49 protein-coding genes and 7 tRNA genes (2 of these 56 only partly in view) are annotated in these 56,138 nt (G+C 64.1%); 31 read left to right on the top strand and 25 right to left on the bottom strand.

Annotated elements, in window-relative coordinates:
* Both ACZ46Y_RS10380 and lolA read left to right on the top strand, forming a co-directional pair.
* A protein-coding gene (locus tag ACZ46Y_RS10380; RefSeq protein WP_311954478.1) for a DNA translocase FtsK crosses the window boundary here: on the top strand, positions 1–746 show its 3' portion. The gene continues 2,200 nt to the left of window position 1, outside the view; 746 of the gene's 2,946 nt are visible here — the last part of the coding sequence; its start codon lies off the left edge, out of view; it ends in the stop codon at positions 744–746.
* 108 nt (positions 747–854) lie between these two features.
* Entirely contained in the window at positions 855–1,508 is a 654-nt protein-coding gene (gene lolA / locus ACZ46Y_RS10375) for an outer membrane lipoprotein periplasmic chaperone LolA (RefSeq protein ID WP_311954481.1), read from the top strand.
* Positions 1,509–1,517: 9 nt separating this feature from the next.
* Here lolA and ACZ46Y_RS10370 read toward each other — a convergent pair whose 3' ends face one another.
* Entirely contained in the window at positions 1,518–2,849 is a 1,332-nt protein-coding gene (locus tag ACZ46Y_RS10370) for a replication-associated recombination protein A (RefSeq protein WP_311954488.1), read from the bottom strand.
* 256 nt (positions 2,850–3,105) lie between these two features.
* Between ACZ46Y_RS10370 and ACZ46Y_RS10365 the strand changes: the two genes are divergently transcribed.
* From ACZ46Y_RS10365 to ACZ46Y_RS10345, 5 genes are all read left to right on the top strand, one after another.
* The gene (locus ACZ46Y_RS10365) at positions 3,106–3,654 is read left to right on the top strand and encodes a hemerythrin domain-containing protein (RefSeq protein ID WP_311954492.1); all 549 of its coding nucleotides are present in this window, start codon (positions 3,106–3,108) and stop codon (positions 3,652–3,654) included.
* Between the two features lie 145 nt (positions 3,655–3,799).
* Entirely contained in the window at positions 3,800–4,615 is an 816-nt protein-coding gene (gene murI, locus ACZ46Y_RS10360) for a glutamate racemase (RefSeq protein ID WP_311954494.1), read from the top strand.
* A gap of 61 nt (positions 4,616–4,676) precedes the next feature.
* On the top strand, positions 4,677–5,795 hold the full coding sequence (gene trmA, locus ACZ46Y_RS10355) for a tRNA (uridine(54)-C5)-methyltransferase TrmA (RefSeq protein WP_311954496.1): 1,119 nt from the start codon (positions 4,677–4,679) through the stop codon (positions 5,793–5,795).
* A gap of 161 nt (positions 5,796–5,956) precedes the next feature.
* Positions 5,957–10,777: an NAD-glutamate dehydrogenase gene (locus ACZ46Y_RS10350; protein ID WP_311954504.1), complete on the top strand. Its 4,821-nt coding sequence runs from the start codon at positions 5,957–5,959 to the stop codon at positions 10,775–10,777.
* A 167-nt stretch (positions 10,778–10,944) separates the two neighbouring features.
* Positions 10,945–11,961, top strand: coding sequence for a quinone-dependent dihydroorotate dehydrogenase (locus tag ACZ46Y_RS10345; protein WP_311954508.1), 1,017 nt, complete (start codon positions 10,945–10,947; stop codon positions 11,959–11,961).
* A 107-nt stretch (positions 11,962–12,068) separates the two neighbouring features.
* On the opposite strand, the gene rmf is transcribed toward ACZ46Y_RS10345, so the two are convergent.
* On the bottom strand, positions 12,069–12,278 hold the full coding sequence (gene rmf / locus ACZ46Y_RS10340; protein ID WP_311954512.1) for a ribosome modulation factor: 210 nt from the start codon (positions 12,276–12,278) through the stop codon (positions 12,069–12,071).
* A gap of 423 nt (positions 12,279–12,701) precedes the next feature.
* Here rmf and rlmKL point away from each other — a divergent pair, with 423 nt between their 5' ends.
* Both rlmKL and ACZ46Y_RS10330 read left to right on the top strand, forming a co-directional pair.
* Positions 12,702–14,993 (top strand): bifunctional 23S rRNA (guanine(2069)-N(7))-methyltransferase RlmK/23S rRNA (guanine(2445)-N(2))-methyltransferase RlmL, encoded by a 2,292-nt coding sequence (gene rlmKL / locus ACZ46Y_RS10335; RefSeq protein ID WP_311954515.1) that lies wholly within the window; start codon positions 12,702–12,704, stop codon positions 14,991–14,993.
* Entirely contained in the window at positions 14,990–15,325 is a 336-nt protein-coding gene (locus ACZ46Y_RS10330) for a glutaredoxin family protein (RefSeq protein ID WP_311954519.1), read from the top strand. The genes rlmKL and ACZ46Y_RS10330 overlap by 4 nt, the downstream gene beginning before the upstream one ends.
* 20 nt (positions 15,326–15,345) lie before the next feature.
* Here ACZ46Y_RS10330 and ACZ46Y_RS10325 read toward each other — a convergent pair whose 3' ends face one another.
* Complete coding sequence (locus ACZ46Y_RS10325) at positions 15,346–16,026, bottom strand: CBS domain-containing protein (RefSeq protein WP_311954523.1); 681 nt, start codon at positions 16,024–16,026, stop codon at positions 15,346–15,348.
* A 147-nt stretch (positions 16,027–16,173) separates the two neighbouring features.
* Positions 16,174–16,455 carry a hypothetical protein gene (locus ACZ46Y_RS10320; RefSeq protein WP_311954533.1) on the bottom strand — a complete coding sequence of 94 codons (282 nt, stop codon included), beginning with the start codon at positions 16,453–16,455 and terminating at the stop codon, positions 16,174–16,176.
* Between the two features lie 130 nt (positions 16,456–16,585).
* Between ACZ46Y_RS10320 and pdxB the strand changes: the two genes are divergently transcribed.
* On the top strand, positions 16,586–17,728 hold the full coding sequence (gene pdxB, locus ACZ46Y_RS10315; protein ID WP_311954535.1) for a 4-phosphoerythronate dehydrogenase PdxB: 1,143 nt from the start codon (positions 16,586–16,588) through the stop codon (positions 17,726–17,728).
* 18 nt (positions 17,729–17,746) lie between these two features.
* On the opposite strand, the gene htpX is transcribed toward pdxB, so the two are convergent.
* The 4 genes from htpX to msrB form a co-directional block, all read right to left on the bottom strand.
* Positions 17,747–18,649, bottom strand: a complete 903-nt coding sequence (htpX, locus tag ACZ46Y_RS10310; protein WP_311954539.1) for a protease HtpX — start codon at positions 18,647–18,649, stop codon at positions 17,747–17,749.
* 136 nt (positions 18,650–18,785) lie between these two features.
* Positions 18,786–20,033: a pyridoxal phosphate-dependent aminotransferase gene (locus tag ACZ46Y_RS10305; protein ID WP_311954542.1), complete on the bottom strand. Its 1,248-nt coding sequence runs from the start codon at positions 20,031–20,033 to the stop codon at positions 18,786–18,788.
* Positions 20,034–20,061: 28 nt separating this feature from the next.
* Entirely contained in the window at positions 20,062–21,012 is a 951-nt protein-coding gene (gene ylqF / locus ACZ46Y_RS10300; RefSeq protein WP_311954546.1) for a ribosome biogenesis GTPase YlqF, read from the bottom strand.
* Positions 21,013–21,121: 109 nt separating this feature from the next.
* Positions 21,122–21,520 carry a peptide-methionine (R)-S-oxide reductase MsrB gene (msrB, locus tag ACZ46Y_RS10295; RefSeq protein WP_311954548.1) on the bottom strand — a complete coding sequence of 133 codons (399 nt, stop codon included), beginning with the start codon at positions 21,518–21,520 and terminating at the stop codon, positions 21,122–21,124.
* A gap of 227 nt (positions 21,521–21,747) precedes the next feature.
* Between msrB and ACZ46Y_RS10290 the strand changes: the two genes are divergently transcribed.
* From ACZ46Y_RS10290 to ACZ46Y_RS10240, 11 genes are all read left to right on the top strand, one after another.
* Positions 21,748–21,823 (top strand) — tRNA-Glu (locus ACZ46Y_RS10290).
* Between the two features lie 23 nt (positions 21,824–21,846).
* A tRNA-Gly gene (locus ACZ46Y_RS10285) sits at positions 21,847–21,921 on the top strand.
* Between the two features lie 2 nt (positions 21,922–21,923).
* Positions 21,924–21,999: transfer RNA gene (locus ACZ46Y_RS10280), tRNA-Glu, on the top strand.
* A gap of 39 nt (positions 22,000–22,038) precedes the next feature.
* A tRNA-Gly gene (locus tag ACZ46Y_RS10275) sits at positions 22,039–22,113 on the top strand.
* 2 nt (positions 22,114–22,115) lie between these two features.
* Positions 22,116–22,191: transfer RNA gene (locus ACZ46Y_RS10270), tRNA-Glu, on the top strand.
* 42 nt (positions 22,192–22,233) lie between these two features.
* A tRNA-Gly gene (locus tag ACZ46Y_RS10265) sits at positions 22,234–22,308 on the top strand.
* 245 nt (positions 22,309–22,553) lie between these two features.
* Entirely contained in the window at positions 22,554–23,555 is a 1,002-nt protein-coding gene (locus tag ACZ46Y_RS10260; RefSeq protein ID WP_311954551.1) for an ABC transporter ATP-binding protein, read from the top strand.
* Positions 23,552–24,325 carry an ABC transporter permease gene (locus ACZ46Y_RS10255; protein ID WP_311954555.1) on the top strand — a complete coding sequence of 258 codons (774 nt, stop codon included), beginning with the start codon at positions 23,552–23,554 and terminating at the stop codon, positions 24,323–24,325. The genes ACZ46Y_RS10260 and ACZ46Y_RS10255 overlap by 4 nt, the downstream gene beginning before the upstream one ends.
* A gap of 41 nt (positions 24,326–24,366) precedes the next feature.
* Positions 24,367–25,221 carry an NADPH-dependent 7-cyano-7-deazaguanine reductase QueF gene (gene queF, locus ACZ46Y_RS10250; protein WP_311954558.1) on the top strand — a complete coding sequence of 285 codons (855 nt, stop codon included), beginning with the start codon at positions 24,367–24,369 and terminating at the stop codon, positions 25,219–25,221.
* Positions 25,222–25,266: 45 nt separating this feature from the next.
* Positions 25,267–25,827 carry an NAD(P)H nitroreductase gene (locus ACZ46Y_RS10245; RefSeq protein WP_311954561.1) on the top strand — a complete coding sequence of 187 codons (561 nt, stop codon included), beginning with the start codon at positions 25,267–25,269 and terminating at the stop codon, positions 25,825–25,827.
* A gap of 208 nt (positions 25,828–26,035) precedes the next feature.
* Positions 26,036–26,123, top strand: a tRNA-Ser gene (locus ACZ46Y_RS10240).
* Between the two features lie 74 nt (positions 26,124–26,197).
* Here the strand turns inward: ACZ46Y_RS10240 and ACZ46Y_RS10235 are convergent.
* The 5 genes from ACZ46Y_RS10235 to ACZ46Y_RS10215 form a co-directional block, all read right to left on the bottom strand.
* The gene (locus ACZ46Y_RS10235) at positions 26,198–26,926 is read right to left on the bottom strand and encodes a hypothetical protein (protein WP_311954564.1); all 729 of its coding nucleotides are present in this window, start codon (positions 26,924–26,926) and stop codon (positions 26,198–26,200) included.
* Between the two features lie 163 nt (positions 26,927–27,089).
* Positions 27,090–27,965 (bottom strand): hypothetical protein, encoded by an 876-nt coding sequence (locus ACZ46Y_RS10230; RefSeq protein WP_311954566.1) that lies wholly within the window; start codon positions 27,963–27,965, stop codon positions 27,090–27,092.
* Between the two features lie 310 nt (positions 27,966–28,275).
* Positions 28,276–29,298, bottom strand: a complete 1,023-nt coding sequence (locus tag ACZ46Y_RS10225) for a response regulator (protein WP_464380036.1) — start codon at positions 29,296–29,298, stop codon at positions 28,276–28,278.
* Between the two features lie 23 nt (positions 29,299–29,321).
* Positions 29,322–31,121, bottom strand: coding sequence for a sensor histidine kinase (locus tag ACZ46Y_RS10220; protein WP_311954574.1), 1,800 nt, complete (start codon positions 31,119–31,121; stop codon positions 29,322–29,324).
* Positions 31,091–31,612: a putative pterin-binding protein gene (locus ACZ46Y_RS10215; RefSeq protein ID WP_311954578.1), complete on the bottom strand. Its 522-nt coding sequence runs from the start codon at positions 31,610–31,612 to the stop codon at positions 31,091–31,093. The genes ACZ46Y_RS10220 and ACZ46Y_RS10215 overlap by 31 nt, the downstream gene beginning before the upstream one ends.
* A 238-nt stretch (positions 31,613–31,850) precedes the next feature.
* Here ACZ46Y_RS10215 and ACZ46Y_RS10210 point away from each other — a divergent pair, with 238 nt between their 5' ends.
* From ACZ46Y_RS10210 to ACZ46Y_RS10200, 3 genes are all read left to right on the top strand, one after another.
* On the top strand, positions 31,851–33,608 hold the full coding sequence (locus ACZ46Y_RS10210; RefSeq protein ID WP_311954583.1) for a VWA domain-containing protein: 1,758 nt from the start codon (positions 31,851–31,853) through the stop codon (positions 33,606–33,608).
* A 215-nt stretch (positions 33,609–33,823) separates the two neighbouring features.
* Positions 33,824–35,323: an MFS transporter gene (locus ACZ46Y_RS10205; protein WP_311954590.1), complete on the top strand. Its 1,500-nt coding sequence runs from the start codon at positions 33,824–33,826 to the stop codon at positions 35,321–35,323.
* Positions 35,324–35,340: 17 nt separating this feature from the next.
* A complete protein-coding gene (locus ACZ46Y_RS10200) occupies positions 35,341–36,546 on the top strand; it encodes a DUF4236 domain-containing protein (RefSeq protein ID WP_311954596.1) in 1,206 nt (401 codons plus the stop codon).
* 5 nt (positions 36,547–36,551) lie between these two features.
* On the opposite strand, the gene ACZ46Y_RS10195 is transcribed toward ACZ46Y_RS10200, so the two are convergent.
* Genes ACZ46Y_RS10195 through ACZ46Y_RS10185 form a run of 3 tightly spaced genes read right to left on the bottom strand, consistent with a single transcriptional unit; the run spans position 36,552 to position 37,986 of the window.
* Positions 36,552–37,139: an SCO family protein gene (locus tag ACZ46Y_RS10195; RefSeq protein WP_311954600.1), complete on the bottom strand. Its 588-nt coding sequence runs from the start codon at positions 37,137–37,139 to the stop codon at positions 36,552–36,554.
* Positions 37,139–37,588, bottom strand: a complete 450-nt coding sequence (locus ACZ46Y_RS10190) for a copper chaperone PCu(A)C (protein WP_311954602.1) — start codon at positions 37,586–37,588, stop codon at positions 37,139–37,141. The genes ACZ46Y_RS10195 and ACZ46Y_RS10190 overlap by 1 nt, the downstream gene beginning before the upstream one ends.
* Before the next feature lie 50 nt (positions 37,589–37,638).
* Positions 37,639–37,986, bottom strand: a complete 348-nt coding sequence (locus ACZ46Y_RS10185) for a hypothetical protein (RefSeq protein ID WP_311954605.1) — start codon at positions 37,984–37,986, stop codon at positions 37,639–37,641.
* Between the two features lie 235 nt (positions 37,987–38,221).
* Here ACZ46Y_RS10185 and ACZ46Y_RS10180 point away from each other — a divergent pair, with 235 nt between their 5' ends.
* Positions 38,222–39,832 carry a BCCT family transporter gene (locus ACZ46Y_RS10180; protein ID WP_311954607.1) on the top strand — a complete coding sequence of 537 codons (1,611 nt, stop codon included), beginning with the start codon at positions 38,222–38,224 and terminating at the stop codon, positions 39,830–39,832.
* A gap of 150 nt (positions 39,833–39,982) precedes the next feature.
* Positions 39,983–40,459 carry a DUF411 domain-containing protein gene (locus ACZ46Y_RS10175; RefSeq protein WP_311954610.1) on the top strand — a complete coding sequence of 159 codons (477 nt, stop codon included), beginning with the start codon at positions 39,983–39,985 and terminating at the stop codon, positions 40,457–40,459.
* Between the two features lie 129 nt (positions 40,460–40,588).
* Here ACZ46Y_RS10175 and ACZ46Y_RS10170 read toward each other — a convergent pair whose 3' ends face one another.
* From ACZ46Y_RS10170 to ACZ46Y_RS10160, 3 genes are all read right to left on the bottom strand, one after another.
* A complete protein-coding gene (locus tag ACZ46Y_RS10170; RefSeq protein WP_311954613.1) occupies positions 40,589–42,046 on the bottom strand; it encodes an SLC13 family permease in 1,458 nt (485 codons plus the stop codon).
* Positions 42,047–42,100: 54 nt separating this feature from the next.
* Entirely contained in the window at positions 42,101–42,823 is a 723-nt protein-coding gene (locus tag ACZ46Y_RS10165) for a phosphatase PAP2 family protein (RefSeq protein ID WP_311954617.1), read from the bottom strand.
* Between the two features lie 187 nt (positions 42,824–43,010).
* Positions 43,011–44,270, bottom strand: a complete 1,260-nt coding sequence (locus ACZ46Y_RS10160; protein WP_311954620.1) for a M20/M25/M40 family metallo-hydrolase — start codon at positions 44,268–44,270, stop codon at positions 43,011–43,013.
* Between the two features lie 251 nt (positions 44,271–44,521).
* Between ACZ46Y_RS10160 and ACZ46Y_RS10155 the strand changes: the two genes are divergently transcribed.
* The 3 genes from ACZ46Y_RS10155 (at position 44,522) to ACZ46Y_RS10145 (ending at position 48,062) form a co-directional block, all read left to right on the top strand.
* Positions 44,522–45,985 (top strand): sodium-dependent transporter, encoded by a 1,464-nt coding sequence (locus tag ACZ46Y_RS10155; RefSeq protein WP_311954623.1) that lies wholly within the window; start codon positions 44,522–44,524, stop codon positions 45,983–45,985.
* Between the two features lie 148 nt (positions 45,986–46,133).
* Positions 46,134–47,030, top strand: coding sequence for an alpha/beta fold hydrolase (locus tag ACZ46Y_RS10150; RefSeq protein ID WP_311954653.1), 897 nt, complete (start codon positions 46,134–46,136; stop codon positions 47,028–47,030).
* Positions 47,031–47,036: 6 nt separating this feature from the next.
* On the top strand, positions 47,037–48,062 hold the full coding sequence (locus ACZ46Y_RS10145) for a patatin-like phospholipase family protein (RefSeq protein WP_311954626.1): 1,026 nt from the start codon (positions 47,037–47,039) through the stop codon (positions 48,060–48,062).
* On the opposite strand, the gene ACZ46Y_RS10140 is transcribed toward ACZ46Y_RS10145, so the two are convergent.
* Complete coding sequence (locus ACZ46Y_RS10140; protein ID WP_311954628.1) at positions 48,059–48,646, bottom strand: Smr/MutS family protein; 588 nt, start codon at positions 48,644–48,646, stop codon at positions 48,059–48,061. The two genes, ACZ46Y_RS10145 and ACZ46Y_RS10140, sit on opposite strands and share 4 nt — an antisense overlap.
* 169 nt (positions 48,647–48,815) lie before the next feature.
* On the opposite strand from ACZ46Y_RS10140, the gene prmB reads away from it, so the two are divergent.
* Both prmB and aroC read left to right on the top strand, forming a co-directional pair.
* Positions 48,816–49,778: a 50S ribosomal protein L3 N(5)-glutamine methyltransferase gene (gene prmB, locus ACZ46Y_RS10135; protein WP_311954656.1), complete on the top strand. Its 963-nt coding sequence runs from the start codon at positions 48,816–48,818 to the stop codon at positions 49,776–49,778.
* Positions 49,779–49,791: 13 nt separating this feature from the next.
* Complete coding sequence (aroC, locus tag ACZ46Y_RS10130; RefSeq protein WP_311954631.1) at positions 49,792–50,859, top strand: chorismate synthase; 1,068 nt, start codon at positions 49,792–49,794, stop codon at positions 50,857–50,859.
* Here the strand turns inward: aroC and lnt are convergent.
* The 5 genes from lnt to miaB all read right to left on the bottom strand — a co-directional run.
* Complete coding sequence (gene lnt, locus ACZ46Y_RS10125; protein ID WP_311954633.1) at positions 50,856–52,370, bottom strand: apolipoprotein N-acyltransferase; 1,515 nt, start codon at positions 52,368–52,370, stop codon at positions 50,856–50,858. The genes aroC and lnt overlap by 4 nt on opposite strands.
* Positions 52,371–52,396: 26 nt before the next feature.
* Positions 52,397–53,278 carry an HlyC/CorC family transporter gene (locus tag ACZ46Y_RS10120; protein ID WP_311954636.1) on the bottom strand — a complete coding sequence of 294 codons (882 nt, stop codon included), beginning with the start codon at positions 53,276–53,278 and terminating at the stop codon, positions 52,397–52,399.
* 73 nt (positions 53,279–53,351) lie between these two features.
* Complete coding sequence (gene ybeY, locus ACZ46Y_RS10115; protein ID WP_311954639.1) at positions 53,352–53,852, bottom strand: rRNA maturation RNase YbeY; 501 nt, start codon at positions 53,850–53,852, stop codon at positions 53,352–53,354.
* Positions 53,849–54,913 (bottom strand): PhoH family protein, encoded by a 1,065-nt coding sequence (locus ACZ46Y_RS10110; protein ID WP_311954643.1) that lies wholly within the window; start codon positions 54,911–54,913, stop codon positions 53,849–53,851. The genes ybeY and ACZ46Y_RS10110 overlap by 4 nt, the downstream gene beginning before the upstream one ends.
* Before the next feature lie 97 nt (positions 54,914–55,010).
* Positions 55,011–56,138: the 3' portion of a tRNA (N6-isopentenyl adenosine(37)-C2)-methylthiotransferase MiaB gene (miaB, locus tag ACZ46Y_RS10105; protein WP_464380035.1), read on the bottom strand. 216 nt of this gene lie beyond the right edge of the window; 1,128 of the gene's 1,344 nt are visible here — the last part of the coding sequence; the start codon falls outside the window, past its right edge; it ends in the stop codon at positions 55,011–55,013.

Genomic DNA, 56,138 nt, shown 5'->3' with positions numbered 1-56,138 from the left:
CCCAGGTGGCCGACCCGCTGTGGGAGCCCCAGCCCTGGGAAATGCATCAGAACCCGCCGGTGCTGGAAAAGCTGCCCTATATCGTGGTGGTGATCGACGAGTTTGCCGACATGTTCATGATCGTGGGCAAAAAGGTCGAAGAGCTCATCGCCCGGCTGGCGCAGAAGGCCCGGGCGGCGGGGATTCACCTGATTCTCGCGACCCAGCGGCCCTCGGTGGACGTAGTCACCGGCCTGATCAAGGCCAACATCCCCTCGCGGATGGCGTTTCAGGTGTCGTCGCGGATCGACTCGCGTACTATCCTCGACCAGGGCGGCGCGGAAAGCCTGCTGGGCCACGGCGACATGCTCTATCTGCCCGCGGGCTCGGGGCCGCCCAACCGGGTGCACGGCGCCTTTGTCGACGACGACGAGGTCCACCGGGTGGTGGAAGACCTGCGCCGCCGGGGCGAGCCCGAATACATCGAGGAAATCCTCTCCGGCGGGGTGTCCGCCGACGCCCTGGCCGGCCTGGAAGCCGAAGGGGCCGAGGGCGAAGACGCCGAGCAGGACGCGCTCTACGACGAGGTGGTGCAGTTTGTCACCGAGACCCAGCGCGCCTCCATTTCCTCGGTGCAGCGCCGCTTCAAGATCGGCTATAACCGCGCGGCGCGCCTGGTGGACGCCATGGAAAGCGCCGGCGTGGTTAGCCCCATGGGCAGCAACGGCGCCCGGGAAGTGCTGGCGCCGCCGCCGGTCAGAGACTGACCACAACGTGAAAAAATCGGGAAAAAGCGCCGCTGAGGAAACCTGCCGGCGCTTTTTACGTCATAGTGGGGACGACATTTTTGCCGCTCAGGCCTCAGGGAGATATAGATGCGCCATATCGAGACACCGCGATCGTTTTCATTTGCGCTAGCCGCAAGCGCCTTGGGCTTTATTGCCGCCCCCCAGGCGTGGGCCAACGAGGCCGCCGAACGGCTGACCGAGCGGCTTGACCCGCTGGAAACCTACGAGGCCGAGTTCGATCAGCAGATCCTTGACAGCAGCGGGGAGCGCCTGCAGCAGGCAGAAGGGGAGATGTGGCTATCGCGCCCGGGCATGCTGCGCTGGGAGGTCGGCGCCCCCTATAGTCAGACCGTGGTGTCCGACGGCGACGAGGTTTATCTCTACGATCCCGATCTGGAGCAGGTTACGGTCCAGGGCCTGGATAACCGGGTGACCTATACCCCGGCGCTGCTGCTGTCCGGCAGTGCCGGCGAGCTTACCGACAGCTTCGACGTTTTCTACGAGCAGGAAGACGGCGACGACGTCTTTACTCTGATTCCCGTCTCGCCGGATACGCTGTTTGAAGAGCTCAGCATGACCTTTGACGGTGATACCCTGACCGAGCTGTGGATGACCGACAGCACCGGCCAGCGCACCGCTATCCGCTTTTCCGGTATCAGCCAGAATACTCCCATCGACGACGCGCGCTTCCGCTTTGATATGCCCGACGGCGTCGATGTAATCCGCGAGGATGCGCCCTAAGCGAGGGCTTCATGGCCGGCGCTGGCCGTCGGCCTCGGCGTCGCGTTCGGCGCGCCAGGCCATGATGGCGGCAAAGCGCTTTTCGTGGCCGAGCTCCGCCGGCTGATAGAAGCTGGCCGGGGGCAGCCCCTCCGGCCAGCAGTCGTGGGCGCTTCCGGCAGGGTAGCCGTCGGGCTCGCTGTGGGCATAGCGGTAACCCTCGCCGTGGCCCAGCTCCTCCATCAGCCGGGTCGGGGCGTTGCGCAGGTAGGTCGGCACCTCGACCTGGGGCTGCACGCGCACGTACTGTTGCGCCGCCTTCCAGGCGCGGTCGATGCGGTTGCTCTTGGGCGCCACGGCCAGGTGAATGGCGGCGTGGGCCATGGCCCGCTGGCCCTCGTAATCGCCGAGCCGCAGATAGGCATCCCAGGCGGCAATCGCCAGCGGCAGCGCGCGAGGATCGGCGTTGCCGACGTCCTCCGAGGCAATGGCGGTGAGCCGGCGGATCACGTCCAGAGGATCGCCGCCGCCCTGGGTGAACCGCGCGATGTAGAGCAGCGCGGCGTCGGGCCTTGAGGAGCGGATCGACTTGTGAATGGCGGAAAGCAGGTCGTAGTAGCCGTCTCCCTGCTTGTCCATGGCGCTGGCCTGATGGCCGATGACGTCGTCCAGCACGTCAAGCGCCAGCGTCTCGCCGTCGCCGGCCGCGGTAGTAAAGTCGCAGGCGGTTTCCAGAAGTCCCAGGGCCCGGCGAGCATCGCCGGCGCTTGCCCGGGCCAGCGCCTCGAGCACGCCGTCTTCCACCCGGATATGGCGTTCGCCTAGGCCGTTTTGCGTATCGGCGAGCGCCTGCTGCATGACCTCGATCAGCGCGTCGTGGTCAAGGGGTTTGAGCACGTAGACCCGGGCGCGGGATAGCAGCGCCGAGTTGACCTCGAAGGAAGGATTTTCGGTGGTTGCGCCGATCAGGGTAAAAAGCCCCGACTCGACGTGGGGCAGCAGGGCGTCCTGCTGGCTTTTGTTCAGGCGGTGGATCTCATCGAGAAACAGCACCATCGGCGTGGGGGCAAGCGCCCGGGCGCGCTCAACCACGGCGCGGATCTCCTTGACCCCGGCCATTACCGCGCTCAGGGACTCCAGCGCCGCGCCTGAGGCGTGGGCAAGTATTTCGGCTAAAGTCGTCTTGCCTACGCCCGGCGGGCCCCACAAGATCATGGAGCGAACCGTGGCGGTGTCCACCATTTGCCTGAGCGGCTTGCCTTCGCCCACCAGCGCCTGCTGGCCGATGTAGTCGGCAAGGCGACGCGGGCGCATACGGTAAGCCAGCGGAGCCTGGCCGGCGGCGGTAGAAAAAAGGTCCATGCAAACTCCGTTGAACAACGCCGTGCCGTTGGCTGTCATGAAGGGCAGGTGCCGTGGCTTGCCTGATACGGTGGCAATCTATTCGGCGCCCGGCTACTGTTAGCATGATTGTTTCAGTCAGCGCGAAAAGAGTCGAGCGCAACCTCGGACATGAACGTCAAGTGCAAGAGACCCGCCGTGCCCTGCAAGGCTTACGCGCATCAGGCGCGCATACGCGCAAAGCCTGGGGCAGGCGCGGTGAAAAGGAGACGGTACCATGATTAATCAGCTGAGCCTGGACCACGCCAACATGGCGCGGATGCTCCACGTGCTGGACCTGAAATACCGGGTTCTCCAGCAGGGCGAACGCCCCAACTTCCATCTGATGCGCGAAGTGGTGGACTATATTCTTTCCTACATGGAAGACTTTGCGGTCTCCCTTGAGCAGGGGTTTGTCGAGCAGCTCAAGGAGTACGTGCCCGAGCACTCAGAAGTGGCCGAGCAGATGCTGGCCGACTATCGCAAGCTCAGGCCCCGGCTGGAGGCGCTTTCCGACGATATCGACATGGTGCTGATGGATAATATTCTGCCCATGGACCGCTTTGCCGACGACCTCAAGCAGTATCTGGAAGCGCACCGGGAATACCTGCGCCAAGAGCGCGAAGAGCTGTTTCCGCTGCTGGAAACCCGCTTTGACGCCAAGGGCACCGAGTTCTTTGAGCAGACGATGCCGAGCAATGCGGACAAGAAAATCGAGCATCTCAAGGAGGCCTACCCCGAGCTTTATGCAGAGCTGGAAGAGGCCGACGTGCCGCCCCTTGATTAGCGCCTGGCGGCCATAAAATGAGCGAGAACCCTGACAGCGGGGCGTGCTAAACTGGCCGCCCCGTTTTTTTATGCCCTTCAGGTTTTATGCCCTACGGGCCGGCTTGTGTCCCGAGCCATCACGCTGAGGAGATCGCCTTTCCGCCATGACCGGCCCCGTGCTGATTTTCGACTCCGGCGTCGGTGGGCTGTCTGTCGCGGCGGCCCTGCGCCGCCACTACCCCGAGGCGGCGCTGTGCTACGCCTGCGACAATGCCTGGCTGCCCTACGGCCTACGCCCGGACGCGGCGCTGGTGCGGCGTATCGTGGCGGTGTGCACCGCCGCGGTGGAAGCCTGCCGCCCGGCCGTACTGGTAGTGGCGTGCAATACCGCCAGCACCCTGGCGCTCGAGCCGCTGCGCCGGGCGCTTGCGATACCCGTTGTGGGTACCGTGCCGGCGATCAAGCCCGCGGCGGCGCTGAGCCGTACGCGCCACCTGGGCCTGCTGGCCACGTCGGCCACGGTGCGCCGCCCCTATACTCAGCGGCTGATCGAGCGCTTTGCCGCCGACTGCCGGGTGACCTGCCTTGCCGCCGATGCGCTGGTGGGCGAAGCGGAAACCTGGCTTGGCGGGGGCGAGCTTGACGCCGCGCGCCTTGACGCCGCTCTGGCCCCCCTATGGCAGGCGGCCCGGGCCGGTGCGGCCCCGCTGGATACCGTGGTGCTGGGCTGCACCCACTTTCCGCTGCTGACCCCGACGCTGTCGGCGCTGGCCCCGACGCCGCTTGCCTGGATCGATTCCGGCGATGCCATTGCCCGGCGCGTAGGGCAGCTGGCAGCACCGCTTGCCGCGGCCGGCGGCGAACGAAGCCGCGGATTGGCGACAGCCCCCAATGCCGTGCTGGCACGCGCGCTTGCCGCCTACGGCTTTCAGCCGCCCGCGCCGTTAGCGCTCGCCGACGCCGGTGCCGTCGCCCACTAGCCGTTGTCTACTAGCCATTGCCCTACAAGCCCAGCCGCTACCCGCACAAGAGGAGAAGCCCTTGGCCATACCCCAGGTGGAGCCGCAGCGTTACGATGCCCAGCTTGCGGCCAAATGCGACACCGTCCGCCGCCTTTTTGCCGACTTTGATACCCCCGAGATGGAAGTTTACGACTCGCCGCCGAGCCATTACCGCCAGCGCTGCGAGTTTCGCCTCTGGCACGAAGGCGACGATCTTTACTACGCCATGTTCGACGTGGCGCGGGACGCTGCCGGCAACAAGCAGAAAACGGTCGTGCGTCTGGATCAATACCCGGTAGCAAGCGAGGCCATCAACGCCCTGATGCCCCGGCTGCGCGCGGCGTTCTTGGCAAGCAATACCCTGCGGCGAAAACTGTTTCAGATCGAATTTTTGACCACGCTTTCCGGCGAAGCGCTGGTGACGCTGGTGTATCACCGACCGCTGGACGACGCCTGGGAAGCCGAGGCTCGGGCGCTTGAACGCGAGCTTGGCATCATGATCATTGGCCGCTCGCGCAAGCAGCGCCTGGTGCTTACCCGGGACCACGTCTGGGAGCGGCTTTACGTCAACGGCCGCGCGCTTGCCTACCAGCAGGTGGAAAACAGCTTCACCCAGCCCAACGCCCGGGTGTGCGAAAAGATGCTCGCCTGGGCGCAAAACGTTACCGCCGGCAGCGAAGCGCAGGATCTGGTCGAGCTTTACTGCGGCAACGGCAACTTCACCGTTGCCCTTGCCGGCAACTTCCGCCGGGCGCTGGCCACCGAGATTTCGCGCACCTCGGTGGCCAGCGCCCGCGTCAACCTGGACGCCAACGGCGTGGATAACGTCCGCGTCGCGCGGATGTCCGCGGAAGACTTTGCCCTGGCGCTGAAAGGCGAGAAGGGCGGGCGCCGCGTGGCCGAGATGGCGCTTGACGGCTATGCTTTTTCCACCGTGCTGGTGGATCCGCCGCGGGCGGGGCTGGACGCGGACAGCTGCGCGCAGCTCAGCGGCTATGAGCGCATCGTCTACGTTTCCTGCAACCCGGAAACCCTGGCGGACAATCTGGCGCAGCTCGCGCCTACTCACCGCATCGAGCGGCTGGCGCTTTTTGACCAGTTCCCGTTTACCCACCACTGCGAATGCGGCGTGCTGCTGGTCCGCCACGACAGCGCCTGAGGTGGCCCAGTGGCAGCCATGCGCCGCGGACATGCAGTATGAGCAAATGCTCAAGGGGCTTGGGTCACTTGCCCAGCTGGCGTAAGCTGGGGCAAGGAGAGGCAAGCGCCTCTCTTCCTTCAATATTGGCCGGATAGCGGTCTTGGCAGTCGAGGTGACGGATGCATTACGTTGCGATTGAGGAAAGCCGGCAGGATCTGCTGAAGCAGCTAAAGGAGCGTCTGGACGCCCGCCTGAAACCCGGGCGAGCGGCCGCCATCGACGCTTTCGCGCGGCAGTTCTACGCCACGGTGCCCATGGAAGATCTAGCCAACCGCCGGCTGGACGACTTTTACGGCGCCACGCTTTCCGTCTGGCAGTTTTTGCAGCACCACGACCCGGACAGCCCCAAGGTGCAGGTTTTCAACCCCGATTTCGAGGCCCACGGCTGGCAGTCTTCCCACACCTTCGTTGCCGTCCTGCATCCGGACATGCCGTTTTTGGTGGATTCGGTGCGCATTGCTCTCAATCGCCAGGGGCTGACCATCCACGCGATCCAGAACGCGGTGCTGGCGGTTGAGCGCAATGCCGATCATGAGCTGCAAAGCGTGACCACGGTGCGCGGCGAGAACGCGCCCGAGCAGCGCGAGTCGCTGATCGTCATCGAAGTGGACCGCCACAGCGATCCTGAGGCCCTTGAAGCCGTGAAGCAGGAGCTGCACGATGCGCTGCGCGACGTGCGCACGGCGGTGAGCGACTACGACAGCATCAGCGCGCGGGTCGGCGACGCTATTCAAGAGCTGGAAAAAGCCTGCCCGCCCCAGGTGGATCCGGACGACCACGAAGAGGCCATTGCCTTTCTCGAGTGGCTGCTCAAGGACAACTTCATTTTCCTCGGCTACGACGAGTACGGCCTGGAAAACGGCACGCTCAAGCGTGACCCCGACAGCCTGCTTGGGGTGTTTCGCCTGGAGCAGCCGCGCAACGACGAGCATATTCGCGCGCCGGAAGGGCTGGACGAAAATAACGGCTACGTGCTGATGCCGCAGCTCTTGTCATTTGCCAAAAGCGCCCACCATTCCCGGGTGCACCGGCCGGCCTACCCGGACTATATCAGCGTTGACCGCTACGACGACGACGGCAACGTCATCGGCGAGCGGCGCTTTTTCGGCCTGCTGACCGCCACCGTATACAACGACTCGCCGCGCAACATTCCGCTTTTGCGGCGCAAGCTCAAGGCAGTGATGGAGCTGGCCGGCTTCGGCGCGCACGGCCACGACGCCAAGCAGCTGCTGCAGGTGCTTGAGGTTTACCCGCGCGACGACCTTTTCCATATCGGCACCGAGGCGCTGGCGAAAACCGCCCGGGGCATTCTCGATATCCGCGAACGCCGTCAGGTACGCCTGTTCGTTCGCGAAGACCTCAGCGGCAAGTTCTATTCGTGCCTGATTTTCGTGCCCCGGGACGTGTTTTCCACCCGCCTGCGCGCCGCTATCCAGCAGCTGCTGTGCGAGGAAATGGACGCTCACTTCGGCGACTTCAACACTTACCTCTCGGAGTCGGTGCTGGCGCGTATCCAGCTAATCCTGCGCTTTAACGGCGAGCGCCCCGGCAAGTTTGATCTTGCCCGGCTGGAGCAGAAGATCGCCCGGCTTGCCCGCAGCTGGCGCGACGACCTGCATTCGGCCATGATCGAGGGCTTTGGCGAAGAGCAGGCCAACCACCTGATGGATCGCTTTGACGGCGCCTTCTCGGCCAGCTACCGCGAAGACTTCAGCGCCCGCACGGCGGTGTACGACATTCAGCACCTGTTGGGCCTGGATGACGAGAATCGCCTGGCGCTGTCCTATTACCGCCCGCTGGAAGAGCAGAACGGCGGGGTCAAGCTCAAGCTTTACCAGTACAATGCCCAGATTCCGCTGTCCGACGTGCTGCCGATGATGGAAAATCTCGGGCTGCGCGTGATCGGCGAGCGTCCCTACGAAATTGTCGCGGCGGATCAGCGCTACTGGATCCACGACTTCAACCTGGAGCACAGCGGCGCCGAGGTCAGCCTGAGCGACATGGGCGAAGGCTTTACCCAGGCGTTCAAGCGCATCTGGGCCGGCGAGGCCGACAACGACCCTTACAACCGGCTGATCATCTCCGCTGGCCTTGACTGGCGCGAAGTGGCGATGCTGCGCGGCTACGCCCGCTATCTCAAGCAGATCCGCTTTGGCATGTCCCAGGACTACATTGCCACTACGCTTAACGGCTACGCCGAGATTACCCGGGAGCTTGTCGAGCTGTTCCGGCTGCGCTTTGACCCCGCGCTTGACGACCGGGATACCGACGCCTGCCTTGCGCGCATCAACGAGCATCTGGAGCAGGTGGACAGCCTCAATGACGATCAGCTGCTGCGTCGTTTCATGGAGCTTATTGATGCCACGCTGCGCACCAACTACTACCAGTATGACGCCAGCGGCAAGCCCAAGGACTACATTGCCTACAAGCTGGCGCCGTCCCGGGTTACCGGCATGCCCAAGCCCAAGCCGGCGTACGAAATCTTTGTCTGCTCGCCGCGCATCGAGGGCGTGCACCTGCGCGGCGGCAAGGTCGCCCGCGGGGGCTTGCGCTGGTCCGACCGGCTGGAGGACTTCCGTACCGAGGTGCTGGGGCTGGTGAAAACCCAGCAGGTGAAGAACTCGGTCATCGTCCCGGTAGGCGCCAAGGGCGGCTTCGTGTGCAAGCAGATGCCCGACAACCCCGACCGCGAAACCCGGCAGAACGAGGGCATCGCCTGCTACCAGACCTTCATCCGCGCGCTGCTTGACATCACCGACAACCTCGACGGCGACGACGTGGTGCCGCCCAGGGACGTGGTTCGCCACGACGATGCCGATAGCTACATGGTCGTGGCGGCGGACAAGGGCACGGCGACCTTCTCCAACATCGCCAACGAGATTTCCCACGAATACAACCACTGGCTGGGCGATGCCTTTGCTTCCGGCGGCGCCAACGGCTACGACCACAAGGGCATGGCGATTACCGCGCGCGGCGCCTGGGAGTCGGTCAAGCGCCACTTCCGCGGGCTCGACGTCGACACCCAGAACGATACCTTCACCGTGGTGGGCGTGGGTGACATGGCCGGGGACGTGTTCGGCAACGGCATGCTGCTGTCCGACCAGGTCCGACTGATGGGGGCGTTCAACCATCTGCACATCTTCGTCGACCCGTCGCCGGACGCCGCGTCCACTTATGAAGAACGCAAGCGTCTATTCGAGATGCCGCGCTCCAGCTGGGAAGACTTTGACACCTCGTTGATTGCCGAAGGCGGCGGGGTCTTCAGCCGCAGCGCCAAGTCCATCGACATTACCCCGCAGATGCAGGAAGCCTTCGGCATCAGCGAGGACCGGCTGGCGCCCGCGGAGCTGATTCGCGCCATGCTCACCGCCCGGGTGGATCTGGTGTGGAACGGCGGCATCGGTACCTACGTCAAGGGGGCGGAAGAAACCCAGGCCGAGGTGGGCGACAAGGCCAACGATGCCCTGCGCGTCAACGGCGCCGACCTCAACTGCCGGGTGATCGGCGAGGGCGGCAACCTGGGCTGCACCCAGCTTGGCCGGACCGAAGCCGCGGCCAAGGGCATCCGCGTCTACGCTGACTTCATCGACAACGCCGGCGGGGTGAACTGCTCCGACCGCGAGGTCAACATCAAGATCCTCATTGACGAAGTGGTCAAGCGCGGCGACATGACCGACAAGCAGCGCAACGAACTGCTGGCCGAGATGACCGACGAAGTGGCCGACCTGGTGATCAAGGACAACTATCGCCAGACCCAGGCGCTGGATCTGTCCGAGCTGATTTCGCAGCAGGGCATCGGGCCGTACCGCCGCTTTATCAGCGAGCTTGAGAACGTCGGCGAGATCGATCGCGAGCTGGAAGCGCTGCCCAGCGACGACGTGCTCAAGGAGCGTACGGCCAGCGGCCAGGGCATGCTGCTGCCCGAGCTTGCGACGCTGATTTCCTATGCCAAGAGCACGCTCAAGGGCGATTTGAACGAGTCCGAACTGCCCGACGATAGCTACGTGGAAAAGCACCTGGAGCGCCTGTTTCCCGAGGTGCTGGTCGAGCGCTACACCGACGAAATGTACGGCCACCGCCTGAAGCGCGAAATCGTTGCCACCCAGGTGGCCAACGATCTGGTGGATCGCATGGGCATCGTCTTTGTGCGCCGGCTGACGGACTCCACCGGCCTTGGCCGGGCGGACATCGCCCGGGCCTACATCGTCGCCCGGGACAGCTTCAACCTGTCCGCGCTGTGGGGCGAGATCGAAGCGCTCGACAACCAGGTCCCGGGCCAGGTGCAGTACTCGATGATGCTGGATCTGATGCGCATGATCCGCCGCGCCACGCGCTGGTTCCTGCGCCAGCACACCGGGCTCTCGATTACCGACACCATCGAGTATTTCGGTCCGCGACTGGCGACGCTGCAAAGCAGCATCGGCGAGCTGCTGAGCGGCGAAGAGCTCGAGGCCTGGCAGGCGCGCCGGGACGAGCTGACGGAGGCCGGCGTGCCGGAGAGCCTGGCCGTGACCGTGGCCGCCGCGCCGAGCCTGTATGCCGGGCTGGGGATTATCCAGGCCGCTCGCCAGGCCGACGAGGCGCCCGAGCGCGTGGCCGAGGTGTTCTACGAGGTCGGCAGCCGGCTGGAGCTTCCGTGGATGATCCAGCAGGTGAATCGGCTGGAAGCCCGGGACGCCTGGCAGGCCCAGGCCCGGGAAACCTTCCGCGACGACATCGACCGCCAGCAGCTGGCGCTGACCACCGGCGTGCTGACGCTTGAGGAAAGCAGCGGCAGCGCCGCCGATAAGGTAGACCGGTGGCTCGAGCAGCACGCCGAGCTGCACGACCGCTGGTGCCGCCTGATCAGCGAAGTGCGCAGCGGTAACGAGCCCGGCTTTGCCCTGTTCACCGTTGCGGTACGGGCGCTGGTGGGCCTTGCCGAAAGCGGCAGCGAATAAGCCGAACGCCCGGCGCATGCCGCGCCAAGATGCCGGCTAAGGCCGGCCCAAGCGCCCCGAGCGACGTCATCCAGCGCCGCTCGGGGCGCTTTTTTGCGGCGTGCTTTTTTCTCCCACTCTGCTTTGCGCTATACTCGCCGCGCCCCTGCCCAACGTCTGGAGAGACGATGTATCACTTTGTCCGCCCGCTATTTTTCCGCCTGGATCCGGAAGCCGCCCACCGCGCCGCGCTTACCTCCCTGGAGTGGCTCCACCGCGCCGGCGGCGTGCCAAAGATTGCCGGCAAGCGCGTGGAGGACCCGGTGGAGCTGATGGGTCTTCGCTTTCCCAACCGCGTCGGGCTGGCGGCGGGGCTCGACAAGAACGCCGACCATCTGGATGCGCTGGGCGAGCTGGGCTTTGGCTTTGTGGAAGTGGGCACGGTGACGCCCAAGGCCCAGCCGGGGAACGCCAAACCGCGGATGTTTCGCCTGGCCGAACACGGGGCGATCATCAACCGCTTCGGCTTCAACAACCACGGCGTGGCGCACCTGGTCGAGCGGGTGCAAAAGCGCCGTTTTGACGGCGTGGTGGGCATCAACATTGGCAAGAACCTGGCAACGGCGGTGGACGACTCCCTGCGGGATTACCTGACCTGCCTGGAAGCGATACACCCCCACGCCGACTACGTCGCGGTGAACATCTCCTCGCCCAACACGCCGGGGCTTCGCACTCTGCAGTTCGGCGAGCAGCTGGACGCGCTGCTGGCGCCGCTGCGCACGCGCACCTTTGAGCTGGATGAGGAAAACGGCCGGCGCGTGCCGCTGCTGGTCAAGATTGCCCCGGACATGGAGGCCGACGAAGTGGAACTGGTGGCCGGAAGCATCGCGCGCAACGCCCTTGACGGCGTGATTGCCACCAACACCACGATTTCCCGGGAGGCGGTGCAGGATGCCCCCCAGGCCGAAGAGGCCGGCGGGCTTTCTGGCCGGCCGGTGTTTAAGGCCTCGAATCGCGTGATTCGCCAGCTGCGCGAGCACCTGCCCGAGATGGTGATTATTGGCGTGGGCGGCATCGACAGCGGCGAGGCGGCGAAGGCCAAAATAGCCGCCGGGGCAGACCTGGTGCAGCTATACACCGGATTGATTTACCAGGGCCCCGGGCTGGTAGGCGAATGCGCCGGAGCGTTAGCCGAGGAAAACTAATTGAGCGACATTAGCCGGGGCAAACGGCGGGCACAAAAAAGCCCGCCGGATAAGCGGGCTTTCCAGGCCTGAAGGCGGCCGTCGTGACGCTTGTGTCACCGGGGCATTCAGACAGAAACGGTGGGACTTCGGTGGATGCCGGCGACGCCGGTCATGCCGTCCCATTGATCGCCGCGACCCTCACGCCAGCCGCTCATCCAGTACTCGCGCACGTTGACGTTATCACTTGGACACTCATCGCGGGAACGGCCTTTAACGCCGGCCTGGTAACCACGGACATAGGCTCGCTGAAAGGGATCACGCTTTTGTCGTTTCATGGGCTAACCTCTTTTTATGAAAGCCTTGACGAAAAGCAGCGCGCTGCCGACTGGCGGTCAATCAGGCGTCGTGCTGTGCCCGGCGCCGGGGCAAGCGCTGACTCGATACCCACTCGAAACGCCGCGGGCAAATGAACGGCCGTGCGGCAGTGGGCAAGCAAAGAGCGGCGGGAACCGGGCGGCAAAGTGCTGTGCATTCCCATGCGGAGCGTACCGCCGGTTACCCTGATACCGTGCCTTGAGGCACGGCCCGATAACGCATGCGTTTTGTGTAGCTACACCCTTATGATTAGCCCACAATGGAGCCGCTGTCGAGCCTTTAGGCCGCATCCGACGACAATAATTAACGTTTCCCTTTTTGTTCCCTTTTTCATCGACCTTCTTCATCGACCAGGAATGCCGCGCCGCAGGCGCCCGATAATCATGACCGAGCCGAGCCAAACCTCTCCTTCTTTACTACCGCCGGCAACGCCCGAGCTGGATATTCTGGTGACCTGCCCCAAGGGCATCGAAGCCCTGCTGGCCGACGAGATGGCCCGGCTGGGCGCCATCCCGGTGAAAACCACGGTGGCCGGCGTATACGCCACGGCAAACCACGCCGACGCCTACCGGCTCTGCCTGTGGTCGCGGCTTGCCAACCGCGTCATTGTGCAGCTAAGTCGGGATACCCTGATCGAGACGCCGGAGCAGATCCGCGCGGCGGCGGCGCGTCTCAACTGGGCACAGCACCTTGACGAAGGCGCCACCCTGGCGGTGGATTTTCACGGCCGCAGCGAACATATTCGCCACACGCTGTTCGGCGCGCAAACGGTCAAGGATGGCGTCGTCGATGCGCTCGGCCGGGCAGGGCGTGCGCGCCCCGTAGTGGATAACAAGGCCCCGGACGTGCAGATCTACGCCCACCTGCACCGCCAGAATTTGACGCTGGGGATCGATCTGGCCGGTGAAAGCCTGCATCGCCGGGGCTATCGTCGGGACGTGGGCCATGCGCCGCTCAAGGAAAACCTCGCCGCCGCGCTGCTGGTACGCGCGGGCTGGCCCGAGCGCGCCCGGGCCGGCGAGCCCCTGGTCGACCCTTTGTGCGGCTCGGGCACGCTTCTAATCGAGGCGGCGCTGATGGCCGCAGACCAGGCGCCGGGGATTCACCGCAAGCGTTTCGGCTTTCACGGCTGGGCGCAGTTTGAGCCGGCGGCCTGGCAGGAGCTGGTGCGCGAAGCCAGAGCCCGGGCGTCCATCGGGCGCAAGCGCTGCAAAAGCGCTTTTTACGGCTTTGACCAAAGCCCGGCGGCGCTTTCCGCGGCCAAGGCCAACGCCATGCGCGCGGGCATTCCCGCCCTGCTTACCCTGAAGGGCGAGGGCGTGGCCGCCCTTGACCCCACAAGCGTCGAGGCGAAGGGCCCGGGGCTGATCATTACCAATCCGCCCTACGGCGAGCGGCTGGGCGAGCTGCCCGAGCTGGTCAATCTCTATGCCACCATCGGCGAGCAGGCAAAAGCGCTGTTCCCCGGCTGGACGCTGGCGCTGTTTACCGGCAACCCGGACCTTGGCCACCGGCTGGGCCTGCGGGCGCACAGGCAGTACGCGCTGAAAAACGGCCCGCTGGACGCCAAGCTGCTGCTGATGGCCATTGGCCAGGCAGACAAGGACGAGAAGCAGGCGCCTGAAGCGCAAAAGGCCGCCGGCAGGGAGGAGGGCCAGCCCGAATCGGCGGCGCCGGCGGCAGACAGCGCGCAGATGTTTGCCAACCGGCTGCGGAAAAACCGCCGGCGGCTGAAGAAGTGGCTCAAGCAAAGCGGCGAGCGCTGCTACCGGCTGTACGACGCCGATATGCCCGAATATGCCCTGGCCGTGGATATCTACGGCGACCGCGTTCACGTCCAGGAATACGCCCCGCCGCGTACGGTCAACTCGGCCCAGGCGCAAAAGCGCCTGTTCGACGCCCTGGAAGTGTTGCCTCGGGAGCTTAACGTGGCGCCCGGCCATATCTACGTCAAGCGCCGGGAGCGCCAGGCGGGCAAAGCCCAGTATGAAAAGCGCGCGGCCAGCGGTGAGCGATTCGAGGTAGCGGAAGGCCAGGCGCGGCTGTGGGTCAACCTGCGCGACTACCTGGATACCGGGCTATTTCTGGATCACCGCCCGGTGCGCCGGATGCTTGGCGAGATGGCCTCGAGCAAGCGCTTTCTGAACCTCTTTTGCTATACCGCCAGCGCCACGGTGCACGCGGCGCTGGGCGGCGCGAGCGAAAGCGTCAGCGTGGACATGTCCAACGCCTACCTGGACTGGGCCCGGGACAACTTTGCCCTGAACGGGCTGGATAGCGCTCGCCACCGGGTCATGCGCGCCGACTGCATCGAGTGGCTGGAAACCGCGGGCACCGAGTTTGATCTGATCTTCCTGGACCCGCCGACGTTTTCCAACTCAAAAAAAATGCGCGCCAGCTTTGACGTTCAGCGCGACCACGCCCGGCTGATCGAGCTTGCCATGGCACGGCTGGCCCCCGGCGGCACCCTGGTGTTTTCCAACAACCAGCGCCGCTTCAAGCTGGATGAGGCGCTCATTGAGCGCTACGCGGTGGAAAATATCTCCGCGCAGACGTTTGATCCCGACTTCACGCGCAGCACCGGCCTGCACCACGTCTTTCTGGTGCGCCACGCGGCGGACGGCGAAGCGGCAGGCGGCAAAGAAGAGAACGGCAAAGAAGGAGGCGGCGCATGATCCATTTGACGCTCTACACGACGCTTGGCTGCCATCTCTGCGCCCAGCTGGAAGGGCTGGTGCACAGGCTGGCCAACGACGAGGTCGTGCTCGAGCACATCGAGATCAGCGCAGACGCAGCGCTTGCCGAGCGCTACGGCGTGCGCATCCCGGTGCTCGCCGATCATCACGGCGCAGAGCTTGACCGCGGCCTCGACCCCAAGCGGCTGGGCGAGTGGCTGCGCCGCCGGGGCTGGCTGGACGAAGCCGCCCTTGCCGCCTGGCTTAGCCCGCCGGAGGCGCCCCGGGCCACGGCGGCCTACCGGCGCCACGGCCGGCGGTATTTAGGATAGCGAACGGCGGGTGGGCTGTCTCAAGCGCCCACGCCCGGAGGGAGGAACCCCAGGTTGTTCTCAATGTCCTTGACGCCGTTTACGCGTTCGGCGGCGACCTGAACGGCCCGCTTTTGGTCATGGCTGTCGACCAGCCCCCAAAGCTGTACGTTGCCGTCGGCGACGATGACGTTAAGGCGGTAGAGCAGCATGCCGACGCTTTTTTCCACCTCGCCGAGAATCGCGTCGCGAATTTCCCGGTCGCTGCCGCCGCCGGCGTTGATGCGGCTCGCCGAAAAGCCGCGCAGCAGGTTGGAGCGGCTGACGATGCCGACCAGTCTGCCGTCGCGTATCACCGGCACGCGCTTGATGCGGTGCTTTTCGAGCAGCCCGGCGATGCGGTGGAGCGGCTCATCCTCGGTAATTGTGACCGGGTTTGTGGTCATGATTTCGCTTGCCTTGCGGCCGTGGCTTTTGACGTAGTCCGCGGCCTCGGAGCCGTCGCCGAAGAGCTTTAGCCACCAGGACCGAGGCTCATCGGAGCTGCTCTGGATACGGCGCATCAGGTCGCCTTCGCTGACCATGCCGAGCACCCGGTCGTCAGCATCGACGATCGGCACGGCGCTGATGTTGTAGGTCAACAGCATCTCGGCAATGTCGCTGGCCTCGCTTTGGGCGTGAGCCGTGATCACGTTGGGGGTCATGATGTCTGCAGCCTGCATGTAAGCGGCCTCCAAAGAGTCGGAAAGAAACGAATGGGCTTGGTGCACTATACAAGCTAGCTGCAATTTCCCGGTTGTGCTCGATTTCGGCCGGGGTGAAAGGACTCGGGCGCTATCGGCGGTGCCAGACACGGCATGGAAACGGCCTCAGCCCTCATCCAGCAGCGAGAGCTGGCGCATGGCCTGGCGGCCTTCGGGGGTTTCGGCGTCGACGTCGAGGACTTTGGCAAACCCCCGGGAGCGCTGGATGGTGGCTTCGTCATCAAGCCACATCTGCGCCTGCCCCAGCGTATCCGCCAGGCGGTGCTCAAGCCCGCCGAACTGGGTGCCAATCTGGCCCCAGGCGCGGCTGAAAATCCAGTCGCCGAACATATCCTGATGGATATGGATCAGCACATAGTCATGTTCGGTTTCCCACCGTATGATCACGCGATACCCTCTTGCTTTACCCGTCGTATTTCTGGCACGGCTTTAACGTGCTGTTCATCACGCCCGCGGCGCGCCGCTGCTTTATCCGGCCGCCGGCGAGCGTATTGTAAAGGTCGAGATAAAAAACGCCATGCACCTGATTGTGGATGCCAATATACCCGCCGCCGACGCCTGCTTTGGCGTCTTCGGGCGGGTCACCCGAGTACCCGGACGCGAGATCACTCGCGCCCACCTGGAAGACGCCGATGCGCTGATCGTGCGCTCGGTCACCCCGGTGGGCGAGGCGCTGCTGGCCGGTACGCCGGTGCGCTTTGTGGGGACCTGTACCATCGGTACGGACCACGTTGACCGCGACTACCTGGCGGCGCACGGCATCGGCTTTGCCAGCGCTCCGGGCTGTAACGCCGAGGCCGTGGCGGACTACGTGCTGTCGAGCCTGCTGACCCACGCCGAGCGCGAAGGCAAGCCGCTGCTTGAACGCCGGGTCGGGATTGTCGGCGCCGGCAACGTCGGCCGCCGGGTGCAGGCGCGCCTTGAGGGCCTGGGGGTGGACGTAGCGGTGTGCGACCCGCCCCGGGCCGAGCGCGAAGGCAGCGCAGGCTTTACCGGGCTCGATGCCCTGGTCAAGCGCTGCGATGTGCTGTGCCTGCACACGCCCCTGGTGCGCGAGGGACGCCACGCTACCCGCCATCTGCTGGGCACTAACCGCATTGCCGGTTTGCTGCCGGGAAGCGTAGTGCTGAACGCCGGGCGCGGCGACTGCGTCGACGGCGCCGCGCTTTACCGTCGCCTGACGGTGCTGGGCGATATCGCCGCGCTGCTCGACGTCTGGGAAAACGAGCCGGTAATCGACGCCGCGCTGCACGCCCAGGCGGCCCTTGCCACCCCGCATATTGCCGGCTATAGCCTGGACGGTAAGCTGCGCGGCAGCCTGATGATTCATCACGCGCTGGCAGCGCACCTGGGGGGTAAAAGCGCGCTTGCGTTCGATGATATCTGCCCGCCGCCGGCGCTGGCGGAGCTCACGCTTGGCCAGGCGCTGCCGGTGGAAGAGGCCCTGCGGCTGTGCGCGCGCGCCGTCTATGACAGCCGCCGCGACCACGACGCCCTCGTCCGCCGGGCGGCAGGCAAGGGCATGGCGGCAGGGTTTGACGCCTGCCGAGCCGGCTACCCGCTGCGCCGGGAGTTTGCCACCCTGAGCGTGCGGCTGAAAGGCGAGGCCCGGACGCTTGCCGGGCCGCTTGCGGCAGCGGGGTTTACGCTGGCTGCCTGACGGGGAGCGGGGCAGAGCCTAGCGGCGGTAAGAGGCTTCCTGAATAGCGCGAATGCGATCATCCAGTGGCGGGTGGCTGGCAAACAGCTTTTCCATCAGCGACCGGGTCTGGCCCTGGGTAATCGCCATGGCGCGCAGGGTGTCGGGCATTTCATCGGCCGCCTGGGTTTCGGCCTTGAGCCGCTCCAAGGCGCCGATCATGGCTCCGCTTCCGGCCAGGCGCGCTCCGGCTTCGTCGGCGCGGTATTCGCGAAAGCGCGAGAACCAGGCGACGATGGTCGAGGCGGCAATGCCGAATACCACCTCGGCGACCATGACTACGGCGAAGTAGCCGAAAAAGCCCAGGCCACCGCCGTCATCGTCGCTGCGCAGGAGCTGGTCGACCAGGTGCGCTACCACTCGGGCAAAGAACATCACGAAGGTGTTCACCACGCCCTGGATCAGCGCCAGCGTGACCATGTCGCCGTTGGCCACGTGGCCAATCTCGTGGGCCAGCACGGCGCGGATTTCTTCCCGGCGCATACGGTTCAAAAGCCCCGCCGAGACGGCCACCAGGGCGTCGTCCTTGTTCCAGCCGGTAGCAAAGGCGTTGGACTGCTGGGCGGGGAAAATCCCTACCTCCGGCGTCTTGATGCCGGCCTCTCGGGCAAGCTCGGCCACGGTGTCCACGAGCCACTGCTCGGTTGCGTTGGACGGCTGCTCGATAATCGTCGTGCCCGTTGAGCGCTTGGCCATCCATTTGGAAATGAACAGCGATATCACCGAGCCCGCCATGCCGAACACAAAGCAGAAAATCAGCAGGCTGGTGAAGTTGAGGCCCTGGCTGGTGAGATAGCTCTCAACCCCAAGCAGGCGCAGAGTAACGCTGGCCACCAGCAGTACCGCCAGGTTGGTGGCAAGAAACAGTACGATTCGCATCATCGCTAAAGGCCTCCGTCAAGCCGGGATGATCAAACAGCAGCCGCCGCCCGGGCAATGGCCGCGCGGCGTGAAGATCCGTCAGAGCTAGCTATATATCGGTATTGCCGCCGGCTTTTCAAGCGCGGCGGCTCGCATTTTACTGCCGGTAGCGCGAGAGGAAGTTGGCGAAGCGGTCCAGGGCGTCGCCCAGCTGGTCGGCCCAGGGCAGCGTTACAATGCGCACGTGGTCCGGTTCGGGCCAGTTGAACGCGGTGCCCTGAACCAGCAGGATCTTTTCCTGCAGCAGCAGGTCCTGCACCATGCGCTGGTCGTCCTGGATATTGAACACCTTGGGGTCGAGCCGGGGAAAGGCGTATAGCGCGCCCTGGGGTTTGACGCAGCTAACCCCGGGGATGGCGTTGAGCTTGTCATAGGTGATGTCGCGCTGGGCCCGCAGGCGCCCGCCGGGCAGGATCAGATCGTTGATCGACTGATAGCCGCCAAGGGCGGTCTGAATGGCGTGCTGGGCGGGCACGTTGGCGCACAGGCGCATGGAGGCGAGCATGGTCAGCCCCTGGATGAAGCTCTCCGAGCGCTGCTTGGCTACGTTGCCGGAAAGCGTCATCCAGCCCGAACGGAAGCCGGCGCAGCGGTAGCTCTTGGACAGGCCGTTGAAGGTGATGACCAGCTGGTCGTCATCGGCCAGGGCGCCGGTGGCGGTGTGGGTGGCGTCGTCGTAGAGAATCTTGTCGTAGATCTCGTCGGCAAACACCACCAGGTCGTTGGCCTGGGCAATGGCCAGCAGCTCGCGTACGACCTCGGGCGGGTACACAGCGCCGGTGGGGTTGTTGGGGTTGATCAGCACAATCGCCCGGGTATGGGCGGTGACCTTGCGGCGGATGTCGTCCATGTCCGGGGTCCAGCCGGCCTGCTCGTCGCACAGGTAATGCACAGCGTGCCCGCCGGAAAGGTTGGCGGCGGCGGTCCACAGCGGATAGTCCGGCGCCGGGATCAGCACCTCGTCGCCGTCGTTTAACAGCGCCTGCAGCGCCATCACAATGAGCTCCGAGACGCCGTTGCCGATGTAGATATCCTCGATGTCGACGCCGGGGATCTCCTTGCGCTGGCACTCCTGCATGATCGCCTTGCGCGCGGAATAAAGCCCCTTGGAGTCGCAGTAGCCCTGGGCGGAGGGCAGGTTGCGCATGACGTCCTGGAGAATTTCTTCCGGCGCTTCGAAGCCGAACGACGCGGGGTTGCCGATGTTGAGCTTGAGAATGCGGTGGCCCTCGTCCTCCAGCCGCCGGGCGTGTTCCAGCACCGGGCCGCGAATGTCGTAGCAGACGTTGTTCAGCTTGTGGGACTTGTTGAGCGTAACCGGCTCGGGGAAGGTGAGGGTGTCCATGGCGCGTTTCCAGAAAAAGTAGGCGAAGTCAGGAGTCGTTCGGCGTTGGGTTCGAGGCGTCAGGCGCTTCCGGCGCTGGGATGTCCGCCGGCGTTTCCAGCGTCAGGCGGCCAAGTTTGCCGTCGCGCAGCTCGTGGAGCAGCACCTCGGCGCCGCGGTGCAGGTCCGCCACGCCGCCGGCGCGCAGGCCGCCGCGCTTGCGGGCAATCTCGCTAAGGATAGCGTGGCCGTCAAAGCCCGCCAGGGCGAGAAAGTCCGGGCGCTCGGGGCCGTCGCTATCCACGCTGCCTGGCGTCTCAGCGGCATAAGCCGGCAGCTCCTTGAGCTTGTAGCGCGCGCGAAGCGCCTCGGGGTAGCGCCTAGCAAGCTCGGCGCAGGTGACAATGGCGATGTCGGTGTATTCGATGGCGGTATCGCGGATGGCGCCGCTGGCCGCCAGCCGATAGGCGCTGGCTTGGTCTTCGATTTTGGGCCACAGCACGCCGGGGGTATCGGTCAGCGCCACGCGCCTGCCGATGGGCACTTTCTGCTGGCGCTTGGTTACCGCCGGCTCGTTGCCGGTGCTGGCAATCTTGCGCCCGGCCAAGCCGTTGATCAGGGTCGATTTTCCCACGTTGGGAATGCCCATGACCATCACCCGAACGTCGCGGTCGGCGCGTACCTGGCCGGCAAGCGTATGGCAAAGGTCGGGGATCTGCTTGAGCTCCCGGGCGTTGGTGGTGGTGACCGCCAGCGCCCGGGTATCGTCCTCGGCGTCAAAGTGGGCGACCCATTCGGCGGTGCGCTCGGGGTCGGCGAGATCCGCCCGGGAAAGGATCTTAAGCACAGGCTTGTGCCGGGTCAGCTGGGCAAGCATGGGATTGGCGCTGGAGTAGGGCAGGCGCGCATCGAGCACCTCGATCACCACGTCGATTTCGGGCAGCGCCTCCTTGATCTGGCGGCGCGCCTTGTTCATGTGACCGGGAAACCAGCCCAGCATGGCACTCTCCTGACAGCTTCCGGCAGCCCGCCCGGCGGCGCTGCAAAAAATCGGGCGCCCATTCTAACAGAAGGCGCCCGGACTGGCGTGCGTTGAGGCGCGACGAGGCTCATTCGTCGGGATGAAAATCCAGCGCCACGCCGTTGATGCAAAAGCGCTCGCCGGTGGTGTCCGGCGGGCCGTCGGGGAAAACGTGGCCCAGGTGGGCGTCGCACTTGGCGCAGGCTACCTCGGTGCGCGTCATGCCAAGGCTGGTGTCGTGATGCTCTTCCACGCTTTGCCGGCCGAGCGGGCGGTCAAAGCTTGGCCAGCCGCAGCCGGCGTCGAACTTGTGCTCGTTTTCAAACAGCGGCGCCCCGCAGCACACGCAGTGGTAGATGCCCTGGCCCTGGTGTACGTCGCAGTCGCTGGTGAAAGGGCGCTCGGTGCCTTTTTCCCGGGTGACCCGGTACTGCTCCTCGGTCAGCTGTTCGCGCCACTGTTTGGGCGTTTTTTCCAGTTTGGCCATGATAAGCCTCCTGTCGGTTCGCTCATGTATCTGCGCATGGTGTATCCGGTTAACGCTTTGCCGGTAGCGCTTGGGGTGCCTTGCCGTTATCAGACGCCGCGACGGCGCCCGGGTTCCTGCCGGCCCCGTTGCGCCGTATCCTGAGCGCTCGGAGCGAGGAAGATAAAACCTTGACACCCTGTAACCCGCTGAGTATCATACGCGCCACCTCGACGAGGCGATACAGCGTCCCATTCGTCTAGTGGTCCAGGACACCGCCCTTTCACGGCGGTAACAGGGGTTCGAACCCCCTATGGGACGCCACTTGTCACGTCAGGTATCGGTTTGCGGGAATAGCTCAGTGGTAGAGCATCGCCTTGCCAAGGCGAGGGTCGGGAGTTCGAATCTCCTTTCCCGCTCCAGTGTCCCATTCGTCTAGTGGCCCAGGACACCGCCCTTTCACGGCGGTAACAGGGGTTCGAACCCCCTATGGGACGCCAATCGATCAGCGAGAGCCCTGTTTCACAACGGGCAGCCAAGCGGGAATAGCTCAGTGGTAGAGCATCGCCTTGCCAAGGCGAGGGTCGGGAGTTCGAATCTCCTTTCCCGCTCCAGTGTCCCATTCGTCTAGTGGCCCAGGACACCGCCCTTTCACGGCGGTAACAGGGGTTCGAACCCCCTATGGGACGCCATCTCGCCTCACGCGTTGTCAACGTCGTGCCCCTCCAAGCGCTGCGGGAATAGCTCAGTGGTAGAGCATCGCCTTGCCAAGGCGAGGGTCGGGAGTTCGAATCTCCTTTCCCGCTCCAGGCGCACCGCCCTTACTTCGGGCCGATCGACTACCAAGCATCCATCATCGCCTTGCCTTACCGATACCCGCGCGGCTCAGGGCCGGGGTTTTGCATGCCTGCTCGTCACGCCCGTTGCAGTGGCTGTATACCGACCGGCGCCTTGAAAGTCCGGCTAATGCCCTAATATTGACAGATTATTAAACGATTCGTGTCTTCGCGTAGTCGTTGCGTACGTGTCTCACTTTTGTTGACAGGACAGCTTCATGGCCGAACCGGCATTGTCGATCCGTGGCCTGACCAAGGTCTACGGCAACGGCTTTCAGGCACTGAAAGGTATTGATCTGGACGTCGAGCAGGGCGATTTTTTTGCCCTGCTGGGCCCCAACGGCGCGGGCAAGTCCACCACGCTTGGGGTGGTGTGTTCGCTGGTACAAAAAACCGCCGGGCAGGTATCGCTGTTCGGCATCGATATCGACCGCGATTTTGCCCGGGCCAAGTACCAGCTGGGCGTGGTGCCCCAGGAATTCAACTTCAACCAGTTCGAGCGGGTGATCGATATCGTCATCGCCCAGGCCGGCTACTACGGCATGCCGCACCGGGAAGCGCTGCCCCGGGCCGAGCAGCTATTGTCTGACCTTGGCCTGTGGGATAAGCGTCACGGCAGCGCGCGGATGCTCTCCGGCGGCATGAAGCGCCGGCTGATGATCGCCCGAGCGCTGATGCATCGGCCCAGGCTGCTGATCCTCGACGAGCCCACCGCCGGCGTGGATATCGAGCTTCGGCGCAGCATGTGGGAATACATGCGCCGCATCAACCGCGAGGAAGGCACCACCATCATCCTCACCACGCACTACCTGGAAGAGGCAGAAAGCCTGTGCCGCAACATCGCCATCATCAACCACGGCGACATCATTCGTAACACCAGCGTGCGCAGCCTGCTGGCCGAGCTGGATGCGGAGACCTTCCTGCTCGACCTCACGCGCCCGCTGGACTCGGACGAAGTGCCGACCATCGAAGGCTTTGAGGTGTACCAGAGCGAGCCCGCCCAGCTGGCGGTGGTCATCCGCCGCGGCCAGCGGCTTAACAGCATCTTCGAGGCGCTTAGCGCCAAGGGCATCCAGGTGACGTCCATGCGCAACCGCGCCAACCGGCTGGAAGAAATGTTCGTCTCGATGGTGAACGACGAGGCGGAAGACGCTGGCCAGACGGCGGCTGCGAATGGCCAGGAGGGGGCCGCAGGCGAAAAAGAGGAGGAGAGGGCATGAACGCCACCCAGACACTGGTCGCGCTGTGGACGCTGGTCATCAAGGAAATCAAGCGCTTTACCCGCATCTGGCCGCAGACGCTGCTGCCGCCGTCGATCACCATGGCGATGTACTTCATCATCTTTGGCAATCTGATCGGCTCGCGCATCGGCACCATGGACGACTTCAGCTATATGGACTTCATCGTCCCCGGACTGATCATGATGGCGGTGATCACCAACAGCTATTCCAACGTGGCCTCGAGCTTTTTTTCCAACAAGTTCCAGCGCAGCGTGGAAGAGATGATGGTCTCGCCCATGCCCAGCTGGGTGATTCTCTCGGGCTTCGTGCTCGGCGGCATGGCCCGGGGGCTGGGTGTGGGCGCCATCGTCACCGTAGTGTCGCTGTTTTTCACCCAGCTGAGCGTGGCGCACCCGCTGCTTACGCTGCTGGTGGTCATTCTGACCTCGGCGCTGTTTTCCGTCGGCGGCTTTATCAACGCGCTGCTGGCCAACAAGTTCGATGACGTCTCCATCGTGCCGACTTTCGTGCTCACGCCGCTGACGTATCTCGGCGGGGTGTTTTATTCCATCTCGCTGCTGCCGGATTTCTGGCAGGGCGTGTCGATGCTCAACCCCATCCTCTACATGGTCAACGCCTTCCGCTTCGGCATACTCGGCGTCTCGGACATTCCCGCCGTGTGGGCGCTGTCGGCATCGCTTGCGTTCATTGCCGTCCTTTATACCGTTGCGCTGGTAATGCTTGAACGCGGCTACGGCATCCGCAGCTAAGCCCCGTTGCATCCCGCAGGCCAGATACAAGGAGACTTCCGATGAGCGATACCCCCGCAACCCTTGAGCACTCCCCGCTGGGGCGCAGCGCTACCTACCCCGATCAATACGATGCCTCGCTGCTCTTCCCCCTGGCCCGGGCGGAGAACCGCGCCGCGCTGGGGTTGGCTGAAGGCGACGCGCTGCCGTTTACCGGCGAGGACGAATGGCACGGCTACGAGCTTTCCTGGCTCAACGCCCGGGGCAAGCCGGTGGTGGCGGTGGGGCGCTTTCGCCTGCCCGCCGACGCGCCAGGCCTGATCGAGTCCAAGTCGTTCAAGCTCTACCTCAACAGCTTCAACCAGACCCGGTTTGCCAGCGGCGAAGAAGTCGCCGCCACGCTTGAGCGCGACCTTTCCGCCGCCGTTGGCGGTCGCGTCAGCGTTGACCTTTTAACGGTTGACGACGACGCGCTCACCCCGCGTCGGCTCCCCGGCGAGTGCATCGACGAACTGGATGTCGCGATCAGCGATTACACCCCCGACCCGGACCACCTGGGCGTAGAAGGCGGCAGCGCCGCGGATGCCGACATCGTCGAGGAAACCCTGCATTCGCACCTGCTCAAGTCCAACTGTCCGGTCACCGGCCAGCCGGACTGGGGCAGCGTAATGGTGCGCTACCGCGGGCCGAAGCTCGACCGCGAAGGGCTTCTGCGCTACCTCGTCGGCTTTCGCCTGCAGCAGGGCTTTCACGAGCACTGCGTCGAGCAGATCTTTACCGACCTGGTCGCCAAAGCCGCCCCTGAGGAGCTCTTGGTACTGGCCCGCTACGTACGCCGGGGCGGGCTTGATATCAGCCCCTGGCGCGCCACGCCGGGCCTGCGCCCGCCGAGCCCGCTGCGGCTGGCACGGCAGTAACCCCCGCGCTAGAGTAGCGCTCCTACCGCTGAAACGGAGTCACTGATGGATGCACTGACGCTTCTGCACGAACGCCGCTCCATGGGCAAACTCATGGCCCCGGTCCCCGAAGGCGAGGCCCTGGAAGCTATCTACCAGGCGGCCCTGCGCGCCCCGGACCATAAAGAGCTGCGCCCCTGGCGCTTTATCGAGTTTACCGGCGAGGGCCGCGAGCGCCTGGGGGAGGTTTACGCCGAAGCCGAGTTCCAGGCCGACCCCGACGCCAGCGACACCGTGCTCGCCAGCGCGCGCAAAAAGCCCCTGCGCGCGCCGATGCTGATCGCCGTGGTGGCCAGGGTCCAGCCCGACGTGCCCGGCGTGCCCCGGCTTGAACAGGTGCTCTCTGCCGGCTGCGCCGCCCACGCCATGCTGCTGGCGACCTACGCCCAGGGCTTTGGCGCTATGTGGCGCACCGGCAAGTACGCGTTTGACCCGGTGGTGCACAAGGGGCTGGGCCTGGAAGACGACGACGAGCTGATCGGCTTTTTGTACGTCGGCACCCCCGGCGGCCGGCTGAGGCCCGCCCCCGAGCACGATATCGCCGACTTCGTCGAGCGCTGGGATTAAGCCGCGCCTGAGTGCCTTTCAAGGGCGTCCTATCCGCCGCTCGCGTTTCCCAAAAGCGGCCCGCTACGCGGTGCTCTCCGCCGGCGTTTAGGCTCTGCCATCAGGAGAAGCGACAAAAAACCTTGTCATTCCCCGCCTTAGCCATTAATATACGCGCCGTTCTCGCGGATAAAGGCAAGCGCCCACCCCGTGCAGAACGACAGTTTGCGGAGGAGTGTCCGAGTGGTCGAAGGAGCTCGCCTGGAAAGTGAGTAAGTCGAAAGGCTTCGAGAGTTCGAATCTCTCCTCCTCCGCCAGAATATAACGAAGAAGCCCGCCTAGAGCGGGCTTTTTTGTGTCTGGAGGCGCTAGCCGTCAATCACGAGGCGTGTCAAGGTGCTCCCATGCCGCCCATCTGGCTTTGCAGGTCCATCGGTTCGGCAGGTAGCTCAAAGGCGGAGGCAGGCGGGTCGGCGCGCTGGATCGATTCAAGCCTGAGTTGATCGCCAAGGCGCAGCAGACCTCGATCCTTGCCAGGGAGGGCATCCAGCCAGCTCTGTCCCATTTCCTTGCTGGCCATGCCGTCCATCACGCCGAAATAGGCGTGGGTCATTTCCACGACCAGAGGATCGTCGGTGAAGACGACTTCGTCGGGGCCGTCGTCTTCGTCAAAAAGATTCGACTGCACCTGATAGACTCGGCCCTCGAAGCCGGCTAGGGTTTCGGTTCTGCCGGTCGCTTGGGTTGAAAAGCTTTCGTCGAGCGAGTCTTTATCATCCTGACCCTCTCCCTGATTGGTCATGGAATGCATCATCTCTATCATGGCACCTATATCGATGACTTCTATATCGCCGTCGCTGCGGCTTACCGTATATGTCTTGCCGTCCAGGCGGAATAGCGAGCTGTCTTCGTCAAAATCCATCCGTACCGTATCGGCGTCCTGCCAGGTAATGGAAATCTCGGTTGGACCCGTTTTAATCGCTTGATTGCCAATCGGCATGGAGTGACCGGCTTCTATCAGAGTAGCCTTGCCGCCGGCCAGCGCAAGGCCAGGCAGGAGAAGGAAAAGCGCGGCTGCAGGCCGGAGTCGAGTAGGAAAATTCCGTTGTTGTTGGTTCATGTTGTTTTTCCGCTGTGGGTGTGATGGCTATCTAAGTAGTAGAGCGCTTGGTGCACTATGGCACAGTGTTTTTTCCCGCCACTTCCTGTTCCTGCCGGCTATGGCCCCACTCTTTGGCTTTGCTCTTCAGCTCGCCGAACTGGCCGGATAGGGAATCCAGTTTCTACTCCCATTCCGGATCGGGCTGCTGATCTTGGGTAACCTTGAAGAACACTTGCATCAGGGCGGTCATGGCAAAGGGTTCAATCACGGCCTGTTTGACGCCCCAGGCAAATACCAGCGTCACGGCGAAGGTAAGGACGCCAGCGGTGCCGGGAAATAGTGCGACCAGGCCGGCTACCGGGGCCAAAATCAGCAGGAATACGCCAAGCGTCAGCCCCCAGGTAATAAAGGTGAGCAGTACGGCATTGGTCAAAAAGGCCTTGTAGTTCTGGGCGTAAAGAATCAACGCGCTACGGCTGGTAGCCCAGGGGTTGTCGCTGCGGGTGCGGATGTTATGGGCGAGGATAACTTCATCCAGGTAGGTGAGTGAGAGGCGGATGACGGTGTTGACGAGCTTGGCCAGCCCTTCGATACCGGGAATGGGAAGAATCGCTGCCAGGGTAAAGAAAGTGCGATTGAATGCCTTGATAACACCCTTGATCAGCTGGTCAACGCCGAACAGCACGTTGGACTCGGTGAAGCGTTCTCTAACTACGCTCTGGGCATAATCCAGCTGGCCCCGGCCGCCGGGAATCCTGCTGCCGTCCATCAGCTCGACCAGCACGGCGATGTGGCCGGCCTTTACCATGTACAGCAGGTATTCGCGCAAGAAATACATCACTGCACCGGCCAGGCCGAACCCGAGAAGGCCGCCCCAGGTAGCTCCCCCGCCGGCATTGCCGAATACCGCTCCGGCAGTATAGCCCACGCCTGCACCGGCGCCGGTGGCTAGCACATAGCTCAGCGTAATGCCGAAGTAGACCAGAAAGCGAAAGATCAAAAATGGCATAGTGCGGCGCAGCAGGCCGAGAATAGTGCCCACTTGAAAGTCTTTCATGGTAGATACTCCGTCACCCCGTTGGTGGCGCTTAAGACCGGCGCCTGGTCGGCGACCTGCACCACCCTATTGAAGACGCTCGGCGCTGCAAAAAGCAGCAAAAGAGCGGCAACGCCGAGAATAAAGAAAGCCTGGGAACGCAGCCGACCGTCGACGAAAAAGCACTTTCAGTTTATGGAACAAACGCTGATGGCGCCCCGTTTGAATGAACTGGGACGTGGGAAATATCAGCAGGTAGGCGGGATATTAAAACGGCTGTGTTAACGAAGGTGCATGAAGAAGTGGCCTCGTTGGACCACTTCAACGCGAGTCATCCTGATTGAACCATCATTGGGCCGGCGAGTATCAGTGCAATGAGATCGGCCTGACGGTGAGTTCTGGTTTTATCGAACAGGTTGCGCATATGGAAGGCGACAGTCGTTTGAGTAATGCCAAGCTCTTCGGCGATATCCGCCTTGCGTGCGCTGCCGGCCAGCGCTCCGGCGACCCGCGCCTCGGTCGGCGTCAGGTCAAAGAGTTCCATCAGCAGCGTTTTTGATGCCCGCTGACGAAAGTGCGAAGCAGAAAGAAACACCGCGACGCCGGGCCGTTGCCACGAATTTTCCGCTGTGGCCTGGGGTAGCGCGCAAACTAATGCCGATACGCTGTTTTCTTGCTGTTCTCGTTGGAGCATGACGCCCATCACCTTTTCTTCACCGCCCACGGCGGCGTTATTAACGTCGCCAAGTGCCGCCTGTAGCGCTCGGTTGGAAAATCTATCAAGCGCTTGAATACCCGTTTCATCAATGCGCACAACATTGGCATCGTCGGCCATATGTCGAGCTGCGCGATTAACACGAGTCGTTTTTCCCTGATCATCAAGCAGTACGATACCCAGGGCAATAAGATCCAGCGCCTGATCGGCGCCGTCGCCGGACAGGCCGCTAACGGCTTTGTGTAGCGTTGCAACCTCATCACGGTGCTGCTGGCGAAGGCGCTTCACCTGGCGCAGATGGGCTTCAACAGTTGCCAGCATCAGGTCGTAATCGAGCGGCTTGACCAGGTAGTCATCGGCGCCCAGCAGCTTGCCCTTGACCACTTCGCGGGGCTCGGCCAGTGCCGTCAGAAAGATAAACGGCGTAGCAGCGAACTCGGGGTGCCGGGCGCGAAGAGTGTCAAGCAGCTCGTAGCCGTCGAGGCCGGGCATGGTGATATCGCACAGCAGTAGATCCGGTGCGGTGTTTATCAGCAGCGTTAGTGCCTGCTGGCCATCAGCCGCCACGCAGGTGCGGTAGCCGGCTTCCTGCAACTCTTCGGCAATATCATTGCGCAGCGCCTGCTCATCTTCCACCACCAGGATTAGCGCAGTTGTTGCGATCATGTCTTTGCTCCTGCTACGCGGGGCAGCGTTAAACGAAAGGTAACCCCGTGGCTATCCGGCTGAAGGCTAAGTTCGCCGCCTTGCATGCGTATCAGGGTGCGTGCCATGAATAGCCCGATACCGGTACCGGCAATACCGACGCTGCTGGCGCCGCGGTAGTTGCGTTCAAAAAGATGCGCACGATCGTGCTCGGGAATCGGCTCGCCATCGTGATGCACGTCGCAGGACAGCGTTTGCTCGTCGCCGTGCATACTTACCGTAATGGAAGCTTCGGGGGGTGCGTACTTTATGGCATTGGACAACAGGTTCTCCAGCACATGCTCGGCATGTGCCGGATCGCAGAGGGCGATACTGTCGTTATCGCTTTCCTTGTGCAGCACGAGCCGGTGGCTTGGTGTGGCCTGACGCTGGCGCGTGCAGACAGCCTCAACGATCTTGCCCAGGTCGCACTCGACCTGGCGCGTGCTGATCTGGCCGGCATCCAGCCTGGCGGTATCCAGCGTGCTGTCTACCAACCGCGTCAAGCCGGCAATGGCACCACGGGCACGGTTTGCGCGCTCGATGATTTCATCCGGCCGGGCTCGGGAGCCTCGGCGTATCAGCCGCTGCAGGGCCGAGTCTGCCACTGCCAGCGGCGTACGAAATTGATGTGACACCATGGCCGCAAAATTACGATAAAGCTCTGCCGCCGATCTTTCGCGCTGCAAGGCACTGTCCAGATCCTGGGTGCGTTCAATAACCAGCTCTTCCAGCCGGTCGCGGTCGAGAGCTTGTTTTTGTTGGGCAGCGTACCGGTCTGAGGCGTCGTGCAGTAGTAAAATGGCCCCCAGAACAGCGCCGTCGTCGCGCATCGGAAAGGCGTGCAGGTCCACATGCAGGGTTGTCGCACCGCCGGGCTGAATCAGCGGCTGTAGCGTCAACCGCGATGCGGTACCGTCAAGCGCTCGGGTAACGCCTTGATCCACCGCCGGCGTAGCAAAGAAATTGGCGATGTCTGCCAGCGCCTTGCCCATTGCCTGGCCTTCTGACTTGCCGGTAATGTCGGCCATGGCGGAACTCCACAGCGTACAGCGTCCGTCGTTGCCCACCGCCAGAATGCCCTCGCCGCTGGAAGCAATCAGCAGCGCCGAAAAATCGCGCTCCCGGCGCAGCATCCGGTTGCGACGATGGGACTGACGCAGTGCCTGAATCAGCGTCACGGTCAGGACAGCGCCTGCGATCATAATGCCGACGAGCGAAGCAATGGCCTGATGGAGCTGCTGGCGCTGGGCTTCCAGGCGTCCGCCGAGATCATCCCACTCGGTGATCATGGCCACATTGGCGGCTTGACCCAGGCGGCGTGCAAAAGGTGCTAGTTGACTGCGCAGGCCGGGGCCGGCATTGGGGGTAAAAGCGGCGATCTCCGGCACCAGGCTATCCAGCGTACGGCTTAGCTGATCCAGCGTGTCGGTAAAGTTAATCTGCTCGATAAAGCGATGCTGCGGTCCGGCGTGGAGCAATGCAATCCGGCTTTGCAGAATGTCGAAGCGTAGGGCAACGTCGTCCGTTGATGCGGCCCCCGCTTCTGCCAGAGCAATGGTGCTGGTCAGGCGCAGCGCCGCGACTTCTGCCTGGTGCAGCACCCAGAGCATGTTCTGCTCGGCATCGACTCGCATGTTGCTTTCCACATCCAGCATGCGAATCAATGAGAACGCCAGTAGCAACGCAAAGGCGGGCACGGCCGCCAGCGGCAGCCAGATGCCGAAAATGGATGAACTGCGGCGCTTCATTGCACCTCCAGTCGGTAGAGTTGCCATACCCAGCGATAATCATAGCGGATATCCTGCAGCGCCTTATGCGCATCGCGCGGGTAGACAATCCACAATGGCCCCTTGCCTGCTCGTTTTAAGCGCTTGCCGTCCATGGCGTAGGCCACGATTACATTAAACCGGTAAAAATCCTCCACGGGGATGTTCACGGCGTAGTCGTTAAGTGCCATGGCGGTTACTTGGCTGCCCTGGATATCCATCTGCTCCAGCAGATCGCGCATTAAAAAGCCGCGAAATTCGTGCGTGCCGTCGGTCACTACTGTAGAGGTAGTCAGCGTCGCGTTGGGCAGTGCGCGTAAGTCTGCCCGGGTTAGGTCGACGGTTTTGCCACGGGTATTGCCCGTTATCTGAAGTAAAGTCTGCTTCGGCGCTGCGTCTTTCGCTGCTACCGATTCGGGTAGCCGGGGCGCGCTGTTGGCAAGGGTGGCCGTGCCTATCAGGGTAAGTCCGCCGAGCCATATTGTGAATAATCGCCACATGATTCATCTCCTGTCGAGCCATGGAGTGTGTTAGCTAGTGTAGTCGTTTGACTCAGAGCATGGTTCGGCTCGGTTTTCCTGTCTGATTAAACGGGGGCAAGTGCAGCACCAGCTGCGAACATGAGGGGCAAGGCATAAAGTGCGTGGGCCATAGGCGAGTGCCCGTAGCGTGTGTCCATGGCTGATGTTGATAAAGAGTGTTCGTGGCTAGTGCGGGGCAGTACAGGAGAGAAAACCAATGAAACGGCTTATATCAACGCTGTTAGCTGCTCTGGCGGCAGCCGGCCTTGCCTGTGCCGCCGAAGCGCAGGCGAAAGAGGATGTGGTCATTGTCTACGACGCATCAGGCTCCATGTGGGGACAAATTGACGGCGTGAGCAAAATGGAAATTGCTCAGAGCGTGATGGCCGATCTGATCAATGAGTGGGATGAAAATACGCCTTTGGGGCTGGTGGCCTACGGGCATCGCCGCCAGGGTGACTGTGAGGATATTGAAACCCTTATCGAGCCTGGATCGTTAAACAAAACGGACTTTATCAACACCGTTAATGCGATTAGGCCCAAGGGCAAAACGCCTATCTCGGCTTCGCTTGAGCACGCTGCCGACCTGCTTTCGTACCGTGATAGCCAGGCGACTATCGTGCTGATTTCCGACGGGCTGGAAACCTGTAATGCCGATCCCTGCGAGCTTTCCGAGCAGCTTGCTCGGCAGGGCGTCAGGCTGACGACCCACGTAGTAGGCTTTGACCTGGAAGCCGATGCCCACAAGAGCCTTGCCTGTATTGCCGACAACACCGGCGGCATCTTTGTGCCGGCCAACAGTGCCGCCGAGCTGCATGACGCGCTGGCTCAGGTGCAGGTTGTCATGGAGCAACCGGAACCTCAGCCGGAACCTCAGCCGGAACCGGAGCCGGCGTTGCCCGGCGTTGAGCTGACCGCACCCGAGCAGGCGACTACCGGGGCACATTTTACGGTCAGCTGGAGCGATAGCGTTGCTACCAATGACTATTACACCGTGGTGCCGGCAGGTGCTGACGAGGGAGAAACGGGAGACCGGGGTCTGGTGCGTGAAAAAAACGAAGATACGCTCAAGGCCCCCGCCGAGCCGGGGCTCTATGAAGTGCGCTACATATTGCGCGAGGGCATGAAGACATTGGCCAGTGCCCCCCTGGAGGTGGTGGCGGCTGAGCTTGGCATCAGCGCACCCGAGCAGGCGACTACCGGGGCACGTTTTACGGTCAGCTGGAGCGATACTATCGCTACCGACGACTATTACACCGTGGTGCCGGCGGGGGCTGACGAGGGCGAAACGGGAGATCGGGGGCTGGTGCGTGAAAAAAGCGAGGGCACGCTGACCGCTCCCGCCGAGCCGGGGCTCTATGAAGTGCGCTATGTATTGCGCGAGGGCATGAAAACGCTTGCCAGCGCCCCGCTTGAGGTAGTCGATGCCGACGTGACTATCAGCGCCCCTGACATAGTACGCGCCGCTACGCCTGTCACGGTCAGCTGGAGCAGTACGATCGCCACCGATGATTACTACACCGTTGTGCCGGCGGGTGCTGACGAGGGAAAAACGGGAGACCGTGGGTTGGTGCGTGAAAAAAGCGAGGGCAAGCTCACCGCTCCCGCCGATCCGGGGCTTTATGAGGTGCGCTACATATTGCGCGAAGGCATGAAAACGCTTGCCAGCGCCCCGCTTGAGGTGGTTGCTGCCGATGCCCCGCTGGATAGCGGCGCAGGCCTTGATGTTCCCAGCAGCGCAAAGGCAGGTGAAACCGTCACGATTACCTGGCGCGGGGGTAGCGGCAGTCAAGATCAGCGCATTGCTCTGGCGCGTAAGGATCAGCCGGAATTCAGCTGGATCAGCGTTCAATCTATCGGTGAGGAAAAGTCCATGGAGATTACCATACCGGATGAATCAGGCACCTATGAGGTCCGATTTTTGGACGTTGCCGGTCGCGAACTGCTGGGCCGTTCGGTGATTAAGGTGCAATAAGCACGTCGTATTCGGTGGCCATGTTTGCCGCCGCTTTGCGTTGAATGAAAGGCTTCTCAGACCTTGGCTTGCCTACAACCTCACTTCTCGGGGATAGGCCGCTAACCGGCTGTTATACTCAATGCCCGGGGCGCTCGCGATGGCCGGCGCCCCTTTATTTTGCCGTTGCGTATAGTTGCCGGCGGGTTTGCCGGGTGAAAGGGGAGCGGTTATTCGTGCACAAGCAGGTTGAGTCAAACGCAGCAGAGTATGACGTAACGCAGGACCCGATACGCTGGCGCATCCTGATCGTGCTGCTGGGGGCGATTGCCATGTCGCTGATCAGCGTGAGCATCGTCAACGTGGCGTTGCCCTCGGTGCAGCAAGGGCTGGGGGCGTCGCAGTCGGATTTGCAGTGGGTACTCTCGGGCTATGCGCTGACGTTCGGCGTGGTGCTGGTCGCGGCTGGCCGGGCGGGTGATATCATGGGCCGCGGGGGCATTTTCATCATCGGGGTGACGGTGTTTACCGCCGCCTCGATCGCCTCGGGGCTGGCGCCTAACGCCACCGCGCTCAACGCCGCGCGGTTTGTCCAGGGCGTGGGCTCGGGGCTTTTGAATCCCCAGGGCGTGGGCATGATCCAGCAGTATTTTCGTGGCAGCGAACGCGGCCGGGCGTTTGGCTACTTCGGCAGCGTGGTAGGGGTCTCGGTGGGCATTGGCCCGCTGCTCGGCGGGCTTTTGATCGAGCTTGGCGGTGCCGATATCGGCTGGCGGCTGACGTTTCTGGTCAACGTGCCCATCGGCGTGCTGACGCTGATCCTGGCCTTTGCCTGGTTCCCCCGGCCGCTGCTGAGCGGCGGTGGCGGGCCGCGCGGGAGCGCGAGCGTTTCCCACCGGCTTTTGCATATCGGCCGCTCGCTTGACCCGGTGGGCTCCCTGCTATTGGGCCTGGCGGTGTTCGCGGTGCTGCTGCCGTTCATGGAGGCGCGCAACTCGCCGCTTACCTGGCTGTGGCTGCCGGCAGGCCTGGCGCTGGTGGTGGCCTGGGTGCGCTGGGAGCGCCACTATGCCCGCCAGGGGCGAAGCCCCATGGTAGACCTGAATATCTTTGCCACCCGCAGCTTCACCAACGGCTCGCTGATCATGACGCTGTACTTTCTGGGCATGACCAGTATCTGGGTGCTGGTGGCGCTTTATATGCAGGAAGGTATCGGCCGCTCGGCGCTGGAAGCGGGGACGGTGGGCATCCCTTCGGCAATGATGTCGGCCTTTGCCGCCAACTGGGCAGGCAAGCGCGTATCGCGCTATGGTCGTAAAGTGGTGGTCGGCGGGCTGTGCTGCGCCATTTTAGGGCTTTTGCTGTGCATTACGGTGATTCTGCTGCACGCCGGTGGGTATATCAGCCCCTGGTGGCTGATGGCGTCGCTGGCGTTGGTGGGCACGGCCCAGGGCGCGGTGGTCAGCCCCAACCAGACGCTGACTCTTGCCGAGGTGCCGCTGGCCTACGCCGGAAGCTCCGGGGCGATCATGCAGACCGGCCAGCGCATCGGCACCTCGGTGGGCATCGCGGTGATTACCGCGGCGGTGTTTGGCCTGCTTAAGGTAACGTCCTGGTCGGTCGCGGCGGCTAGCGGCTTTGGGATTATTGCGCTGGTGATCTGCACAGCGCTTATGGTGGCGATCAAGGATCAGCGCGACCGAGTGCGCAGCGGGCGTGTATCGACAAAGGGTTAGGCAAGCGGGAGGCAGTCATGGCATTTCGTTTTCGGCGGCGTATTACGTTGGCGCCCGGCGTGCGGTTGAATCTGAGCAAGCGCGGAGCGGGGGTCTCCGTGGGGCCGCGCGGGGCAAGCATTACGCTGGGGCCGAGCGGGGCACACGCCCATGCGGGGGTTCCCGGCACCGGCCTTGGGTATCGTACCCGGCTGAATAAAAAGGGCGATAGCACCAAGTCAGGGTCGGAGGCGAAAACGGAGGCACCGCGGGAAGAGGGCGGCACGCTTGAACTTGAGCTTGCGATCGATGAACGGGGCTACGTCAGCTATTTCCATGCCGACGGCACCCCCCTGAGCGAGGCCGAGGCCCGGGACGTTCGCCGCGATGGCGAAGACGCCATTCGCCAGCGGCTGCAAGCGCTCTGCGAGCAGCGCAATGCCGACCTGGTGGCGCTTGGTCAGCTGCACCACGATACGCCGGCCCCCACGCTTGGCGGCTACACGCCGCGGCCGTTCATCGAAGCGCCGCCGGCGGCGCTCAGCACGCGGCCGCTGCGCTGGTGGCACCGGTTCTGGCCCCCGGGCGAGCGCCGGCGCCTCAATGACAATAGGCGTCGCCGCGCCGCTTTCGACAAGGCCTATCGCCAGTGGGAGTGGCGCAAGGCCGAGTTCGACGCCGCCGAATTTGCGCGCCAGCAGCGCGAATCCCGGGGCGTCTGGGATGACCTTGATGCCATGGCCAGGACGCTTCAGGAGCGCCTGGAGGAAATCGACTGGCCCCGGGAAACCGCGGTCGATTTCGATCTGGGCGCGGACGAGCGCACCATCGCGGTGGACATCGCCCTGCCCGGCGAAGACGAAATGCCCGACTGCGAATGGGGCATGCCGGCCAAGCGGCTCAAGCTGACGCCCAAAAAGCTCAGCGCCACGCGCCAGCGCCAGCTCTATCGGGATCACGTCCACGGCATTGCCTTTCGCGTGCTGGGGGCGGTCTTTGCCCGCCTGCCGGCGGTGCGCGAAGCGCGGGTGTCGGGCTATCGCCAGGCGGCGGATGCCGCCACTGGCGAGGCGCGCGATCAGTATCTGTACAGCATCAAGGTGACTCGGGAGCGCTGGGAGCGCATCCACTTCGATGCCCTGGAGCAGATCGACCCGGTCGCGGCGGCAGAGGCGTTTACCCTGCGAAGGGACATGACCAAAACCGGCATCTTCCGCGATATCGAGCCGTTCAAGCTGGTGTGAGGCGCTTATTTCAGCAGCGCTTCCAGGTCGTCGATGAGCGCTGCGTCGGAGTCCGTGTCTCGGGTGAGAAAGGCCGGCTCGCCGTCCCGGCCAAAGGCCATCACCGCGCTTGAGTGCGTCACCGCATAGTCGCCGTCGGCATCCTTGTCGCCGTAGCTGTAGTGCACCCGGTAGCGGTTGGTCACGGCGTCGATCTGCTCTTTGCTCCCCGTAAGCCCCACAAACCGGGGGTGGAAGGCGTCGGTATAGGCTTCAAGCACCTCAGGCGTGTCCCGGGCCGGATCCACCGAGACGAACAGCACCTGCACCTGGTCGCGCTCCTCGGCGTCCAGCTGGCGGATCACCGAGGCCAGCCGGGCCAGAGTGACCGGGCAGACGTCGGGGCAGTGGGTATAGCCGAAAAACACCAGCGCCGGCTTGCCCGCATAGTCGCTTTCGTCCACGGTCCGGCCGTTTTCATCGGTCAGGGTAAAATCCAGCGGCGGCAAGCGGTCGGAGATATCGGCGGTGCGCCATTCACGGGCCTCTTCGCAGCCGGCCACTGTGATGAGTACCGCCAGGGCGGCAAGCCCGAACAGAAGTCGCTTTAACATCAGCGCTCTGCCGGTGAGACTACGTCAAAGGTCACGCTCAGCGGGTCGCGATGCTGGAATTCAAGCTCGACGGCGACGCTGTCGCCCACGGCGAGATCAGCGCTTCGCTGCATGAACATCAGGTGGTGGCCCCTGGGGGCGAAGGTGAAAGCGTCATCCGGCGCCACCTCGACGGCGTCAACCGCGTGCATGTCGGCCATGCCGTCCTCTTCGGTGCTGACGTGCAGCATCACCTTGTCGAAGGCCTCGCTCGCCGCACCGGTGAGGGCGACAGGGGCGTCGCCGTTGTTGTGCAGGGTGAAGTAGCCGGCGCCGGGAAGGTCGCCGGGAAGCAGCCGCAGTTTGGCGTCGGTGGCTTCAAGCTCGGCGGCGGCAGCGCTGCCGGCAGCCAGCAGCAAGACGCCCAGCAGCAGGGTGGGCAGGCGGTGGGTAAACGAAAGCGCGGGCATGGCATGGCTCCTGTGTCATGGGCGGAAAACGTGTCATGGGACGAAAAAGGCTAGCGGGTATCCCGGCAGATGGCCGAGAGATCGCAGTGGGAGGTAAACGCACGGGTGCTGACATCGCGCACCACCCGGTGGTTGACCGTATCGTAGAAAAACGACGCGTAGCCGCCCTCGCCGTCCAACGGGCGGTAGGAGCCGCAGACGCCGTAGCCGTATTGGACCTCCTGGAGGTTGCGCAGCTCGAAGACGCTGGCGGCGGTCTGCTCGGCCAGGGCCTGCTGAATGTCAGCTTCGACGCCGTTGGCGGATACCGCCTCGCCGCCGAATATCAGCGCGCCAAGCGCCACGCTTACCACAACCGGCAGGGCGAGGACCAGCCAAAAAGAGCGAGAAGTTGTCATGGATCAAGTTTATGCCGATCGCCTATGGCGAGCAACGCCGTGCGACATTATGGCGCTCGACTCCCGGAGCGAGCGAATCTGCCGTCTTGGCCGAACGCGATATTCGACACCCGGCGGTTGTGCTTCTAATCTGAAAAGCGAAGCAGGGCGCTGACCGGAGCGGGCGGCCGCACGCTGCGGGCTTTTTCTACTGCCTTGTTTCCCCTTCCCTTTCTCTACCACAAGGATAACAACGATGGAGAAACTGGCGCGCAGGCTTGGACTGAGGACGGACCCCGTTATCTTTTTTGTGGCAGCGGGCATCATGGTGGTGTTTTTGATCACGCTGCTGCTGATTCCCGAAACGATTGAGGAGGCATTCGGCGCCGGGCGCCTGTGGATTGTGACCAACCTGGGCTGGTTTTTCATTTTCGGCGTGACCAGCTGGGTAGTGTTTCTGCTCTGGGTGGCCATGAGCCGCTACGGCGCCATTCGCCTGGGCGGCAACGACGCCAAGCCCGACTACGGCAACGTGTCCTGGTTTACCATGCTGTTTGCCGGCGGGATCGGCACCGTGCTGATGTTCTGGGGCGTGGCCGAGCCGATATCGCACTTTTCCAACCCGCCGCACCCGGACGTGGACGCCTTTACCGTGGAGGCCGCCGACGACGCCATCGGCTTTGCCATCTACCACCTGGGGCTGCATACCTGGGCGATTTTTACCCTGCCCGGCCTGGCCTTTGCCTACTTCATTTACCGCTATGATCTGCCCATGCGCTACAGCTCGGTGTTCTACCCGCTGATCGGGGATCGCATCTACGGCCCGCTGGGCAAGACGTTGGACGTTTTTGCGGTACTGGGCACGCTGTTCGGGGTGGCGGTGTCCATTGGCCTGGGCACCCAGCAGATCAACGCCGGCCTTAGCGAGCTGTTCGGTATTCCCAACGCCGTCGCGCCCAAGGTCATCATCATCGCGCTGCTGACAGCGGTTGCCGTCGGGTCGATCGTTGCCGGGCTGGACGCGGGGATCAAGCGGCTCTCCAATATCAATATCGGCATGGCCGTGGGGCTGATGTTTTTCGTGCTGTTTACCGGCTCCACGGTATTTTTGCTGCGCGCCACCATCGAGACGTTCGGTCTCTATATGGCCAACATCGTGCCCATGGCATTCTGGAACGACACCCTGGCCCAGTACCAGCAGCAAAACGGCGGTTGGGGCTGGCAGGGCAACTGGACGGTCTTCTACTGGGCATGGACGGTGACCTGGTCGCCGTTTATCGGCATTTTCGTGGCGCGGATCTCCCGCGGGCGCACTATTCGCGAATTCGTTCTCGGGGTGCTGTTTGCGCCGTCGGTTTTTACCCTGGTGTGGTTCTCGATTTTTGGCTGGTCGGCCATGGAGATCGACGGCATCGGCGCCGACGCTCGCGCAGCCCTGGGCGAGCAGGCCGGCGCGCTGTCCGCCGCGGTGGAAGAGAGCATACCGCTGGCCATGTTCGCCTTCTTCGAGCACTTCCCCTTTGCCACCGTTATCAAGGGGCTGGCGGTGCTGATCGTGGCTATCTTTTTTGCCACCTCGTCGGACTCGGCGTCGCTGGTGGTTGACATGCTGTGCACCGGCACGCCGGACCCGGGCCCCGTACGCCAGCGCCTGTTCTGGGGGATTTCCGAGGGGGTGCTCGCGGCCATGCTTATCGTGCTGGCCGGGGAAACCGGGCTTTTAGCGCTGCAGCAGGTGATTACGGTGATCGGTCTGCCCATTTTCATTCTGGCGTTCATCATGATGATCGGGCTGTTCCGCGGTCTGCGCCAGGAGGATATCCAGAAAGCCAGCGTAGGCGAGCCGCCGCGTACCGAGGATTTGTAAAAAAACGCCCGGTTTCTTGCCGCCGATCAAGGTGATGGCGATTGGCGGCCTGCCGGAGGGCAACGCCGCTTGACCCCGGGGCAGCCCGCAGGTTGTATGCTCTATCGAACGCCGGCAGGCCGCGAACCGTGGCGTCAAAGCGCCGGGCTAATGAACGCACCTGAATGCATCAACACGGAGAACGCCATGCGCCGCGTATTCACCCCGCTACTGCTGGCCGGCCTGACCTCACTGAGCGCCACCGCCGCCCAGGCCGCGCTACCGGAAACCGCCACGCTGTATAAGAACCCGCAGTGCATGTGCTGCGACGGCTACGCCCGCCATCTTGAAGAGCACGGCGTCGATGTCACCGTGGTAAGCGACAGGGACATGAATGAGGTCAAGACGCAAGCCGGCGTGCCCTACGGCAAAGGCTCCTGCCATACGATCAAGGCCGGCGACTACTGGATTGAAGGCCACGTGCCCATGGCCGCGCTGGAGGCCTTTTTCGAGGAGGCGCCGGCAACTGCCGGTATCGGCCTGGCCGGCATGCCCAGCGGCACGCCGGGGATGCCGGGCGCCAAAACTGAGCCGTACAACGTCTACACCTTCAGCGAACATGAAGCGACGCCCTACATGACGCTTTAAGCCGAACGCAAACGGCGCAACGCGCCCCCGATGGCTGCCATCGGGGGCGCGTTGCTATGCAGGCTTGGTCAATCAGGCCCCGGTATCGCCGGCGCCTCGCGTGGCGCCGGCGATCAGAGCGGCAGGGCGCTACCAGAGAAGCGTAATCAGCAGGTAGACCAGCAGGGTGACGACGGCGGTGCCCGCCAGGTTGAGGGCGAAGCCGGCGCGGATCATGGACTGGATCCTCATGTGCCCGGTGGCAAACACGATGGCGTTGGGCGGCGTGGCCACCGGCATCATGAATGCGCAGCTGGCGGCAATGGCGGCCGGCACCGTAATCAGCAGTATTTCGTGGTTGATGGACACCGCCAGGGCTCCCAGCAGGGGCAGAAAGGCCGCGGCCGTTGCGGTGTTGGAGGTAACCTCGGTCAGGAAGATAATGACCAGCACCACGGCGGCAATCAGCGCAAGCAGCGGCACCGTGCTCAGCAGGGCAAGCTGCTCGGCGATCCAGTCGGCGAGCTCCGACTGGGTGATGGCCCCGGCCAGCGCCAGGCCGCCGCCAAAGAGCAGCAGCACGCCCCACGGCAGCTTTTCCGCTTCCGGCCAGCTGAGCAGGCGCTGGCCGTTCTGCTGGCCGCTGGGAATCAGGAACAGCGCAATGCCGGCGGCAATGGCAATGCCGGTATCCGAGAGCCAGTCGAGGCCGGCGTTGTTAAGGAGCGGACGGCAGATCCAGGCCAGCGCGGCCAGCACGAAGACGCAGCCCACGCGCTTTTCTGCCCGGCTCATGCGGCCCAGGCGCGCCAGCTCCTGGCGGATCATGGCGCCGCTGTCCTCGCCGGTGTTGATGTTGAAACCGCCGCGGCTAAGCCACAGCCAGGCCAATGCCATCATGGAAAGGCTGACGGGGACGCCGACCAGCATCCACTGGGCAAAGCCGATGTCGATGTTCTGCTCGTTGAGCAGATAGCCTGCCAGCAGCGCGTTGGGCGGCGTGCCGATCAGAGTGGCGATACCGCCGATGCTAGCGGAGTAGGCGATGGCCAGCAGCAGCGCGGTGGCGTAGCGCGCAAGCTCTTTGGGGTCGCTGTCATCGAGCAGGGTGATCACCGACATGCCGATGGGCAGCATCATGATCGACGTTGCGGTGTTGGAGACCCACATGCTCAAAAAGCCAGTCGCCAGCATAAAGCCGGCAATCTGGCGCCGGGGCTGGGCGCCGACGAGGCGCAGTACCAGCAGGGCAATGCGCCGATGCAAGTCCCAGCGCTGCATGGCGATGCCGATCAGAAAGCCGCCCAGGAACAAGAAGATGATGGGGTTGGCGTAGCTGGCTGAGGTTGCCTTGACGGTGTCGATCCCGAACGCCGGCACCAGCACCAGGGGCAGCAGCGACGTGGCCGGAATCGGGATGGCCTCGGTGGACCACCAGGTCGCCATCAGCAGGGCAATGCCCAGGCACGACCAGGCGGCCTCCGACATGCCGGCCGGGGCCGGCAAAATCCATGTTATCAGCAGCCACAATGGCCCCAGAATCAGGCCGATACGTGCAGCAGTGCCTGAACCGGAAGCGTTTTCGTGCGCTTCTTCATGCTCTCCCATGTTGTGTCTCCCGGAGTGTCTTGCGGCTGCCCGAGGCGAACGTCGCTGGCCGGCTCAGTGGGGCCGGCGCACACGCAGGGCAGCGAGTTTCTGTTCGCCGCGCTCAAGGGCGCGAGTGATGGCGGCGCTGCTTTTACGCGCAATAGGCGTACACAGCACCCAGGGTAGCAGCAGCACGATGGACAGCGAACCGACGAGCACGTCGCTTAGCCAGTGCGCACCTGCCATGACCCGGGGCACCACCGCACAGGCTACCAGCAGCAGACTGGCAATGCGCGTGGCACGGTCGCCGAAGGCGAGCATAAAGGCGGCAAATATCATCGCCATGATGCCGTGATCGCCGGGGAAGCTGTTGCCGGCCTGATCCTTGGTGGCAAAGTGCACGAGCTGCGAAAGCAGGTTGGCGTCGTCGAATACCTTCGTCGGGCTGGGGTGGGAGTAGGTAATCAGGTTGCGCACCAGCTCGTTCATCAGCCCGGCGGTGATCAGCATGGTTACGCCGATGCCGAACCAGCGCCGATACCCACCTCGCCTGTCGCGGTAGCTGGCGCTGACCATGATCGCCAGCATGGCGAACATGATGACCATGTCAAACTTGCGGTTGTTGAGCGCGGCAAGAAGCATGGTCCAGCGCGGGTTGTCGACGCTGATGGTGTGATTGAAAAACCAGAAAACGGCGTCGTCAAGGTAGGCCCAGACGGTAAACGACGGTAGCGCCCAGCTGAGCAGCAGGGCAGCGCCGAGGGCATTGAGGATCAGGATTCGGCGAGCGGGCATGGCTGTCTCCGAGGCGCAACGGATAAAAAATCCCGCCGGCTTCCAAAGCAGGAGGTTAGCAACGGGAGATAGCTATTCTCCCGTTAAAAACACCGTTTTAAAACCGGCGGGCGTTACTTTATCAGCTTAGCGGTTAGTCCGCTAACTTTAACCCTCGGGAAAGCCGCGGCGGCGCCTTGCCCGGGGCTTATTCCTCGTCTTCCTCATCGCTTTGCGGCGCTTCGCTGCCCTGGTGGCCAAGGGGCCGGGCGTTATCCAGCCGCGGGTGGTTATCCAAAAAGGCGCGGTCGAGGTCGGGCATTTTGTCCAGCGCCTGAATGGTATGGGTCAGGGCGTGGACGGCGGCGAGCACGTCGCCGGTGTTGCCGGTTTCCGAGATGGTGTGCATGTTGCGGATGGGAAAGCCGATGGAGGTTGCCGCGCAGTCGACGCTTGCCAGCACCCCGGCCATGCCGTCGGTGCCGGTATCCACGCCGACGATGTCGCGCTGCAGCGGAATGTCGTGTTCGCCGGCGGCCTGGGCAATCACGCGGTTGAGCTGTTCGCTGGCGATCGAGCCCACCGACATGGTGAAGCCCTTGCCCATTTCCAGCGGCTGCATGCGCTTGTCGCCGATGCCCGGCGCGGCCACATAGTCGTGGTTGACGTCAACGCCGATCAGCGCGTCGGGCTTGAGCTCGCCGGCCAGCACCCGGCTGCCGAAGCGGCCGATTTCCTCGTAGCTGGCGATGGCGAACATCACCCGCACCTGCTCGGTACCGCCGGCCTCGGCGATCAGCCTTGCCACTTCGGCCGTAGCAAAGCAGCCCAGGCCGTTATCCAGGTAGGCGCCGTAGAAGGTGTCCGGGCTGAAGCCTTCGCGGATCGGGCGGTTGAAGATGATCGAATCGCCCGGGCGTACGCCGAGGTTTTCCACCTGCTGCTTCTTGTTGTCGCCGTGGATCTGCAGGTCGAGATAGATCTGTTCTTTCTTGATGCCCTTGTCGCCGGTGCGCTGGGCCGGATCGGAAAAGTGGATGGCGCCCAGCGCTTCCACCGTGCCGCCCTCCAGGCAGCGGTATTCGCCGGGTTTTTCCGGGTCTTCGCTGAACAGCTTGACCTCGTGGCCGATGAGCACCGTGGGCAAGAACGAGTCGGTGTTGATCCAGACCTTGCCGTCCTCGCCGATGGAGCGCACCTGCATGCGGATCTTGTCGGCGTGGCCGATGAGCATCAGCTTGAACATGTCGTCGCGCCCGGGGTGGGTATCGAGCACCACGCCGGCGTTGCCCTTGAACTGATGCAGGTGCCAGCCGTTGGGTGCAAAGCTTTCGAAGTGTGGCTTGAGCACGCCGTAGGTCATGGCGGCTTCCAGACCCACGGGGCTGGGGGCGGCGAGGATGTCGCGCATCAGGGAAAACTGCGCGTCGGGCATGGGCTGTTTCCAGGGGGCTTGGGTCTGACTCATGGTGACTCCTTATTCCGGGTGAGTCCGGATGGGCGCGCCGGCGGTGCCGGCCGTTGTATGGCAGATGCTGTATGGCAAGTATGGCATGACCTGCCAAGCCTCATCTGTGATAACAGATGGGGGCGTAAAAGGCAGAACCCAAGGCGGGGCAGGTGGTGGGCCATAGGCGGGGCGCTACGGGTGGGGTAAAATCGCCTACAATACGGCGCACAGGCCATGGCCGGGAAACGGACGCAAATAACGGAGTATCCATGACGACGTCACAACAACCACGCGCGCAGTGGCTGGGCCGCTGGGGCTTTCTACTCGCGGCCACCGGCTCGGCGGTGGGGCTGGGGAACATCTGGAAATTTCCCTATATTACCGGTGAATTCGGCGGTGGCGCTTTTGTGCTGGTCTATCTGGTGTGCATATTCGCCGTGGGCGTGCCGGTGATGATGACCGAGATTGCCCTTGGGCGGCGCGGGCGCGGCAGTCCCGTGGATGCCATCCGCCGCGTGGTGAACGAGTCCGGGAGCGGCTCGGTGTGGGCGCTGGTGGGCTGGATGGGCATGCTTTGCGGCTTCATGGTGCTGTCGTTTTACGTGGTGGTGGCCGGCTGGTCGTTCGCCTACGTGTGGAAGATGCTCACCGGCGGCATCAGCGGCTCAAGCGTGGACGACATGGTGGCGGTATTTACCGCCAACAACCAGAATCCGCTCAGCCTCGGGTTCTGGAGTACGCTGGTGACCGTGGCCACCATGTTCATCGTCGGCAAGGGCGTCCAGAAAGGCATCGAAAGAAGCGTCGGCTGGATGATGCCGGGGCTGGTGCTGATGCTGCTGGTGCTGATTGTTTACGGGCTGTTTTCCGGCGGTTTCGGTGAGGCGGTGCGCTTTCTGTTTGCCTTTGACGCCGGCAGCCTGTCAAGTGCAGGGATGCTGGCGGCGCTGGGGCACGCCTTTTTTACCCTGTCGCTTGCCTCCGGCGCGATTCTGACCTACGGCAGCTACCTGCCCAAAAGCGCCTCTATCGGGCGCACCGCCATCGGTGTGGCCATTGCCGATACCATTGTGGCGCTGATGGCGGGGCTGGCCATTTTCCCGGCGATTTTCGCCAACGGCATGGACCCGGGCGAAGGCCCGGGGCTGATCTTCATGAGCCTGCCGCTGGCGTTTCAGTCGATGCCTTTTGGCACCCTGTTCGGGGTGCTGTTCTTTATCATGCTGTCCATGGCCGCGCTGACGTCGTCGATCTCGATGATCGAGGCCACGCTCTCCTGGCTGTGCGACAATAAGGGGCTGTCGCGCCCCCAGGCCGCCTGGAGCGCGGGTATCGCGCTGTGGCTGGTCAGCACCCTTGCCATGCTGTCGTTTAACGTCGGCGCCGACTGGACGCTTCTGGGCAGAAACTTCTTTGACTGGCTCGACTATCTGACGTCGCGCTTTTTGATGCCGCTGGGCGGGCTTGGCATGGTAGTGCTGGCGGGATTTGTGCTCAAAAGCCAAACGTTTCGCGACGAGCTTTCGCTGCCGCCGGCACTCTATGCCGCCTGGCTTTTTATGGTGCGCTACGTAAGCCCCTTGGGCATCGTGGTGATCTTTATCAACGCGCTGGGGCTTTATCAGGTATCGCTTGCCGCGGACTGGCCGTGGCTGCTGGGCATTCTGGTGGCCATGGTGGTGGCCGGCGAGGCGTTGAGCCCAAGGCTTGGCCGGGCGCCGGCAGCGCGCTAGCGCAAAAGCCAGGCGGCCACCGCCAACGCGGCAATCACGGCGATGAAAAAGACCCGGTTGCGGGCGGCGGTATCGCGGCGTGGCTTCATGACGAGCTCCTTGAGGATGGATGACAATGAACAGCACGATGGTGCAAGACAGTGCCGGCATGGTAGACGCTGGCGCGGCGGACGTCACTTCGCTTTCGCTGGCCGAGGGTCGGGTGGCGGCGCTTGCCTGGGGGCGCGAGCAGGCGCCGGTGTGGCTGGCGCTGCACGGCTGGCTGGATAACGCCGCGAGCTTCTCGCGCCTGGGGCCGCTGCTCGCCGAGAGGCTGGATATACGCCTGGTGGCGCTGGATTTTCGTGGCCACGGCCTGTCCGCCGCCAATGAAGGCGCCACCGACGACTACGCCCTCTGGGACTACGGCCACGACGTGCTCGACGCTATGGACACCCTGGGGCTCGACGACGCCGTGCTGGTCGGACACTCCATGGGCGCGGCGGTGGCCTGTCTGCTGGCCGCCGCGCTGCCCGAAAGGGTGCGCCGGCTGGTGCTGATCGACGGTTTGGGGATGCTCTCCACCGCCGCCGAAGATACCGCCTCCCAGCTGCGCCGCGGTTTTCTTGCCCACCGCATGCGCGCGTCGCGCATGCCCGGCTATGCGGACGTGGAAAGCGCCGTTGCCGCCCGGGTGGCCGGCGGCGTCACGCCCATCGACGCCGATACCGCCGCGCCGCTGGTCGAGCGCAACAGCCGCCGGCTGGAAGACGGGCGTGTGACCCTGCGTACTGACAGCCGGCTGCTCAAGCCCTCGCCGGTGCGCTTTACCCCGGCCCAGGTGCTGGCGCTGCTGGCCGATATTCGCTGCCCGGTGCAGCTGGTGGAGGGCGATGAGGGCATTCTCGGCGAGCGCGCCTTTGCGGCAAAGGCCCGGGGAGCGGTGCCTGACCTCACCCGCCATGTGGTGCCCGGCGGGCATCATCTGCATCTGGAACGCGACCGCGTTGACGCCGTGGCCGACGCGGTCGTCAACGGCTGCCCGGTCGGCAAGGCGGTGAGCTAAGGCGTCATGAGCGAACAAGCGAAGGCCAGCCGGTGCAAGGTGGCGCTGGTGCTGGGCAGCGGCGGGGCCCGGGGCTATGCCCACATCGGCGTGATCGACGCCCTGGAAGCCCGGGGGTTTGAGATCGTCTCCATCGCCGGCTGCTCGATGGGGGCGCTGGTCGGCGGCATCTACGCCGCGGGCAAGCTGCCCGAGTATCGCAAGTGGGTGAGCCAGCTGGACTACCTGGACGTGCTGCGGCTGGTGGACGTGACCTGGAGCCCCATGGGTGCCATGCGCGCCGACAAGGTAATGGACAAGCTGGACGCCATGATCCACGGCATCCGCCTGGAAGAGCTGCCGATTCCGGTGACCACGGTGGCCACCGACCTGATACGCCAGCGCGAGGTGTGGTTTCAGAACGGCCCGCTGCTTCGCGCCATTCGCGCCTCCATTGCCGTGCCCGGGGTGATTACGCCGGTGAACCTGGGCGATCAGGTGCTGGTGGACGGCGGCCTGCTCAATCCGCTGCCGCTGATGCCGGTGCTGGCCGCCCACGAAGCGGATATCGTGGTGGCGGTCAACGCCACGGCCCATAGCGCCCGGGCGGTCACGCTCGAAGAGATGCTGCCGGAAAGACCCGCCGAGCGGGTGGTGGACATGAGCGAAAATGCCCAGGTGGTCAGCCGCTGGGTGGGCGAGGTGCGCGCAGCGACCCGCCGCCTGTGGCAGGGGCTTGGCAGCCTCGGCGGCGAGAGGAGCGACGACGATGCCGAGGCGCGGGGCAAGCGCGAATGGGGCAAGCTGGACATGATCCTTGAATCCTTCGACATTACCCAGGCCGCGCTTGCCAAGTACAAGATTGCCGGCTACCCGCCCGACGTGCTGATCGACGTGCCCAAGACCGTGTGCAGCGCCTACGAGTTTCACCGCGCGGAGGATCTGATCCGGCTGGGACGCCACCTGGGCGACGACGCCCTGAAGCATCATCTAAGCAGCGACGCCCGCGCGCAGCTGCCCTGCGCCGACGACCCGCCGGTCGGCGGCGACTAGCCGCGGCCGGGCTTTTTCAGCAGCACGTAAAGGGCGCCGGTGCCGCCGTCGGCGTCCGTCGCCGAGCAGAACGCCAGCACGCCGGGCCACTCTCGCAGCCAGGCGTTGGTGTGGCTTTTGAGTACGGGAAAGTCCGCGGTGGCGCCCCAGGCCTTGCCGTGAACCACGATCACGCAGCGCAGCCCCCGGGCAGAGGCGTCGCGCAGGAAGCTTTCAAGCTCCAGGCGGGCCTCTTCCAGGGTATAGCCGTGCAGATCAAGCCCCGCCTGCCAGGCCGTCCGGCCGCGCTTCAGCTGGCTCAGGGTGCGCCAGGGCAGGTCCGGCAGCGAGAATTCCAGATATTCCGAGGGGCGCACGGCCTCGACCCGGCCGTCCGAGGTGCGCCCGGTGGCGTTCAGCGTCTGGCTCTCGACCGCTGCCTTGCGCCGCGCCGCCTTGTCGGCAATCGCCGGTTTGGGTTTGCCGGTATCCGCGCGGTTGGTGTTCAGGCGTCGCACCCCGGCGGCTTCGAGCGCCTGGCGAAAGGCGTTGAAGTCATCGTCATGAGGCGGGTCGTCGTCGGGCAGGTGGCGGCGGCGGTTCATGGCAGGCTCGGCGTCCAAAGGGCAAATCGCAGGAAAATGTCTCGCAAGGGGCACAGTATAGCGTGACAGGCGCCGCTGTGAACCGGCCGGCGCGAAAGGTACAATCAACGCTTTGCCGCGCGCTAATGCTATCGCCATCTTGACCGCCCGAGGAGTCATCGTGACCCGCCTGCCCTCTGCTGCCCGCCATACGCCCCGCTTCGCCTCGACGCTTGCCCAGTCCGACGCCGCGCTTGCCGCCGGGCTGCCCCGGCTGCGCGACTGCGTGCGCTGGGTGACCAGTGAGTTTCATCTGGCCGGGCTCTACTACGGCCACGGTACGGACTCCGCCTGGGACGAAGCCGTGGCGCTGACGCTTGGCGCGCTGCATCTGCCCTGGGACGTGGACCCGGCGGTGCTCGACGCCACGCTACTGCCCGTGGAGCGAGCGCGCATCGTGGCGCTGGCACGCAAGCGAATCACCCGCCGCGAGCCGCTGGCCTATCTGCTGGGCGAGGCGTTTTTCGCCGGCCTGGCGTTCAACGTCGACGAGCGCGTGCTGATCCCGCGCTCGCCGATTGCCGAGCTCATCGAAGACGGTTTCAGCGCCTTTTTTGGCGACGAGCCGCCGGCCCGGGTACTGGACCTGTGTACCGGCTCGGGCTGCATCGGCATCGCCACCGCGCAGTATCTGCCGACCTGCGAAGTAACGCTGACCGATCTCAGCCGGGAAGCGCTGGCGGTGGCGAAGGAAAACATCACCCGCCACGACGTCGGCGACCGGGTTCGCGCGGTGGAAGCCGACGTCTTTGACGGCCTGGCCGGGCAGCGCTTCGAGCTGATCGTCGCCAACCCGCCCTACGTCGATGCCTGGGATCTGGCCACCATGCCGGCGGAGTTTCGCCACGAGCCTGCGCTTGCGCTGGGGGCAGGCCGCGACGGCCTGGACATCGTTCGGCGCATGCTGCGCGAGGCGCGCGGCTATCTGACCGACGACGGCTGGCTGATCGTGGAAGTCGGCAACTCTGATCGCCACCTGGAAGCGGCCTTTCCCGACGTGCCCTTCATGTGGCTGGAATTCGAGCGCGGCGGGCAGGGCGTGTTTGCGCTCTCCGCCGCTGAACTCGACGCCCGTGCGGCGTCTTTCGCGTGAGGACATAACGCCCATGTCAGGCAATACCTTTGGCAAACTGTTTACCGTGACCACCTTCGGCGAAAGCCACGGCGAGGCCCTTGGCGCCATTATCGACGGCTGCCCGCCGGGGACACCGCTGTGCGAGGAGGATTTGCAGCGCGACCTTGACCGCCGCCGGCCGGGCAGCTCGCGCCATACCACCCAGCGCCGGGAAGCCGACCGGGTGCGGATCCTTTCCGGCGTGTTCGAAGGCGAAACCACCGGCACGCCCATCGGCCTTTTGATCGAAAACACCGACCAGCGCTCAAAGGACTACTCGAAGATCAAGGACCAGTTCCGTCCGGCCCACGCCGACTACACCTATCACCACAAGTACGGCCGCCGGGACTACCGCGGCGGCGGACGCTCAAGCGCCCGGGAAACCGCCATGCGCGTGGCCGCCGGCGCCATCGCCAAGAAATACCTGGCCGCCCGGGGCGTGGTGATCCGCGGCTACATGAGCAGGCTTGGGCCGCTGGAGATTGCCTTCAACGACTGGGACGCCGTGGAGCAGAACGCGTTTTTCTGCCCCGATGCCGAGCGCGTGCCCGAGCTTGAGGCGTTTATGGATCAGCTGCGCCGGGATCAGGATTCCGCGGGCGCGGAAATTACCGTGATCGCCGAAGGCGTGCCGGTGGGCCTGGGCGAGCCGGTGTTTGACCGCCTGGATGCCGACATCGCCCACGCCCTGATGGGCATCAACGCGGTGAAGGGGGTCGAAATCGGCGCGGGATTTGCGGCGGTCAGCCAGCGCGGCAGCGAACACCGCGATGAAATGACTCCGGGCGACGGCTTTTTGACCAACAACGCCGGCGGCGTGCTGGGCGGTATTTCCAGCGGCCAGCCGGTGGTGGCCCGGCTGGCGCTGAAGCCCACCTCCAGCATTACCACCCCCGGGCGCTCGGTGAACGTCCAGGGCGAGGCCGTCGAGGTGGTGACCAAGGGCCGCCACGACCCCTGCGTGGGCATCCGCGCCACGCCCATTGCCGAGGCCATGCTGGCGCTTGTGCTGATGGATCACTGGCTGCGTCAGCGCGGCCAGAACGGCGAGGTGGGCTAGCGCCGCGAGCTGTCCGGACCGGCGGGCGCCCGACGCCGGCGCACAAGGCCCGGTATCACCAGCGCGCCGGCCAGCAGCCAGGCCGGCCAGCTGCCGAGCCGGGTAAAGGGCGTAAGCCCTTCCATGGCGTAAAATTCGCCGGTGAGGCTGGCGGTTTCAAACTGTGGCGCCCGGGCTTCGACCTTGCCCTGAGGGTTGATGATGGCGGTAATGCCGTTGCTGGTAGCGCGCAGCACGTAGCGGCCGTTTTCCCGGGCGCGCAGCCGCGCCATCTGCAGGTGCTGGTGGGGGCCGATGGAGCCGCCGAACCAGGTGTCGTTGGAGACGGTAATCAGCGCGTCGCTGTGCCGGGCGCGCTCGGCGACCAGCTGGGGATAGATGATTTCGTAGCAGATGGCGTTGCCCAGCGCCGTCCCCGCGGCGCGCATGGGCGCCTGCTCGCTGGCGCCGGAGGCAAAGGTCGACATCGGCAGGTCAAAAAAGTCGATGGTGCCGCGTAGCACGCTTTCCAGCGGCAGGTATTCGCCAAAGGGGACCAGGTGTTCTTTCTGGTAGCTGCCCTTAACGTCGCCCACCCCGACCACGCTGTTGAAGTACTGCCCGGCCTCGTTGCGCTGGACGATGCCGGTCATCAGCGCGGTATCCGGCGCCAGGTTGGCCTGCACCCGGGAAAGCACGGCCCGGGCGTCGCCCTCGGCCATGGGCAGCGCGGTTTCCGGCCACAGGATCAGATCGACGTCATCCTCGACTTGCCGGGTCAGCCTGGCGTAGGTGTTGGCGGCTTCGCGCTGGCCTTCGGCCGTCCACTTGGTCAGCTGGGAAAGGTTGCCCTGAAGAAGGGCAACCCGGGTGGGCTCGGCGTCGGCCCGGTGCGTCCACTGGCCGGGCAGGGCGAGCGGCACAAGCCAGATGGCGGCAAGGGGCGCTACCGCCCAGACGCGGCGGTAGAGCGCGAGCTCGGCCAGCAGAGTGCCGCTGAGAGCGACCAGCAGCGAGAGGAGGTAAACCCCGCCCACCGGGGCAAAGCCTGCAAGCGGCGAGTCCACGTGGCTTGAGCCCAGCAGCAGCCAGGGAAAGCCGGTAAACAGGTAGGTGCGCAGCACCTCGCCCAGCACCCAGATGCCGGCAAAGCTTAAAAACGCCAGCCGCGGCGTGAAAAACCGCCGGTAAAGCCACAGCGTCGCGGCAAAGAACAGCGCCAGCACGGCGACGAACAGCGCGGTGAGAAACACCGCCAGCGGCACGCCGGTATAGCCGTAGTCGTGGATCGAGACGTAGACCCAGGACGTGCCGCTGGCAAAGAGTCCCACGCCGTAGAGCCACCCCTTGAGCGCCGCCTGGAAAGGCGTCAGGCGGTAGAGGCCGGTGTACACCAGCGCGATGGCCACGGGGGCCAGCCACCAGAGGTAAAACGGCGAAGCGGTCAGGGTGGTGAACACGCCGGCGATCAGCGCAGCCACAAGCTGGCCGTAAAGGGCCAGCGGGTGACGGCTAACAAGGGGGTCCTTCATCAAGCGGTATCCTGTGCAAACGCCGGTCAGGCGTCGGGAGAGGCGGGGGTATCGCCCGGGTCGGGCGCGACTTCGATCAGGCGGATGCGGCGGTTGTCGGCGTTGAGCACGGTAAAGCAGTAGCCGCCAATGCAGGTCTGTTCGCCGCGCCGGGGCAGGTGGCCGAACTGCTGCATCACCAGTCCGCCCAGGGTATCGAACTCGTCGTCGCTGAAGCCGGTGTCAAAGCGCGCGTTGAAGTCGTCGATGGGGGTCAGCGCGCGCACCGCAAAGCGGCCGTCGTCGAGCGGGCGGATATCGTCGTCTTCGTCGGTGTCGTGCTCGTCCTCGATATCGCCGACGATCTGCTCAAGAATATCCTCGATGGTGATGATGCCGGCGGTGCCGCCGTATTCGTCGACGACCACGGCCATGTGGTTGTGGGTGTCGCGAAACTCCTTGAGCAGGCTGTTCAGCCGTTTGGACTCGGGCACGAACATGGCCGGGCGCAGCACCTCGTCGAGCTTGAAGGTGTCGCGCTGCTGCTGGGGGCGCGAGAGCAGCGGCAGCAGATCCTTGGCCAGCAGCACCCCCTTGACGTCGTCGAGGTTGTCGCCGATGACCGGGTAGCGCGAATGGCCGGTTTCCTCGATCAGCGGCAGATAGCCCTCTACCGGCTGGTCGAGGGTGATGGCCACCACCCGGGAGCGCGGAATGAGTATTTCGCGCACCTGCTGGTCGCTGATATGCAGGGCGCCTTCGATGATCGTCAGGGCGTCCTGGTCCAGCTTGAGCCGCCCTGCGGTATCGCGCAGGAAAGCCATCAGCTCGTCGCGTGAATGCAGGTCGTCGCCGTCTCCGGAAAAGGCGCCAAAGAGCTTGCCCATCCAGTTTTTGGACGTTGACGTGCTCGATCGGTCGTCGCTCATGCGCGGGTTCCCTTGTGGTATCGCGTTGGATGATATCGCACGGGGGCCGTGCGACAGGGGCGATGGCATGACGTCAGCCGGCGGCGTAGGGGTCGGCAATACCGAACCCTGCGAGTATCTCGCGCTCCAGCTGCTCCATGACGTCGGCTTCATCGTCGTCAACATGATCATACCCCAGCAGGTGCAGGGTGCCATGTACCACCATATGGGCATAGTGATCGGCGAGCGCCTTGCGCTGGGCGTGCGCTTCGTCGGCTACCACGGCGTGGCAGATGACCAGATCCCCCAAGAGCCCCAGATGAATCCCGGGCGGCGCCTCGAACGGAAACGAGAGCACGTTGGTGGGCTTGTCCCGGCCGCGGTAGTCGCGGTTGAGCGACTGACTTTCCTCCGCCGTGACAAAGCGCACGGTGAGCTCGTTGCCGGGGCTGTCCGGGTGGTGCGCCAGCACGCCGCCGGCCCAGCGCGCAAGGGCCGGCTGGCCGGGAAGCGCGGCGTCTGCGGGGGCCGTGACCGCGACCTGGCGGTCGATGACGGCGCCGGGCGAGGGGACACTGCGTTGGGGCTGGCTCATAAGGAGCCGTCGCGGGCCCGGAGGCGTTCCTCGCGCTCCTGCTTGCGCTGTTCGTGGCGCCTGCGCTCCTCGGCTTCTTCCCGGGACTCGAACTCGTCGTAGGCCTCGATAATGCGCTGTACCAGCGGGTGGCGGACGACGTCCTTGGCGGCAAAGTGGGTGGTGCCGATGCCGGGGGTTTCCTTGAGCACGTCGAGCACCTGAATCAGCCCCGAGCGCTGGCCCTTGGGCAGGTCGACCTGGGTCACGTCGCCGGTGATCACCGCGGTGGAGCCAAAGCCGATCCGGGTGAGGAACATCTTCATCTGCTCGGGCGTGGTGTTCTGACTTTCATCCAGAATGATGTAGGCGTTGTTCAGCGTGCGCCCGCGCATGTAGGCCAGCGGCGCGATCTCGATGATCTGGCGCTCGATGAGCTTGGCGACCTGCTCAAAGCCGATCATCTCGTAGAGCGCGTCGTACAGCGGGCGCAGGTAGGGGTCGATCTTCTGGGCGAGATCGCCCGGTAGAAAGCCGAGTTTTTCCCCGGCTTCCACCGCCGGGCGCACCAGCAGAATGCGGCGCACTTCCTGCTGGTTGAGCGCTTCCACCGCGGCGGCTACGGCAAGATAGGTCTTGCCCGTACCCGCCGGGCCGATGCCGAAGTTGATGTCGTGTTCGCGCACGCTTGCGACGTAGCGCTGCTGATTGGCGCCGCGCGGCTTGATCACGGTGCGCGGCGTGCGGATCACGACGTCATCGTCGGGATCGCCGGCGTCTTCTTCTGCCAGCGCCTCGAGGCCGGATTCCTGCAGGAACAGGTGCACCGTATCGGCTTCCAGCTCGTGAGAGGCGGTCTCGCGATAGAGGTGCTCGAGCACGTTGGCCGCCGCCTTGATGCGGTTGGCGGCACCGGCCAGCTGAAAGACGTTGCCGCGATTGCGCAGGGTGATGTCCAGGCGGCTTTCGATCAGCTTCAGATGCTCATCCTGCTGGCCGCAAAGGCTCGCGAGCCGCTGGGGATCGTTGGGTTCGAGGCTTAGGGTGATGATGCGGTTGGCCTGAGATGATGGCTGGCTCAAGAGAGGAAAACCCGTCGGTTGTTAAATGTGACCCCAGCTTACTGCCCCGAACGGTGTCGGGGCAATTATGCCGGGGCAGGGGAGGCGCGAGGCCGGATCAGTAGCGTTCGGGTGAGGCCAGCTCGCCGCGCAGCGAGTTGGGCAGCGCCTCGACGACGTCGACGTCGACGAAATAGCCGATCAGCTCGGTGGGGTTGGCGGCGCGGAAGTTGACCACGCGGTTGTTCTCGGTGCGCCCGGAGAGCTCGCCGGGGTCCTTGGGCGAAAAGCCCGACACCAGAATCCGCTGGGTGGTGCCGACCATCCGCCGGCTGATCTGGCCGGCCTGCTGCAGAATGCGCTGCTGGAGAATGGCCAGGCGTTCCTTCTTCACGCTTTCCGGCGTTTCGTCCGGTAGGGAGGCGGCAGGGGTGCCCGGGCGAGCGGAGTAGACAAAGCTGAAGGAGTGATCAAAGCCGATGCGCCCGATCAGCTCCATGGTGTCGGTGAAGTCCTGCTCGGTTTCGCCGGGAAAGCCGATGATGAAGTCCGAAGAGAAGCTGATATCCGGGCGGTTGGCGCGGATGCGCTCCATCTTGTCGATGTACTCTTCCGCGGTATGCCCGCGCTTCATGGCGGCAAGGATGTTGTTGGCGCCGGACTGCACCGGCAGGTGCAGGTGGCTCACCAGCTCGGGAATCTCGGCAAACGCCTCGATCAGGCTGTCGCTGAATTCCACCGGGTGCGAGGTGGTGAAGCGGATGCGGTCGATGCCGTCGATGGCTGCCACGCTTGCGATCAGCTCGGCCAGGTCGATTTCATCGCCCAGGTCATCTTCACCGCGGTAGGCGTTGACGTTCTGGCCCAGCAGGTTGATTTCGCGCACGCCCTGGTCGGCCAGGTGCATGACTTCGTCGATGACCGCATCGAACGGACGCGAGACTTCTTCGCCCCGGGTGTAGGGCACCACGCAGAAGCTGCAGTACTTGGAGCAGCCTTCCATGATCGAGACAAAGGCCGTGGCGCCGTCGGCGTGGGGCTTGGGCAGGTGATCGAACTTCTCGATTTCGGGAAAGGTGACGTCCACCGCGGCGATCTGGTTGTCGCGGTGCTTGTCGAGCATGCCGGGCACCCGGTGCAGGGTCTGGGGGCCGAATACCATGTCGACCTGGGGGGCGCGCTTGCGCAGGGCCTCGCCTTCCTGGCTGGCCACGCAGCCGCCTACGCCAATCACCAGATTGGGATT

The sequence above is a fragment of the Halomonas garicola genome, from assembly GCF_055382465.1.
Note: the sequence above shows the minus strand (reverse complement) of the source record. Positions and strands in the feature narration are given on the sequence as shown.

Excerpts from the sequence above, each read along its gene's own strand:
- lolA (WP_311954481.1), top strand. The coding sequence starts at position 855 with ATGCGCCATATCGAGACACCGCGATCGTTTTCATTTGCGCTAGCCGCA.
- ACZ46Y_RS10370 (WP_311954488.1), bottom strand. The coding sequence starts at position 2,849 with ATGGACCTTTTTTCTACCGCCGCCGGCCAGGCTCCGCTGGCTTACCGT.
- ACZ46Y_RS10365 (WP_311954492.1), top strand. The coding sequence starts at position 3,106 with ATGATTAATCAGCTGAGCCTGGACCACGCCAACATGGCGCGGATGCTC.
- murI (WP_311954494.1), top strand. The coding sequence starts at position 3,800 with ATGACCGGCCCCGTGCTGATTTTCGACTCCGGCGTCGGTGGGCTGTCT.
- ACZ46Y_RS10350 (WP_311954504.1), top strand. The coding sequence starts at position 5,957 with ATGCATTACGTTGCGATTGAGGAAAGCCGGCAGGATCTGCTGAAGCAG.
- ACZ46Y_RS10345 (WP_311954508.1), top strand. The coding sequence starts at position 10,945 with ATGTATCACTTTGTCCGCCCGCTATTTTTCCGCCTGGATCCGGAAGCC.
- rmf (WP_311954512.1), bottom strand. The coding sequence starts at position 12,278 with ATGAAACGACAAAAGCGTGATCCCTTTCAGCGAGCCTATGTCCGTGGT.
- rlmKL (WP_311954515.1), top strand. The coding sequence starts at position 12,702 with ATGACCGAGCCGAGCCAAACCTCTCCTTCTTTACTACCGCCGGCAACG.
- ACZ46Y_RS10330 (WP_311954519.1), top strand. The coding sequence starts at position 14,990 with ATGATCCATTTGACGCTCTACACGACGCTTGGCTGCCATCTCTGCGCC.
- ACZ46Y_RS10325 (WP_311954523.1), bottom strand. The coding sequence starts at position 16,026 with ATGCAGGCTGCAGACATCATGACCCCCAACGTGATCACGGCTCACGCC.
- pdxB (WP_311954535.1), top strand. The coding sequence starts at position 16,586 with ATGCACCTGATTGTGGATGCCAATATACCCGCCGCCGACGCCTGCTTT.
- htpX (WP_311954539.1), bottom strand. The coding sequence starts at position 18,649 with ATGATGCGAATCGTACTGTTTCTTGCCACCAACCTGGCGGTACTGCTG.
- ACZ46Y_RS10305 (WP_311954542.1), bottom strand. The coding sequence starts at position 20,033 with ATGGACACCCTCACCTTCCCCGAGCCGGTTACGCTCAACAAGTCCCAC.
- ylqF (WP_311954546.1), bottom strand. The coding sequence starts at position 21,012 with ATGCTGGGCTGGTTTCCCGGTCACATGAACAAGGCGCGCCGCCAGATC.
- msrB (WP_311954548.1), bottom strand. The coding sequence starts at position 21,520 with ATGGCCAAACTGGAAAAAACGCCCAAACAGTGGCGCGAACAGCTGACC.
- ACZ46Y_RS10260 (WP_311954551.1), top strand. The coding sequence starts at position 22,554 with ATGGCCGAACCGGCATTGTCGATCCGTGGCCTGACCAAGGTCTACGGC.
- ACZ46Y_RS10255 (WP_311954555.1), top strand. The coding sequence starts at position 23,552 with ATGAACGCCACCCAGACACTGGTCGCGCTGTGGACGCTGGTCATCAAG.
- queF (WP_311954558.1), top strand. The coding sequence starts at position 24,367 with ATGAGCGATACCCCCGCAACCCTTGAGCACTCCCCGCTGGGGCGCAGC.
- ACZ46Y_RS10245 (WP_311954561.1), top strand. The coding sequence starts at position 25,267 with ATGGATGCACTGACGCTTCTGCACGAACGCCGCTCCATGGGCAAACTC.
- ACZ46Y_RS10235 (WP_311954564.1), bottom strand. The coding sequence starts at position 26,926 with ATGAACCAACAACAACGGAATTTTCCTACTCGACTCCGGCCTGCAGCC.
- ACZ46Y_RS10230 (WP_311954566.1), bottom strand. The coding sequence starts at position 27,965 with ATGAAAGACTTTCAAGTGGGCACTATTCTCGGCCTGCTGCGCCGCACT.
- ACZ46Y_RS10220 (WP_311954574.1), bottom strand. The coding sequence starts at position 31,121 with ATGGCAACTCTACCGACTGGAGGTGCAATGAAGCGCCGCAGTTCATCC.
- ACZ46Y_RS10215 (WP_311954578.1), bottom strand. The coding sequence starts at position 31,612 with ATGTGGCGATTATTCACAATATGGCTCGGCGGACTTACCCTGATAGGC.
- ACZ46Y_RS10210 (WP_311954583.1), top strand. The coding sequence starts at position 31,851 with ATGAAACGGCTTATATCAACGCTGTTAGCTGCTCTGGCGGCAGCCGGC.
- ACZ46Y_RS10200 (WP_311954596.1), top strand. The coding sequence starts at position 35,341 with ATGGCATTTCGTTTTCGGCGGCGTATTACGTTGGCGCCCGGCGTGCGG.
- ACZ46Y_RS10195 (WP_311954600.1), bottom strand. The coding sequence starts at position 37,139 with ATGTTAAAGCGACTTCTGTTCGGGCTTGCCGCCCTGGCGGTACTCATC.
- ACZ46Y_RS10190 (WP_311954602.1), bottom strand. The coding sequence starts at position 37,588 with ATGCCCGCGCTTTCGTTTACCCACCGCCTGCCCACCCTGCTGCTGGGC.
- ACZ46Y_RS10185 (WP_311954605.1), bottom strand. The coding sequence starts at position 37,986 with ATGACAACTTCTCGCTCTTTTTGGCTGGTCCTCGCCCTGCCGGTTGTG.
- ACZ46Y_RS10180 (WP_311954607.1), top strand. The coding sequence starts at position 38,222 with ATGGAGAAACTGGCGCGCAGGCTTGGACTGAGGACGGACCCCGTTATC.
- ACZ46Y_RS10175 (WP_311954610.1), top strand. The coding sequence starts at position 39,983 with ATGAACGCACCTGAATGCATCAACACGGAGAACGCCATGCGCCGCGTA.
- ACZ46Y_RS10170 (WP_311954613.1), bottom strand. The coding sequence starts at position 42,046 with ATGGGAGAGCATGAAGAAGCGCACGAAAACGCTTCCGGTTCAGGCACT.
- ACZ46Y_RS10165 (WP_311954617.1), bottom strand. The coding sequence starts at position 42,823 with ATGCCCGCTCGCCGAATCCTGATCCTCAATGCCCTCGGCGCTGCCCTG.
- ACZ46Y_RS10160 (WP_311954620.1), bottom strand. The coding sequence starts at position 44,270 with ATGAGTCAGACCCAAGCCCCCTGGAAACAGCCCATGCCCGACGCGCAG.
- ACZ46Y_RS10155 (WP_311954623.1), top strand. The coding sequence starts at position 44,522 with ATGACGACGTCACAACAACCACGCGCGCAGTGGCTGGGCCGCTGGGGC.
- ACZ46Y_RS10150 (WP_311954653.1), top strand. The coding sequence starts at position 46,134 with ATGGTAGACGCTGGCGCGGCGGACGTCACTTCGCTTTCGCTGGCCGAG.
- ACZ46Y_RS10145 (WP_311954626.1), top strand. The coding sequence starts at position 47,037 with ATGAGCGAACAAGCGAAGGCCAGCCGGTGCAAGGTGGCGCTGGTGCTG.
- ACZ46Y_RS10140 (WP_311954628.1), bottom strand. The coding sequence starts at position 48,646 with ATGAACCGCCGCCGCCACCTGCCCGACGACGACCCGCCTCATGACGAT.
- aroC (WP_311954631.1), top strand. The coding sequence starts at position 49,792 with ATGTCAGGCAATACCTTTGGCAAACTGTTTACCGTGACCACCTTCGGC.
- lnt (WP_311954633.1), bottom strand. The coding sequence starts at position 52,370 with ATGAAGGACCCCCTTGTTAGCCGTCACCCGCTGGCCCTTTACGGCCAG.
- ACZ46Y_RS10120 (WP_311954636.1), bottom strand. The coding sequence starts at position 53,278 with ATGAGCGACGACCGATCGAGCACGTCAACGTCCAAAAACTGGATGGGC.
- ybeY (WP_311954639.1), bottom strand. The coding sequence starts at position 53,852 with ATGAGCCAGCCCCAACGCAGTGTCCCCTCGCCCGGCGCCGTCATCGAC.